The organism is Pseudofrankia coriaricola (assembly GCF_001854805.1).
Taxonomy (GTDB): Bacteria; Actinomycetota; Actinomycetes; order Frankiales; family Frankiaceae; genus Pseudofrankia.
The window spans coordinates 57,672-114,567 of record NZ_MBLO01000257.1 but is presented as its reverse complement, the minus strand read 5'-3'; the positions used below and the strand labels follow the sequence as shown (position 1 = coordinate 114,567).

Genomic DNA, 56,896 nt, shown 5'->3' with positions numbered 1-56,896 from the left:
CGTAGCGGACGAGGTATCCGGCGAAGATGGTGTCGGCCTCGTCGTCCGCCACCTCGAGCGACAGAAATTCTCGCACCCGGGCCCGTCGCTGTTCGGTAAAGGTGATCTCCCGGCGCTGGTAGCGGGCGTAATGGGTCTCGGAGATGCTCGCCCATCGCTCACCGACCAGCTCATCGGTGACACCATGGCCCGCGGCCCATTCGACGACAGCCGCGGTCGCCGCCGACCGCTGGTCGACGAGCGTGTCGTCAAGATCAAAAAATACCCCCCGAGGCACGACCAGGATTCTGTCACGGTCAGCCCTGGAATGACGGGTTTCCCACCGGACGCGATGACGCGGCGGCCGATTGCCGAGGTGATGTCGATGGAACGCGGCCTAGTTGCCTCCGTGGTCGTCTTCACCGCGCGATCGGGGGCCGCTTTCCAGCGGAGTGGGTCCGGTGTTGGAAAACATCGGGAGCTCCCCGTTCAGCGCGGAAAGGCGCATCCTGGCGCGGGCTAGAGCGCCTCGTCCGGCTTGTCCCGATCCCGGTGGGCATGGTGGACAGATCTCGGAACGCTGAGCCGGTGCCCGCTGGACGGCGGTATTCCGGCGCGCCGGAATACCGCCGTCCAGCGCCAGGGCCAGCACGGCTGGCGCTGACACCGCCGGCACCGCCGGCACCGCCGGCACCGGCGGCACCGGCGGCACCGGCGGCCGAACCGGCCTGGCCGGTCACCGCGCGGGCGTAAGTTCATCCCATGACGGGCGGGCCTGCGCTCCCACCCTCCGGCGAGCCGCTCACCGACGCCGCCACCTGGACGTCCGCGGAGAAGCCCGGCGCCGCTGGCCAGGGGCGGCAGTTGGCGGGGACGGGGCGGCCACGCCTCACGACCGAACGCCAGATCGCGTACTGGCGCAGGTCTGGGCTGCTGCGGCCCGGGACCACGGAGATGGCGCAGGCCCGCACGATCGCGGCGCTACGGCGGGCTGGTGTCAGCATTGCTCGGATCCGCGCCGCGTCCGACCGGCTACAGGCCAGCTGGGCCGCCTTCCACGATCACGACCCGCCCTTCGAGCCCTTCGCCAGCGGCTCGCCGTTGCCGGGCCCGCCGGAGTCCGCGGCGGCCGGCCTTCCCCGCTTCGCCGTGCTGGCCGGCGAGCTCTTCATCCGCCACCCTGACGGAACCTGGGAGGGCGACAGCCAGCCCGGCCAGCTCATCATCGACGGCGTCCTCCCGCTCCCCGGCTCCGCGCCAGCCGCGGCGACGCCGGCCGAGCCGCGATCGAGCGAGGCGGCCCACGGGCGGCACGCACCCGGCCCCGATCGTGAGGCGATCCTTCGCTTCGTCGCGCGCGAGAACGCCCACGCGACACCGCGGCGAGAAACGCCGTCCTCCTGACGACGCGCGCACCGCTCACCGCTCACCGCTCACGATCGCGATCGCGATCGCGATCGCGATCGCGAAGTGGCCATCGGGGCGCTGGACGCGCACGGAAGGTCCAGGATCGAGCTCGCCGGCTAGCGCCTCCGCCAACGCTCGCCGCCAGCACGCGACTGGCAGATCACCACCGTGTCGCCGCAGGCGTGGATCGGGCCAGATCGCGACCGCGACAACACGGCCTCGGCGATCATGGCTGGTCGTGAAAGGGGCAGACCTTCGCTGCCGCGCCGCTATCGCGACACGCGACGGCGGGTGAGCAGGGCGGACGCGGGAATGCCGACCAGCCCGGCGCCGGCCAGCAGCACCGCGAGGACGTCGAGGGCGACGATCGCGGCGCTGTCGGAGGAGGAGAGAAGGCTGCCGTGGCTGACAACCAGCTCGCCGTTCCCCCCGGTGGCGGCGCTCGTCCCCGTGCCGGGCGTCGACGCCGCGACGGCCTGGTTGGCGGCGGTCGGCGAGACGTCCACCGGCGAGGCGTGAGCGGACGCACCGTCCGCGGTGGACGTTGACGCGGCGGGATCGGCCTGGCCCTCGCCGTCGAGGTTCGCCTCCAGGGGAGCCGCCGGGCCGCCGTCGGGGCCGGCGGAGGCGGGGTCGGAATCCGCCGGAGTGCCCGGCGCCGGGCCGGCCGGCGCGGGGGCACGCCCAGAGCTACCCGTACCTGTGCCCGCGCCTGTGCCGCCGCCCGACGCGGTGCCCGAGCCCGACGCGGCATCCGAGCCTGACGCGGTCCCTGGCGCGGGCAGCAGGTCACCCACGATGCCCTCGGCCACGCGGCCGAGCGTGTCCAGGTCGAACGTCGGCGGCTGATCGGCCGAGCTGTCGATGTCGATCTGCATGTCCACGGGCCGGTCGAACAAGGAACTGTCCGCGCCGTCAGCCCGGGCAGGCAGCGCCGTGAGGACCGCGAGCGGCCCGGCCACCAGCGCGCTGACCATGAGCCCGCGGACGGCCCGGGTGGCGCCCTGACCGGTGCGGCCGGAGGCCCGCGGGTGGCCGCGCCGCCTCGGCACGCCGCCGGTCGATGAATTCTGACGGCCGATGCGGCCACTGTCGGCGCCGTGGTGCATGGCCATGGCCCGGATCCCTCCCGTTGGTGACGGACCAATTGTGCGGACGATTTAGTCCGATCACCACGCTTCGCGCCGTCAGTCCGGCGACAGAGCGTGTCGGCCGACGCGCAGTCCAATTCCGGACATCGGTTTTAAGTAATCACTCAGACACAATCCGCGCCTATCTCTCCCGCAGATGGCGTCCATCTCTCCCGCAGATCCGGTCGCGGCCCGTGGGGCGCGACCGGTGGTTTGCCAACCAAGCGCTTGTTAGAGTCCTGGCGGTGCGGAGCCCCCGGGGTTCCGGGCGTGTCGCGGACGGCAGTAGCCCGGGCGCGCCCATGATCGACGGGCACGGCGAGCGGGGTCCTGGAGGTGGAATGATCACGACGGTGGTGGACGGCGCGGGGATCGCCGAGATCGTCGTCGACTACCCGCCGGTGAACGCGCTGCCGGTGGCCGGGTGGTATGCGCTCGCGGACGCCCTCCGTGCCGCTGGCGCCAACCCGGCGGTGCGGGTGGTGGTGCTGCGGGCCGAGGGCCGAGGGTTCAACGCGGGCGTCGACATCAAGGAGATCCAGCGCGACCCGGGCCATGGCGCGCTCATAGGCGCGAACCGCGGCTGCTTCGCCGCGTTCGCCGCGGTCTACGAATGCGCGGTGCCGGTGGTCGCCGCCGTGCACGGTTTCTGCCTCGGCGGCGGGATCGGGCTGGTGGGCAACGCGGACGTAATCGTCGCGAGCGAGGACGCGACCTTCGGCCTACCCGAGGTCGATCGGGGCGCGCTCGGGGCCGCGACCCACCTTTCCCGGCTCGTCCCGCAGCTCAAGGCCCGGGCGATGATGTACACCTCTGCCACCGCGACGGCGGCCGAGTTGCACGCCTTCGGCTCCGTCCACACCGTCGTCCCCCGTGCGCGGCTGCGCGAGGCCGCGCACGGGCTCGCCGCCGAGATCGCCGCGAAGGACCCGCGGGTGATCCGGATGGCGAAGGAGGCGTTCAACGGCATCGACCCCTGGGACGTCAAGCGCAGCTACCGCTACGAGCAGGGCTTCACCTTCGAGCTCAACCTCGCCGGCATCGCCAACGAGGTCCGCGCCGACTTCGGCTCCCCTCTCGGCCCAGCGAACGGCACGTCCTCGACGGGCACGTCCCCGAAGGGGGCGGCCTCGGCGGGAGCGGCCTCGGCGGGCACAGCGACTGAGCCGGCCGAGGGTTCCACGGCGAAGGCCGACGGCTCCGCGGCGAAGGCTGGCGCCGACGCGGCCGGTGCCGGCAAGGACGACGAAGGCGGGGCCTGATGCTCCCGACCCGACCCGTCCAGAGTTTCATGATCTGGTGGAATTTTCGGAGCCAGGGGTCCGACGATCCCACCGGATCATGGCCGGGAGCCACGCACAGCGGAGCGGATCCGAGCCGGGCCGCCCTGATCCGCGGAGGTGACGCCCGATGGACCTGACCTGGTCGGATGAGGACGAGGCATTCCGGGCCGAGGCGCGGGCCTGGCTGAGCGCAAACGTGCCGGCGGCGCCGCTGCCGTCCGGTGACACCCGCGAGGGCTTCACCGCCCACCTGGAATGGGAGACGAAGCTCTTCGACGCCCGCTGGGCGGTCGTCTCCTGGCCGAAGCGCTACGGCGGCCGCGAGGCGAGCCTGTGGCAATGGCTGGTCTTCGAGGAGGAATACGCCCGCGCGGGCGCGCCGCAGCGGGTCACCCAGAACGGGATCTTCCTGCTCGCCCCGACCGTCTTCGAGTTCGGCACGCCCGAGCAGCAGGAGCGCATCCTGCCCAGGATGGCGGCCGGGCTGGACACCTGGGCACAGGGCTGGTCGGAGCCAGGCGCGGGCAGCGACCTCGCCGGGCTGCGCTCGGCCGGCGTCCGTGACGACGAGCGAGGCGGCTGGCGGCTGTCCGGTCAGAAGACGTGGACGACCCGCGGCGCGTTCTGTACCCACCTGTTCGGCCTGTTCCGCACCACCGCGACATCTGGGCCAGGCGCGGACCCGGCAGCGGGCCGGCACCGCGGGCTCACCTATTTCCTGGTGCCACTCGACGCGCCGGGAGTGACGGTCCGCGGCTTCGACCGGCTCGACGGCGACGAGGGCTTCGCCGAGGTGTTCCTCGACGACGTGTTCGTCCCGGACGAGAACGTGCTCGGTGGCGTCGGCAAGGGCTGGCAGGTCGCGATGGCGACCACCGGCTCCGAGCGCGGCCTGACCCTGCGCCCGCCCGGGCGGTTCCTGGCCACGGCGAACCGGCTGGTCGAGCTCGCCCGCTCCGTCCCCGGCGGCGCCTCCCCCGCGCTGCGCGACCGGGTCGTGCAGGCCCACATCGACGCGCGGGCATACCAGCTGTTCACGCTCCACCAGGTGAGCGGCATGCTGCGCGGCCGCCAGCCGGGGCCCGCCTCCAGCATGAACAAGCTCTTCTGGTCGGAGATGGACGTCCGCATCCATGAGACCGCCCTGGACCTGCTCGGCGAAGGCGGCGAGGTGGACGGTGCGTGGAGCAGGGGTTTCCTGTTCTCCCTGTCCGGCCCGATCTACGCCGGGACGAACGAGATCCAGCGCAACGTCGTCGCGGAACGACTCCTCGGCCTGCCCCGCGCCTGACACGACCAGACCGAGGAAGGCGCGACCAGACCGAAGAAGCACAGCCAGATTGAAGAAGCGCGGCCAGACCGATGAAAGAAGTGCGGCCAGGCGGAGAAGGGGGGCGGGATGGACTTCGAGCTCGACCAGGAGGCGGTCGCGCTGCTCGCGGCGGCGGGCGCGGTTCTCGACGCCGAGGCGACGCCCGACCTGATCCGCGCCGCCTGGCCCGACGGTGGCCAGCGCCTCCGCCCGGCAGGGCTGGAGCAGGTTCGCAAGGTGTGGGTGACGCTCGCCGACCAGGGTGTGGTCGGCGCGCTGGTTGGCGAGGACGACGGCGGGCTGGGGCTGGACCTCGGCCACACCGTCCCGCTGCTGGAGCGCATCGGCTACGTCGGCCTGCCGGTGCCCGCCGTCGAGACGATCGTCTACGCGGCGCCGCTGCTGGCCGCCGCCGGCCATCCCGCCTTACCCGACATGCTGGCCGGCCGGGCACTCGTCGCGGTCGGCACCACCACGGCGGCCGGCAAGACGCTGGTTCCGCACGGCCAGCAGGCCGACCTGGTCATCCTTCCCGAAGATCGCGCTAGCCCGCCCGAGGGCGGCTTACGGGTGTTCGCCGCCGGAGAGCTGGCCTGGGAACCGGTGACGACGGTCGACGGCGCCCGGGCGCTGGCCCGGCTCGCGGGTCCGCCGACCGACGACGCCGGCACCGTGCTGGTGCGCGGCCCCGAGGCCGCCCGGGCCGCCGCCGACGCGGCATGGTGGCGGGCGGCGCTCGGAACGTCGGCGGTACTGGTGGGGCTGGCGGCCCGGATGCTGTCGATCACGATCGCCTACGTGAAGCAGCGCCAGCAGTTCGGCGTCCCGGTCGGCAGCTTCCAGGCGATCAAGCACGCGCTCGCGTCGGCGCACATCGCGGTCGAGTTCGCCCGCCCGGCGGTGCTCGCCGCCGGCTGGGAACAGGCCCGCTTCCCCGCCGATGGACTCGCCGCCGGGCCGCCGCGGGCGACACAAGACGCACAGGAGGCACAGGACGCGACCAGCGTCGCGAAGGTGCTGGCCGCGGACGCCGCCCGGCTGGCGGCCCGGGCGTCGATCCAGTGCCACGGCGCGATCGCCTACACCACCGAGTACGACCTGCACCTGTTCGCCAAGCGCGCCTGGGCACTCATCCCCGCCTATGGCGACCCGACCTGGCACCGCGCCCACCTTGCCCGCGGCCTCGGCCTGCGGGACGCGACCGCGGGCGCCACAGCAGCCGCGGCGCCGCAACAGCGCGCGGCGATGTAGGACCTGTCCCATTTCCCCGATGGCGGGCGACGCGGTGAACCACACTCGTCACCTGAAGGCCAAAGGAGGCGCGATCATGTTCTTCCTTCGCGCCTCCGGCGGCCCCGTCCCCAGAAGCACTAGGTGGCGCGGCCCCGAGCATGACGGGCCGCGCGAGCGAAGGAGATCGCGATGACCGAGCGGACCTTCCGGCCGGCGGCGCCGGATCTTCCCCCTGTGGCCACGGTCAACGACACGACGGCGCTGGCGCGGGCCGCCGACGCGACCCGGGTCGCGGGCATTGGCCCGCAGACCCAGCCGGCCCGCGCCGAGCACGCCACGGCTCCGGCTCCGGCTCCGGCCCCCGGCCCCACCGCGTCCGAGTCCGAGTCCGGGCCCGGTGACGGGGCAGGGAGCGAGCCTGAACCGGAGCCCGCCGTCGTCACGGTCACCGAGATGCCGGTGGTGCTCTACGAGGTGGCCGGGGCGATCGCGCGCGTCACGATGAACCGGCCGGAGTTCCGCAACGCGCAGAACTCGAAGATGACCTACGCACTGGACGACGCCTTCTACCGGGCGGCGGGCGACCCGGCCGTCAAGGTGATCATCCTGGCGGGCGCGGGCAGGCATTTCAGCGCCGGTCATGACATCGGGACGCCGGGGCGCGACGTCGACCGGTCGTTCGACCGGCGCGCGGGCCTGTGGTGGGACCACGTCGGGGAGCTCGGCGCGGAGAGCCGGTTCGCCCGGGAGCAGGAGGTCTATCTGGGGATGTGCCGGCGGTGGCGGGAGCTGCCGAAGCCGACGATCGCCCAGGTCCACGGCGCCTGCATCGCCGGCGGACTGATGCTCGCCTGGGTCTGCGACCTGATCGTCGCCTCGGACGACGCGTTCTTCGCGGACCCGGTGGTGCGGATGGGCATTCCCGGCGTCGAGTACTTCGCTCACCCGTGGGTGATGGGGCCGCGGGCCGCCAAGGAGTTCCTGTTCCTCGGCGAGCGGGTCGACGCCCAGCGGGCGCTTCAGCTGGGCATGGTCAACCGGGTGGTGCCGCGCGCCGAGCTGGCCGCCGAGGTGACGTCGATCGCCGAGCGGATCGCCACCATGCCGCGCCTTGGCCTCGCCCTCACCAAGAAGGCGGTGAACCAGTCCGAGGACCTGATGGGCCTGCAGACCGGTATGGACTCCGTCTTCGGCCTGCACCACCTGGCCCACGCCCACAACGCGGAGGTCGGCAGCGACTCCCTCGCCGGCCAGGACGCCCGCTCCATGCGCGACGCCCGCCGCGCCAGCGAATCCAGCACCTGACTTTCCCCACCCATCCGCAGGGACGCGCCGGATCAGTCGACCTGGACTACGTCCTCGGCAGTCGCCGCCGTGAACGCCCGGTCGAACCACAGATCAAGCTGCACAGGGTCGGTACATGCCAGGATCCGTTCGCGGACCTCGATGGGAACGGCTACGCCGCGCAGCTCCAACAGCCTCAGCAACGAATGCTTCGCGCCCTCGAGGACGCCCCTAACCCAACCCTCGATATATCGGTGGGCCCAACGCTCCGCCCAGCTCTCAGACCACCCCTCACCCCGGCGGCGAGCCTCAGCCCAGCCACAAGCCTCAGCCTGGGCGTAGCGCTCCTGGTAGTCGTCGGTCAACTGCCTCAGATCGATGACCACGGTCATGAAGGCGGTCAGTCGGCCCGTAGGACGTCGGAGGCAGTCGTCGCAGTGACCGCGCGGTGGAACCACAGGTCGAGCTGGTCACTATCAGTACACGCGTTGATCTGCTCACGGATCTCCGCAGGAACCGCGACACCGCGCTCCTCGAGCAACGTCAGCACCGACCGAGCCACGCCTCGAGCCTCGGCTCGGGCGTCGAGCTCGTTGTAGAGGCGGGTTCGGTACCTCCGACCGGGGGCGGTGGTCATGAGGAAGGTCTCCCATCGCTTCTGGGCAGCCTCAGAGAGGCGGCCCTTGATCTCATCATCGTAGAAAAGCCAGGTGGCGGGGTCCAGTTGGGCGAGCGCCGCCAGCATGGCGGGGAACATCTCGTCAACGTTCTTGGCGTCGACGTCGAGGTTGCACAGGTCCGCGAACAGCGCCCGCGCGGGGTGCGCCGCGGCAGCCTCCTCTCTCACCACACGCGGCAGGTCGGCAGGAGTGAAGAACCGCGGCACCGGCCGCACGCCACTGCTCGCCTGAGCAGCGATCTTGTCCCCGTACCAGGCGGCGGTGGCCCGGTCGGGCACGAGGACCAGCAGCGGTGCCGGGACCTTGAACCTCGCCTCCAACTGGCCGACGTAGATCTTCCAAGTGGCCAGTTTGGCGACGTCCCGACCGCGTTGGATCTCGTAGACGAGGGCGTGCACGACCTTGTTGCTCTTGTCGCGGCACACCACCATCGCGTCGCCCTGGTAGGTACTCGGGCGAACGTTCGGGTCGACGAGCTCCGCGTGGTCGAAGGCGGGCGCGACGTCTCCAAGCACTTCGGTCTGCACCCAGGCAGGCAGAGACGGGTCGAGACGGACCAGGTCCAGTGGCGTCTCGTGCTCGTTTGTGGGCATACCGCGACAATACCTGTCGGGTCAGACAGTCCCCCTGTCGGGTCCGACAGCCCCTCTCCGAGCGCATCGCCCGCATGCACCGCCTCGGTCCGACTCTCGCCAGAAGGCCGTGAACCAGACCGCGCCACACCCTCTGCCCGGCGCAGCGCAGCGCAGCGCAGCGACGCATGGTTGTCCTGCCGGCACACTTTGCAACGACCCGGTTGTAGCGCGACCCTGGAGGGCGAGTTGCGCAGACCGGTGCCGACCGGTGGACACCGGCGAGCACGAGGGGGAGGAGCGCTCCATGCCAGCACAGGTGCTCACGCTGGGAGGCGAGCGGCAGACACTCTCGGACGAGACGGTCGGGGAGATCCGCGCGATCTTCCGGGGAACGGTTCTGACGTCGGACGACGTCGGGTACGACGAGGCGCGGGTCATCCAGAACGCCATGCTCGACCGCAGACCAGGTCTCATCGTCCGGTGCACCGGGACCGCCGACGTCGTCGACGCCGTCAAGCTTGCCACGGAGCGAAACCTCCTCGTTGCCGTCCGAGGCGGCGGCCACAGTATCGCTGGAACCTGCACGGCCGACGACGGTTTGATGATCGACCTGTCGGCGATGCGGGGTGTCTGGGTGGACCCGGAACAGCGGCGTGTGCGGGTTGCGGGCGGTGCGACCTGGGGCGACGTCGACCGCGAGACGCAGTTGCATGGGCTCGCGGTACCTGGCGGGGTCGTGTCGACCACGGGTGTGGCTGGACTTACGCTCGGTGGCGGAATCGGCTGGCTGCACCGCAAGTACGGGCTGGCCTGCGATGCGCTGCGCGCGGCCGAAGTCGTGACAGCCCGTGGCGACATTGTGCGATGCAGCGCGTCCGAGCACGAGGACCTGTTCTGGGCGCTGCGCGGCGGCGGGGGGAACTTCGGCGTGGTGGTGTCCTTCGAGTTCGAGGCCTATCCGCTCGGTCCGGTCGTCTGGAACGGCATGGTCGTCTACCCGATCGACGCCGCCGCCGAGGTACTCCCGCGCTGGCGGGACTGGACGTCCACCGTCCCCGACGAGGTCACCAGCCGCGCCTTGTTCTGGTCGTTGCCGGCGGTGCCGGAATTCCCGCCCGCCGTCCACAACCGCGATGTATTCATCACGGCCGCCTTGTACGCGGGCGACCCGAACGAGGGCCGACGGGCGTGCCGGGAGCTTGCCGATTTCGGCAGGCCGCTCGCCGACATGAGCACGGCCCTGTCGTACCGGACGGCGCAGTCGGCCCTCGACCCCCTCTTTCCGAAGGGCGGGTTGCAGAGCTACTGGAAGTCCGTCTACCTGGACCAGTTCGACGAGGACGCGACCGCGTTCGTGATCCGCCTCGGTCAGGACCGCCCGCACCCGAAGACCTTGGTGCACACACCTCTCATGGGCGGCGCCATGTCGCGGGTCGGGGCGACGGAAACCGCGTTCGGTGATCGCAGTGCCCGGTACATACTGAGCCTTGACGGAAACTGGCTGGACCCAGCCGACAACGATGCGAACATCCGCTGGGTGCGTGACGCCTACGAGGAGGCAGTCACGCTGCAGGCCGCGTCGGGCACCTACCTCAACTTCGGCGGCGACGCCGATCTCAACGACGCTGACCGGGCACGAGCCTGGGGACGCAACGTCGAACGCCTTCGGCAGGTCAAGCGCGGCTATGACCCGGAAAACCGCTTCCGACTCAACCCCAACATCCCTCCCGCCGAGAGCTGAGCCGACGCCTTGGGATGATGGCGGCCCGGTCATACGACATCCGCGGCCGCGCCAGCCGTGGGAGAACGGCTGATCAAGGTGGGCGGGGACACGGTCCCGAGCGGAGCGGGCTGCGCCGCGGACTCGCCGACTGGGACGGGGCACCGGCGCGGGCTAGCGCCACCGGTCGGCACGCCGGGCCAGGTAGTTCGAGTAAACGTATCGCCACGGAATGACGGCCAGGATGATGACGACCCAGAGGACCTCGTTGGTCAACTCGCGGGTGCCCGGGTCCATCCGATGGTTCAGCCAGAGCGGCAGCGCGACGACGGCGAGCCAGATTATTTTCCAGGTCACCTCGAACAGCAGGATCGGCAGCATCCGTATCGGATACCGCAGTCCGAGCAAAGCGAGGACCGACATCGCCACCAGCATGCAGATGACCACACTGGTCATCAGTGGCCAAGGCTTGTCGTGGTGGAACAGCAGTGGCCATTTGTACACCACCAGGCCGCCGCCGAGAATCAGGTACCCGAGCCGCAGCACGTACAGGCGCCACAGGGGCAGCTCAGCACGCGGTTGAGAGCTGAGATCCGGCGACGCGTCGGTCGTCGCAGTAGTCATCGAATGTCTCCGTCGAATCGTGGTGACGCGGTGGCTGCCGGCGCCGACTGCAGGGTGATGACCTCGTGGCCGCGCAGCGCCTCGAGGAGCGGCTGAAAGCTGCCCGCGACGAGGCAGCGCACGATCGGACCGTCCCGCTCGACGCCGCTGACGCCCGATGCCCGCTCGATCCGCGCCACCGGTGGTGTACCGACAAAGCTGACCTCGACCCGCTGGACCGGAAGCTGCGCTGGCATGTCCGCCACGGTAGGCAGGGCGCCGGGCGCGGCCATCCGTGGCAGTACCGAGCCAGCACTGAATCCGACTCCATAAGATCAATTCAGTGGCGGCCAGCCATAGTACGTTCGGGGCGTGGCCAAGCCCACCCGGCGATCCGGCAACCTGCCTGCCGAGACGGCGAGTTTCGTCGGCCGCCGAAACGAGCTGGCCGAGGCGAGGAGGAAGCTGACCTCCGCGCGTCTGGTCAGCCTGGTCGGCCCGGGCGGGGTGGGTAAGACGCGGCTGGCGGTCCGTATCGCCACCGACCTCGGCCGCACATTTGCCGGGGGCGCCTGGCTGGTGGAACTCGCCGAGGTGCGGGACCCGGCGCTGGTCAGCAATGCGGTGATGGCCGCACTCGACCTGCGTGACCAGGCCGCGAACGAGCCGGTGGCCCTGCTGCGATCCTACCTGCGGGAAAAGGAACTGCTGCTGGTGCTCGACAACTGCGAACACCTGCTCGACGCGACCGCGCGGCTGATCGACGACGTACTGCGAGCGGCGCCCGGGGTACGCGTGGTCGCGACCAGCCGGGAACCGCTGTCCGTGGCGGGCGAGCATGTGCTGCCGGTGCCGCCGCTGGATCTGCCGTCGCTTCACGCCGAGTCGCTCGCCCAGACGAGCCAGAACGACGCCGTCCGGCTGTTCGTCGAGCGGGCCGCGGCGGCGGGTAGCTTCCAGCTGACCGAGGCAAACCGGGCCGCTGTGGTCGATGTGTGTCGACGGCTGGACGGGCTGCCGCTCGCCATCGAGCTGGCCGCGGTGCGGACCCGGGCGCTGAGCCCGGACCAGATCCGGGATCGGCTCAGCGACCGGTTCCGTCTGCTCACCGGCGGCGACCGGGCCGCGCTCCCGCGCCACCAGACGCTGCGTACCGCGATCGAGTGGAGCTACGACCTGCTGGCGCCGGCCGAGCGCACGATGCTGATGCGGCTGTGTGTGTTCGCCGGTCGATTCACGCTCGACGACGTCGAAGCCGTCTGCTGCTCCGACGATTTGCCGGCGGCCCATGCGCTGGACCTGCTGTCATCATTGATCGACAAGTCGTTGCTGGGCAGGGAGGATGCCGCCGAGGCCGCCTGCTACCGGTTACACGAAACGATGCGGGAGTATGCGCGGCTCAGGCTGCGCGAGTCCAGCGACGCGGACACCGTGGAGCTGCGCTGCGCCGACTACTATCTGTCCCGGTGTCAGCAGTCCGCCGCGACCGGCCGGTACCGGCTGCTGTCGTCGCTGGCGTGGCTGGACCTGGAGATCGACAACATCCGGGCCGTCCTGCGAACGTGCATCGGCCGCGACGACTTCCCGCGCGCGGTCGGCATGGCGACGGCTCTCATCTGGTACTGGATCACCCGCGCGACCACCGAGGGTGTTCGCTGGCTCGACGAGCTGTTGGCAGGGCCGATGCCGGTCGCCAATCCCTGGACATACTTCACGCGCGGCTTCCTGGGCGTCCTGCAGAATGATCCGGACGCGGCGACGCGCGCGCTCGATCGTGGTGTGATGGTGGCCCGCGCGGGCGGACTGGCGGACGCGCTGGCGCAGACCCTCGCCATGGCATCGATCGCGGCGACCATGAGCGGCGACCGGGCGTCCGCGCAACGACGTCTCGACGAAGCCCGGACCATCGCCGGCGGGCTGGGCGATCTGGGCGCCACGCTCATGACCTACCAGGCCCAGGCACTCAACGGCCTCGTCGATGGCGACCTCGGCGCGGTCACGACGGCGGCCGCCGAAGGCGCCCGGCTCAGCCGCGAGGCGGGCGACCTCTACAGCCTCGGCATGATGCTGATGAACCAGGGCTACGCCGCGCTGCGATCGGGCGCCCTACGGGATGCCGACGACTGGCTCACCGAAGGCCTGCGGATCGCCCACCAGATCGACGACCGGGTGGCACAGTGCTACCTCGTCGGCAGCCTCGGATGCTGCGCGGCGGCCAACCGCGAGCCGCGGCTGGCCGCGGAACTCCTCGGCGCGATGGAGAACCTACGCGCCGAGATCGGGGCCACTGTCCACCACCCGGGCCTGGCGCCGGCGCTGACCCAGGCCGCCCGGTCGGCCACCGCGGCGCTCGGCGCGGCCGCGTTCGACTCGGCCTATCAAGCCGGCCGGCAGATGAGCCGGGATGGCGCTGTACGGCTCGCGCTGCGCGAAACCGCCGCGGCACCGGTCGTCGAACCGAACTCAGGCATCCTCAGCCACCGCGAAACCGATGTCGCGCGGCTGGTGACCGAAGGCCTGAGCAACAAGGAGATCGGCGCCCGGCTGTTCATCTCCGAGCGCACGGTGGAAAGTCATGTCCGCAACATCCTGACCAAGCTCGGCTTCACCTCGCGGACCCAGGTCGCCGGCTGGATGACGGCGCAGAACCGGTGACCAAAACCGCCGGAACGCGGATCCGGCGGCGGCTTAGACGATGCCGCGGGTGAAGGGCTTGCCGAGGGCGGCGGGCTGGCGGGTGCGGCGGACGACGAGGACCATCGCGGCCAGCGCCAGCAGATAGGGCGCGGCGATCAGCAGCTGGCTGTTCAGCTTCACGCCGACGGCCGGCAGGGCCAGGCGCATCGCGTCGGCGAGGCCGAACAGGGCGACGCCGAGGATCGTGCCGCGCAGCCGCCAGGCGCCGAAGATGACCGCGGCGATCACCAGGTAGCCGCGGCCAGCCGTCATGTTGTCGTTGAACGAGCCGACCGCGCCGACGGCCAGGTGCGCCCCGCCGAGCCCGGAGAACAGGCCGCACCACAGCAGCGCCTGCCGGCGCCGGATGTTGACCCGGATGCCGGTGACGTCGGCGCCCTGCGGGTTCTCGCCGACGGCGCGTAGCTCCAGGCCCCACCTGGTCCGCTCGACCAGGTACCAGGTCAGCGGGATGAGCCCGAGCAGCAGGTAGACCGGCCAGCGCTGGACGAACAGCGGCTCGCCGATCAGCGGGATGTCCCGCAGGACCGGGATGCTGACCTGGGCGACCTGGTGGCCGGTGAGGTCCATGCTCTCGTTGAAGAAGCTGGTCGCGCCGAGCGCGAGCACGTTGAGGGTGAGCCCGACGACGAAGGTGTTCACAGCGAGCCGGTGTGACGCGTTGCCGTGGACCGCGCCGATGACGAGGCCGGCGATCGCGCCGGCCAGCAGCCCGAGCGTCGCCGAGCCGGTCGCCGACGCGGTCGCCACCGCGGTGAACGCGCCGGTGATCATCATTCCTTCGATGGAGATGTTCATCGTCCCGGCCCGCTCGGCCAGGTACTCGCCGCAGGCCGCGAACCCCAGCGGCGCGGCCAGCCGGATCGCGCTCGACAGGATCGTCGCGCCGTCGTCCAGGATCATCGCCGCTGCCCCTCTCTCCCGTCGCTTCGTTCGCCGCGGCACGCTCTGCGCGCGCAGCATGCGCCGCAAGCACCGCGCCCGCCGCGCCCGCCGATCACGCGCCGGCCCCGGACGGAGCGGCCTGGGCGGAGGTGGCGGCGGCGGCCTGGCGGCGGCGGTCGGTGGCCGACCGCCACAGGGCCAGCAGCGCCGGCGGCAGTACGAAGGCGAACACGAGCAGCGCCTGGGTGATGTCGATCAGGTAGGCCGGCACGCCGGTGGAGGCGAGCACGCCGCCGCCGGAGCGCAGCGCGCCGAACACCAGCGCGGTGACGACCGCGGCGATCGGGTTGTCCCTGGCGACCAGCGCGACCAGCAGGCCGTCCCAGCCGTAGTTGTCCGACATCCCCGGCTGCAGCCGGTAGACCTCGCCGGTGAGCACCACCCCGCCGGCCAGGCCGGAGAACGCGCCGGACAGCACGAGCGCCAGCCCGCCGAAGGTGGCCTCGCGTACGCCCGCATGCCGAGCGGCGAGAGGGTTGTGGCCGAGCATCCGCAGCTTGAAGCCCCAGCGGCTGCGGGCGAGCAGCACCGCCACGACGATCGCGAGGCCGACCGCGAGGAAGGCGCCGAGGCTGATGGTCAGGCCCGGGTAGTCCCCGAGGGTGGGCAGCCGGAACGACGGGGCGAGCGCGTTGGACTGCGGCGCGACGACCTGCCCGCCAACGCGGGTCTCCTGCAGCAGCCAGGGCTTGCTGACGACGAAGCTGACCAGCTGCTCCGCGATGAAGATCATGAGCAGGGTGCTGACGACGACGTCGACACCGCGCCGGTAGCGCATCACCGCGGGGATCGCGGCCCACAGCGCACCGCCAAGCGCCGAACAGACGAGCGTCAGGGTCAGCACCAGCGCCGGCGGCCCCTGGGTGCGCAGGCCGATGTACGCGCCGACCGAGGCGCCGATCAGCATCTGCCCCTCCTGGCCGATGTTGAACACGCCGGCGCGGCTGCTGATGCAGGAACCGATGGCGACGAGCAGCAGCGGCGTGGCCTCGAGCAGGGTCTGGCTGAACGCGCCCGGCGTGCCGACGCTGCCGTCGAGCATCGAGGAGAACACCTCGCCGGGAGTCCCACCGACGATCGCGACCAGGCCGGCGGTGATGCCGAGCGCGGCGGCGACGGTGAGGACGGTGACGACCGCGACGGCGAGCGGTGAGCTGCCGGAGCGGGTCGGCGCGAGCAGCGCCCTGGCCGCGCGGTCGACGGAGCCCAGCGGGCCGCCGGAGCGGGCGGCGCTGGCGGAGGCGGCCGGGTCCTTGGGGCGGGACGGGGTCTGGACGCTCATCGCCTGCTTCCCGTCGCGCCGGCCTGGATGGTGGATGCCCGCCCGCCGGCCGGGGCCAGCGCGGTCGCCGCGCCTTCCCCGTCGCCGGTGCCGGTGCCGGTGCGGACGGTGGCGTCGACCGAGCCGGTGCCGGTCGAGGCGGGACCCGCCGAGGCGGGGCCGGCGGCGCCGCCGACGAGCAGGCCGAGCCGTTCGGCGTCGGCCTCGTCGGGGGCGAGCTCACCGACCACCCGGCCGGCCGAGATCACCACGATCCGGTGCGACAAGGCCATGACCTCCTCGAGTTCGGTCGACACGAGCAGGACCGCGACCCCGCGGGCGGCGGCGGCCCGCAGCTCGGCGTACATGCCCTCGATCGCGCCGACATCCAGGCCCCGGGTCGGCTGGGCGGCGACCAGCACCGCCGGCCTGCCCGCGAGCTCGCGGGCAAGCACCACCCGCTGCTGGTTGCCGCCGGACAGGGTGCGCAGCGGCGCGTCGAGCGACGAGCAGGAGATCGCGAACCGTTCCGCGAGCTCGGCGGCATGCCGCAGCTGACGGCGCCGGCTGATCAGCAGTTTGCCGCTGACGGGCCCCAGGTCGGTCATCACCAGGTTGTCGGCGACGCTCATGTCCAGCACGACGCCGGAGCGGTGCCGGTCCTCGGGGATCACGCCGACACCGGCGGCGTGCAGCGCGCCGGGCCTGCGCAGGTCAACGGCCTCGCCACCGACGCGCACCTCACCGCGGTCCGGCACGATCAGGCCCGCGAGCACGTCGCCGAGCGCGGACTGCCCGTTGCCCTCGACGCCGTACAGCCCGACGATCTCCCCGGCCCGCAGGCCGAGAGCGAAGCCCTCCAGCAGCGGCGCCCCGCGCAGCGCGCTCACGGTGACGCCGTCCAGTTCGAGCACTGCCGCACTGTCCCGAGCCGCGCGCGCGGCGTCGCGCGTCGCATCGACGGCAGCGGCCTGGGCCGTGGCCGTCTCGGTGACGACGTCGGTGGCCGTCACCTCGCCCGCCGCCGTGGCCCCGCTGGCGGCAGGGTCCTCGCCGCCGACGACCTCGGCACCGGTCTCGCCGTTCTCGCCCGTGCCCAGGATGACCGGGGCCAGGCCGAGCGCGGCGGCCTCCTCGCCGAGCGAGACCTCCCGGCCGACCATCTCGCGGGCCAGGGTGGCCGCGTCCGTGCCGGCGGTCGCCCGGCGGGCGACGACTCTGCCGCGGCGCAGCACGGTGACGCGATCGGTGGCGCCGAGGATCTCGGCCAGCTTGTGGCTGATCAGCACGACGGCCTTCGCCGGCGGGTCGCCGTCGCTGTCGCCGGTGCCGTCACCGGCGACAGCACCGTCCCGCGCCGCGCCGTCGCCGGTGACGGCGCGGCGCAGGACGGCGAACAGGTCCCGGGACTCGGCCAGCGAGAGCACCGACGTCGGCTCGTCGAGCACGATCACGTCCGGGTCCCGGCGCAGGCACTTGATGATCTCGACCCGCTGGCGCTGCCCGGCGGACAGCGAGTCGACCCGGGCGAGCGGGTCGACGGTGATGCCGTAGCGCTCGCCGACGCGGACGACGTCAGCGCAGGCCTCGTCGCGGCGCAGCCGGCCGCGGCGCCCGTGCGGGCCAGCCAGCCAGCCCCCGCGCGTCTCCTGCCCCGCGGCGAGGGCCGGGCCGCCGCCGCGGCCGTCGCCGAGGACGACGTTCTCCCAGACGGTGAGCGCGCCGACCAGGCTGAAGTGCTGGTGGACCATGGCGACGCCGATCCCGGCGGCGACGTGCGGGTCAGCCACGTCGACCGGGACGCCGTCGCGCAGGATCACGCCGCTGTCCGGGCGGACCAGCCCGGACAGCACCTTCATCAGGGTGGACTTGCCGGCGCCGTTCTCGCCGAGCAGCCCGTGGATCTCGCCGCGCCGGACGGCCAGGTCGACGCCGTCGCAGGCGACCACCTGGCCGTACCGCTTCGTGATACCCCGCAGCTCGATAGCCGGGGCAGTCGCGGCCGGCGGAGCTCCTCCCGGACCCGGGGCTCCTCCCCGATCGGCGGCCTCCCAGATCGGCTCGATCGGCTTCGCCAATCGGGCAGGGACCCTGGATCCGGCAGGAACCCTGTCTCCGGTCCGGGAGGTCGGGCTGGGCCGCGCGGACCGCGGGGGCTGCGGGGGCTGTGTCATCGTCGGTTTCCGCTCCGTTCCCAGCGAGCGCTGCTCGGCGGTCCTCAGCTGGCGAGCTTGGCGACCTCGTCGGCCGGGACGATCTCACCCGAGCCGACCTTGGCGATGAAGTCGGCGACGGCCTTGTTCTGCGCGTCCGTGCCCTTGCAGATCTTCACGGTCGGCACGGCGTCCTTGCCCATCTGCCACTTGCGGGTCTGGCCCATCTTCAGGTCGCCCGTGGAGAAGGCCTTGAGCGCGGCGGTGAAGTAGTCGCCCGGGCTGAAGATGACCGACACGGCGAAGTCGGCCGTGGGGTCGCCGCACCGGTCGGTGCCCGGGGTGAGCGAGGGCACACCGTGCTCGGTCGCGACCTTGGCGGCGGCGTCCGTCGCGCCGCCGAGATACGGGTAGAGCATCTGCACGCCCTGGTTGATCTGGGCAAGCGCGGCCTCCTGTCCCTTGGCGGAGTCGTCGAAGTCGCCGGTGTAGGTGGCGACGACGTCCGCGTTCGGGATGACCATGCGGATACCGGCCTTGAACGCCTTGTAGGCGACGACGGAGAAGTCCAGCTCCGGGCCGGTGACGTAGCCGGCCTTGGTGGCGCCCTTGTCCTTCATCAACAGACCGGCGGCGTAGCCGGCGGCCATCAGACTCTCGTTCGCGTCGTCGGTCGAGGTCGAGATGTACTGGGTCTGCTCGACGCCCTGGCCGGCGGCGACGTACCAGTTGGACTTGGCGCAGACGGGCTCGGCGGCGACCGGGATCGCGTCCTTGAGCTCGCTCGCGCCGACCGCGACCAGGTCGACGTTCTGCCGGCACATGTTGCGGGCCGCGGTCGCCGCGTCGGCCGGGTTGAGCTTGTCCTGGGTGATGACCTTCCAGCCCTTCTCGTCGGCGAAGGTCTTGGCGGAGGCGACGAAGCTCTCGTAGTAGCCGTTGTCGTTGGTGTCGCCGGGGCTGAGGATGCCGATGACGACCTTGCCGTCGCCGTTCACGTCGGGCTGCTTCGCCGCGGCGGGGGTACCGCTGGCCGCGGCCGTGGTGGTGTCCGCCGAGTTGTCGCCACAGGCGGAGACCAGGAGCATCGACAGGGCCGCGGCCCCGGCAGCGAGGGCGGCCGTGCGTGGGCGCAGAGACCTAACAGTCACGTCGTACCTTCCGCGAATGAGCTGGTGAAAGATCTTTATGTCGCGGCCTACGACGTTGTAGGGCCGCCTCCGCCGGGATCCGTCGCGCCGTGGAGGTGGATGCAGTTGTCGTTCCGGTGGGTCGGCCCGTGTCGGCATCATCGCCACCCCACGGTGGCTGTGGCGACGTCGAGCGTTGTTCTAACTCCGCGGTGTGTCCGGGTTGTGGCATGGGGATGGCCGATGCTCGCATCTGCGGCCCGTGATCCGACGGGCACAGGTTCGTGACACTGGTCGCTTCCCGACGATCCAGCCGCGGCGCTCGCCACCCGCGGCCGGCTCTCGGCGCCGGGCTCGTGACCGGCCCGCCGGGCGAACCAGCCAACCGGCAAACCGGCCTGCCGGCGGGATCAGCCCGGCGGGTCCGGGCGGGCCTCCACACTGCCCTGAAGGCTAGACGGGCGCGCGTCGCGCTCCCATGTGCCTTGGGCACCAACCGTTCCGGGCGGTCCCGGCCGCCCCCCGGTTCGTTACATGGACCTGTCCCGATCGCCATATGCCGGCAATCTTCGGGCGGGCCGCCGCCGCGGCCGTCGGCCGGGCTCCGTGCCGGCCTGCTCTGGCCGCCGCTACACCGTGCGCGCCGTCGGCATCCGCGCCGCGGGCGGGATCACCTCGGACGGGTCGTAGGGGGTCCGGTCAAGCTCGATCATGGACTCGGGCTGGGCGACCACGAACCAGGGAAAGCCCAGCCGGCCGACGGCGGGGATCTTCGTCGGGTCGATCCGGTGCGGCTCCGCGAGCAGCTCGTCGTCGACGACGACGCAGATCACCTCTGCGAGCACGAGGTGGATGCCGGCGAACGGCTCGTCCGGGTCGCCCCGGTCGATGATCTCGCGGACCCGGCACTCCAGCTGCGCCGGGCTGTCCGCGAGCGACGGCGGCGCGACCCGCTGCGACGGCTTGAGCTTCCAGCCGACGAGGGCGGCCTCGTTCACCCCGGCCGGGTACTCGCGGGCGATCGTCTCAAGGTGCTCGGCGAGCGGGGCGGTGGCGACGTTGATGACGAACTCGCCGCTGGCGGCGAGGTTCGCGAACGTGTCCTTGGGCTGCGGTGTCGCCTCCCGGCGGGTGCCCATCGTGATCGCGACCGTCGGCGGCAGCCCACAGACCGGCATGTAGTAGCTGTACGGCGCGACGTTGACGGCGCCGTCCGCCGACATCGTCGAGATCACCGCGATCGGCCGCGGTACCACCAGCTGCGACAGGATCCCCTGCCGCTGCGCCGGAGTCCGATCGGCAAGGTCGATGACGGGCATGCGTCTCCTTTCTGGTAGGCCCGAGAACTGGTGGGCCCGCGGTCCTAATCGCCCCAGCGCTCGCGGATGGTGGCGGCGTCGGCGATGCGGAAGCGACCGGTGTCGTCGCCGGGGCCGACCTGGCGGGCGTCCGGCGCGGCGACGACGACGTGCTTGCCGAACCTGGGCACCAGCGGCCGGTCGACGTTGCGGCGCAGCCAGATCCGCAGCAGGTGGCGCTGGTGCGCCCGGTCGGGGCCGTTGACGAACTCGGTCCGCGAGTGCAGCGCGGCGTAGTTCAGCAGCCACTGGATGTCGCCGGGCTGGAAGTCCATGTCCAGGGCGACGCCGGGCTCGTAGGTGATCTCCTCGACGAGTGCCAGCAGCTCCTTCTGCGCCGCGGTGAGGGGCGGTACGCCCGGGTAGCGGTGCGCGGACTCGATCATGTCGCCGCCGGCGTACATGCTGAACGTGCCCTGGGTCCAGCTGACGATCGGCGAGGTGTAGGTGTCGGCCGGGGCGTTCGGGTCCTGGCGGCGCCAGTCGTAGTGCCAGGGCTCAAGCAGCAGCGGCGCGAGGTCGGGGCGGCGGGCGAGCACCTCGTTGTAGACGGTCGCGCCGCTGACCAGGCTGGACAGGCCGCCGGCGGCCGGCGGGCGCAGGCACATGAGCGCGACGGCGTCGGAGCTGTCGGAGTGGAACGGCAGCTTGTCGCGGGTCCGCGACGGCAGGCCACCCTCCAGGTACTTCTTGTTCGAGACCCCGACGATGTGGTCGAGGACGTCGCCGAGCAGGTTCTGCCGCATCGGCTCGCCGAGGTGCAGCGCGAGGAGGTAGAAGATCGCGGCGGCCAGGGCGTCGTCGTAGTCATCCATCCGCAGGCCGCGGATCAGCACGAAGCCGCGGCCGGAGTCCAGGTCGGCGCCGAAGACGCGGACCGCGCCGGCGCATACCGGCAGCGGGTACTCGGCGGCGGTGACGAACCGCAGGTCCGGGTCGTCGGCGACGAACCGGCGGCCGGCCTCCTCCAGCTCGGCGACCTGGTCGCCGCTCAGCCGGAAGATCCACTCGTCGGTCCTGGACAGCTGGTCGCCGCGCCAGACGAACGGCCCCCGGACCGGTTCCAGCGTCGGCGAGGTCGTGGTGCTCATGGGTCGGTCATTCCCTTCCACGGGCGAGGGTTTGGGCGAAGACCTGCGGAGATACCCGACCGAGGCTTCTCGATCACGAGACTCTCCGCATCGCGAGTAGCCGAGGAGTAGTACGCGGGCGCCGCTGCCCGGCCGACCTGAGCGAGGCCGCGCATGCGTCCGCGCCGGGCACGCGTCCGGGCGGGCATGCGGCGGGCTACTCGCCGGCGGCGAGCGGCCAGGAACGGGGGATCTCGATGCCGGCGCGGGAGAGCAGGGACGCGGAGCGCTCCCGCGCCCACGCCCACAGCTCACCCTCGTCGACGGTGGTCACATGGCCGTCACGGACGACCGGGCGGCCGGCGACGAGCACGTCGCGGACGGTGTGGGTCGGCGCGTTCCAGACGAGCTGGCGGGCATGCTCGCCGAGCGGCACCCAGGCCGGGTCGTCGGTACGGAAGACGACGAGGTCGGCCTGCCTGCCCTCGACGAGGGCACCGGTCACCTCGCCGAGCCCGATCGCCTCCGCGCCGCCGACGGTGGCTACCTCGAACGCCTCGTGCGCGCGCAGCGGCGGCACGCCATCGACCGGTGCGTCCTGGGACAGGCCCGCGAGCAGCCGGGCGGCGCCCAGCACGTCGACCCGGTCGCCGGCGTTGTGCGCGTCGCAGCCGAGCGCGAGCCGCCCGCCGGACCGCAGGAACGGCACGTGCCGCCCGGCCCTGGTCAGGCCCTGGCCCAGGCGCAGGTAGGCCCACGGGCAGCAGGCGACGGCCGTGCCCGTCTCGGCGAGCGTCGCGATCTCGCGTTCGGACATCCAGACGGCGTGGCCGAGCAGCAGCCTCGGCCCGAGGACGCCGAGCTCGGCGAGGTGCTCGGCCGGCCCGCGCCCGCTGCGCTCGGCGTAGGCGTGCCGGTCGTCGACGCTGGGCGCCAGGTGCATCGTGAAGCCGGTGTCCAGCTCCTCGGCGAGCTGGGCGGCCCCGACGAGCAGCTCATCGCTGGCCAGGTAGTGCCCGACGAGCGTCACCCAGCCGGTGACCAGCCCATCCCCGCCCGCGCCGGCCGGCGGGAACGCGCGGATCACCTCGGCCTGGCGGGCGAGCGCCTCGCCGGTCGGCAGCGAGAACGGCACGTCCGGGACATCCCAGCCCCAGGTGCCGAGCGTCGCCCGGATCCCGGCCCGGCGCAGCGCCGCGCCGACCGTCATCGGGTGCGCGACAGTGCCCGGCTCGACGATCGTCGTCACCCCGGCCCGCAGCGCCTCGACCGCGGTCAGCAGCGCCGAGACCTCGTCGTCCTCGGCCTGGTGGGCGGCGTGCAGCGGCACCGCCCACTCGAAGATCGACGCCCGCGCGTCGATGTCATCAGGGATCGCGCTGCGCGCCAGTGGGTCCCCGGTGGTGTGCTGGTGCGCGTCCACCATTCCCGGGGTGACGACGCACCCCGTGGCGTCCAGCTCCGGCGTCCCCGGGAACGCCGCCCTGACGCCGGCGGCGGGCCCCACCATCGCGATCGTCGTCCCGCGCACCGCGACCGCCCCGCCGGCGACGACCCGCCGCCCCGCGTCCATCGTCACGACGTCACCGCCGATGACAAGCAGGTCAGCGCCCGGCGCCCGCGGACTCGGGCTGGTCGGCTCGGCTGTCATAGGCCGGATGCTAGAAACCACTCCCGCGAGCCCCTATGTGCTCGCGCCACAAGGCCGCGCCGGCGTGCTCACCACCAGCCGGACCATCGGGTGGCGATGCTCACAACCAGCGGGGCTCACAACCAGCGGGGCTCGCGGCCGGCGCGGTGGCGCGCTCAGGCTCCGGCCGCGAGCCGGTACGGTTCCGCCTCCGCCAGCCTGGATGCGAGCTGCGCCCTGGTGGTCACCCTAAGCTTGGGGAAGATCCGGTAGAGATGGGCCTCGACGGTCCAGATACTGTCTAACCTGCCACTGTCGGACACGACACGTCAGACCGAACAAGGTCCGGCGCATCTTGACACCTTGATCGTTAGGCATCATGATGACAGACATGCGTACCACCCTGACCCTCGACGACGACGTCGCGCGGCTCGTCGAGGACGCCGTCCACCGCGAGCGGCGTTCGATGAAGAAGGTCATCAACGACGCCCTGCGGCAGGCCTTGGCGCCACGAGACGCCCAGTACGAGCCCTATCGCCTAGTACCGCACGAGTCGGCCATCCGGCCTGGGTTCGACATGACCAGCCTCAGCCGGGTGGCCGACGAGCTCGAAGAGGAAGAGATCCTCGACAAGCTCCACCGCGCCTCGTGATCATCCCTGACGTCAACCTGCTACTGTATGCCGTCTTCACCGGCTATCCACAACACGCACGCGCGCGGGCATGGTGGGAACAGTCGATCAATAGTCACGCCCATATCGGCCTGTCCCACCCCGTTCTCTTCGGATTTCTGCGCATAGCCACGAATCCACGTGTCCACGCGTCCCCTATGGCCATCGAGGCCGCCGCCGGTTACATGCGCGGCTGGCTCGCACAGCCCAACGTGGAACTCTTGCCACCCGGCCCGAACCATCTGGAGACCGTGCTCGGACTGCTCCAGGACATCGGCTCCGCCGGCAACCTCACCACCGACGCCCAGATCGCCGCCTACGCCATCGAGTACCGCGGCGAGCTGTTCACCAACGACACCGATTTCGCGAAATTTCCGCGCCTAAAGTGGAGCAACCCACTGAAATAGGAAAGCCCGGGGCCGACGCGGCCGGTATGGCAACGGAAGTAAGCGGCGTTGGTGACCGCCGCGCCGCCGGGTGCCAGCCTAGGTGTCGTGAGTTGCCGCCGTGGTCAGGTGATGGGCGAGGGCGGCGGCGTGCAAGGTGGTGAGGCGGCCCGTCGTCGGGTCGGCGCCGGTGAGCCCGTCGACGAGCGTGGGCAGGCGGCGGCGCAGCTTCGCCGGCTGGGTGTCCAGCCGGTCGGCCACCGCGTCGAGGGTGCCGTCGGTCTCCAGGTAGGCCGACAGGAGGTCGACGCCGCTCGGGTCGAGGCCGGCGAGCGCCCGTTCCGCGAACGCCCGCAGCTTGGCGGCCGGGACACCCAGCAGGAGGCGTTCCAGGCCCAGCTCGTCGAACAGCAGCGTGGTCCGCTCCTGGTCCGGGGCACGCTCGTGGCTGGTGCGCAGCAAGGCGAGGACGGCGTCCGCCGAACGGAACGAGGCCGCCGTCTCCGCCGGGTCGACCGGGTCGCCGGGGACCGCGGGCCCGGCGGCGGCCAGCACCGCACGCGGCGAGCCGAGCTGGTAGGCGAGGTGGTTGCACAGGCGGGCGAGCTCGGCGGGCACGTCACCGGACAGCAGCGTCCAGGCCCGCTCGCCCTCGCGCAGCACCGGGAAGCCGATCGGCCCCCAGGCCACCGCCCAGGCGCCAGGATCCGTCCCCATGTACTGCAGTACGACTCCGGCGTGAGGGATGCAGACGTCCAGGCCGAAGCTCTCGGCGACCCGGACGAACTCGGCCGCCGGCCGGATCGCGCCGTGCCGGATGTCGTCGATGACGACATCCACCCTCCGCGCGCGGGCCGCCGCGTGTGCTTCCCGCCGGACCGCGACGATCGCCAGCGCGGTTCCGGCCGCCGCGACCAGATGGCAGGCACATGCGTCCGCGCTCTCCTCCGCGACCGCCTCTATGAGCAGGGCGCCGAGGTAGCGGTTACCCATCCGGACCGGATCCCCATGACCGCGCCATCCGTCGCGGCACACGACCGGGGCGTCCGCCCTCCCCAGCGCGTCGCTGAGGACAGGCCCGAGAGCCGGGCCGACCAGGAGCGCGGCCATGGCGACCGCGGTGCTGCCGCGGGCCGCCTGGCCGGCGGCGGGGTCAGAGGCGGTCGGTGCCGAGGCCGCGAGGAGGTTGCCCGTCATGTCGAGGAGGCGGACCGAGCGGCCGACGGCGCAGGCGAGCTGGGCCAGCAGCTCTGGCCATTCGGCCCCGTCGAGGGCGGCCGCGACGAGATCCGCCTCCAGCCGGGCCAGGTCGGGGCCTGTCATGACGGTGGCGCCTGGCCGGGCTCGGTGGCGACGACGACGAGCTGGCCGGGCAGCAGCTGACGGGTCGTCCACGGGACCAGGCCGACCTCGGCGAGCCAGGACAGCAGCGTGGGCAGCTCGACGACCTCGGCCTCGTAGGTGTTGGCGAGGATCGTGAGCGCCATCGACTGCGGCAGGCTGCTCTCCAGGTCGGGCGCGGTGGGCGGCTCGGCGGGGCGGAAGTAGTCGGAGATGACGACGAACCCGCCGGGGCGCAGGGCACCGCGGGCGCGCAGCAGCAACGCCTTGGCGAGGTCGGCCGACTGCAGGCCGATGACGTGGCCGATCATCACGACCGCCGCCTCGCCGATGGGGAGCACCGCGTCCAGGTAGCTGCCGGGGAGCACCTCCAGGCGGTCGGCGACGCCGTGCTCGGCGGCGGCCGCCTCGGCGAACGGGGTGATCGTCGGCAGGTCGACCGCGAGGGCGCGGGCGTGCGGCCAGGCGAGCAGCATGCCGATCGCCCACGGCGCCGCGCCCGCGCCGAGGTCGAGGACGAGCGCGCCGGGGCCGGGGTCGGGCAGCAGCGTGGCGGTGGCCCGGGCGACCGCCTGCTGGGTGGGGGCACTCGCGGCCGCGAGCCGGCCGTAGAACAGGCCGGCGTCGTCCTCGACGGAACGGGTCGGCCGGCCGCGCCGCAACGTCGCCGACAGCTCCGGCCAGGCCGTGCGCGGGCCCGGCGAGTGCCGGACCATCTCGACCATCGACAGCGGCGCGTCGCGCAGCAGGTAGCCGCGCGCCGCCGAGGCCAGCTCGAAGCGCCGGTCGCCGGTCGTCTTCAGCAGCCCGACGCTGACGAGGTAGTCGAGCACGACGGCGAGCCGGCCGGCGGCGACCCCGGTCGCCTCGGCCAGCTCGTCGAGGCGACGTGGCCCGCCGGCCAGCTCCTCGAACACGCCGAGGTCAAGCGCCGCGACCACCAGCCAGTACCGGGTGTAGCCGGTGATGACCTCCCAGACGGGCGTCGGCGGCCCAGCCGGAAACGCCAGCCCACCCGGCTGTGCCGTCCCCTCAGCGGTCATCGCCACCTCCCGTCCGCGCATCGTATGTACTCGCCCCACCGATCCCGCGGCACCGGCGGCTGTCGCTAAAGCGCCGGGAAGTCGCTCTTGCGGATCTTGCAGTGGACTCCCTTGACGTCGTCGACGACCTGGCTGACGGCGAAGTCGGCGGCGGCGGACAGGTAGGCCATCGCGTTCGCGCGGCTCATCCCGACCTTGGTGGACAGGAAGCCGATCGCCGCGCGGGTGGCCTTGCGCATCGCCTCGTCGAGGTCGCGGTCCATGCCGACGGGGATCCAGTACTGGTCGGTCTCGCCGAACGGCTCGCGCAGCGCGCCGATGACCCGGTCGGCATCGAGGCCCCTGAGCACGTCAAGGACGACGGTCGCCCGCAGCGGGGCCTCGAGCGCGGTGAGCGCGACCTCGCCGTCGCCCTGGGCGTAGTGCGGGTCGCCGACGTAGAACAGGCCGCCGTCGACCTGCACGGGCAGGTAGAAGGTGCTGCCGGCGCCGAGCAGGGCGATGTCGTGGTTGCCGCCGTGCGCGCCCGGCGGGACGGAACCCACCGCGGCGGTGGTGTTCGGCGCGACGCCCATGATCCCGAGGAACGGGGCGAGCGGGAACACCGCCTCGGCGTTCGGGAGGCCGGGGTTGCCGAAGGGCAGGACGCCGTAGTCGACGCCGCCGACGCTGCGGGTGCGGGCGAAGGTGAGCACCGAGCCGTAGCGCTCGGGGTGGTCCTTGTCGGCGTCGGGCTGGCGGACGGTGCCCTCGGGAAACTCGCCGGCCAGGCAGCCCAGGCCGTGGCGGTTGCTGATGACGCCGAACGTGGCGCGCAGCTCGAGGCCGACGACGCGCACGCGCAGCACGTCACCGGCCGTGGCGCCGTCGACCTGGATCGGGCCGGTGACGATGTGCGGGCCGGCGTCGAAGCCGTGCTCGATGCCGGACGCGGCGATCGCGACCTGGTCGGCCGGGATCTCCTCGGGCCGCACGCCGTGCGAGCCGAAGTAGGCGACCGGGTCGCGGCCCTGGTCCTCCATGACCCCCTCGTGGCTGACCGTGTCGACGGTGACCGCGGTGCCGGGGGCGACCCGCAGGACGGGCTCGGCCGCCGCGTTCGGCAGGAAGCCCCAGCGGACGGTTTCCGGCGTGGACGCGAGGAAGGCGGCGCCCGTGGCTGGGTTGCTGGTACTGCTGCTGGTACTGCTGCTGCTGACGGTGGTGGTCATGCGGCAACCTCACGGTCGGTCGGGTTGGAAACCGGCGCGAGGGCCGGGGTGTTGGCGCTGGTGCTGGCGCTGGTGCCCATGCTGCTGGACGAGACGCCTCGGCCGCCGCCGGGCCAGTTCTCGGTGTAGCGGCGCACCAGCCACTGGTTGAACTGCTGCTGCGCCTCCTCCAGGTAGGAATACCGGCCGCGCGGGGCGAACCGGCTGGTCAGGCCCCGCTGGACGCCGGTGGTCGCCATGACGTCCTGCGCGACGATGCTGTTCACGCCGGCCTCGGAGAGCTGGAACTTCTCCTCGAAAAGCCGGTCGCGCAGTGCCTCGGGGTGGAAGAGGTAATGCACCTCGACCTCGATGTGGCCGGCGTTCTTCGGCCGGATCAGGAAGTAGAACGCCTGGTCGGGCGCGACGCCGAGGCACAGCGTCGGCGGCACCAGCGCGAACGCCGCCCGCGACCGTTCCTCCTCCGTCAGCCCCGGGAAGATCGGCAGCAACGCCTTCTGCAGCGCGTTGAAACCGCCGTCGGGGAAGAGGAACCCGTTGGTCCGGGCGATCGAGGCGTCGTCCGGCTCGTATGGGAGGAACGACGAGCGGTTGGACGGGCAGAAGTCGTGCACGCCCGCGTGCAGCCGGCTGGCGTGGTAGCCGTCGTTGAAGTTCTCGAACATGACCTTCCAGTTCCACGGCATGGAAGGGCTCTCGAACGACTTGCGGGACACGCACCTGCCGAGCTCGTAGTGGGCGAACAGCTCGTCGAGCTTCGCCAGCCGCGGCGCGAGCGGCTCGGGATTCGTCCGGAGACTGGTGAAGACGAAGCCCTGCCAGGTCTCGACCGGCAGCGACGGCAGGCCCCACTGGGACCGGTCGAAGCCCTCGGTGCGGTCCATCTCGCGGGCGCCGACGAGGCTGCCGTCGAGGCCGTAGGTCCAGTGGTGGTAGGCGCACTTGAACGCCCGGCAGTTGCCCCGGCCCTCGGACACGAGCATGCCGCGGTGCTGGCAGACCGGGGAGAGCACCCGGACAGTGCCGTCCTGGCCGCGGACGAGGGTGAGCCGCTCGCCGATCATCTCGACGTTGACGAAGTCGCCGGGGTTCGGGACGTCGGACTCGCGGCCCAGGCAGAGCCACTCCTGGCCGAAGACGGCCTCCTTCTCGAAGGCGAAGAACTCCTCGTCCGTGTAACAGGTGGCCGGCAGGGTGCTGGCCTGGGACGTGGGCAGGACGGAGGCGGCGAAGGACTCCAGCAGCTGCGGGCTGAGCACCGTCATGGCATCTTCTCGCGTTTCGTCTCCACGCGTTTCGTGCACGCGCGCATCGTGAAATCGTCTACGGGTTCCGTGTCGAGACGGTTAGACCAAGGGCCAGCGGGCCTTGTTGGGGAGGCCCGAGCGGGCGGTGATGGCCTCGCCGGCGGCCTGCGCCTCGGCGTAGAGGCGGTCCTCGTCGATCGCCGTGTGGTGGTAGTGCTCGACGACCCTGCGGCCATCCACCCAGACGCTGTGGACGCCCCGGCCGTCGGCGGACCAGACCAGCTGGTTGGCGACGTTCAGCAGCGGGCGCCACTCGGGCCGGTCGGTGTCGTGCGCGACCAGGTCGGCCTTGCGGCCGGGCTCCAGCACGCCGATCTGGTCGGTGAGGTTCAGGCCGCGCGCACCCGCGAGCGTCGCCATCTCGAAGGCCTGCTCGGCGGGGAACATGGTCGCGTCGCGGCGGGCGTCCTTGAACAGGCCGGCGACCAGGTAGGTCGCCCGCATCAGGTCGGAGTAGTTGGACGCGTTGTTGCCGTCGGTTCCGATGGCGACGTTCACGCCCCTGGCGACCATCTCCGGGAACCTGCCGATCTGGGTGACGCCGTAGGAGACCTTCAGCGCCGTCGTCGGGCAGTGCGCGACGGACGTGCCGGTCTGCGCCATCAGGTCGATCTCGTTGTCGTCGACGTGGACGGCATGCGTCAGGATCACGTTGTCGCCCAGCACGCCGAGGTCGGCCAGATGTTCCATTGGGCGGCGGTTGTAGGTCGCGAGGAAGTACTCCGGGTCCAGATGCGCCGGGGACATGTGGAACGACAGGCCGGTGCCGCGCTCGCGGGCGAGCTCGGCCGCGGCCTTCCACAGGTCGTCGGTGCAGGTGGTGTGGCCGACGAGGATCGGCCAGGCCGACAGCCGCCCGTCCGCGACGCTCGCGAACCGGTCCAGCTCGTCGACCAGGCCCTTGACCGCCTCGTCCGTCGTCTGCCGGTAGACCTCCGGCTCCGGCGGCAGGTCCCACGCCCAGCGGCCGACCCGGCCGCGGATGCCGGTCTCGACCAGCCCGTCGACGACGGCGTCGAGGAACCGGATCGTGCCGGCCTCGAGAAACGTCGTGGTGCCGCTGCGCAGCATCTCCAGCGCCGCGAGCTGGCCGGAGATCCGTTCCTCCCGCTCGGTGTGATGGGAGTACAGCGGGGTGAGCCAGACGAAGACATTCTCGAAGAACGGCGTGTCGTCCGGGACGTAGCCGCGGGTCAGCGGCTCGCCGGTGATGTGGATGTGGGTGTTGACCAGACCGGGGGTGAGCACGAAGCGCCGCCCGTCGACCAGCTCGCGGGCACTGAACGCGGCGAGCACGTCGGCGGTGCGCCCGACAGCAGCGATCGTGTCGCCGTCGATCGCCACCGCGCCGTCCCTGATCACGCGGCGCTCGGCGTCCATCGTGACGACGAGAGCCCCGGAGATGATCGTGTCGACCTGGCGGGGAGCGGCTCCGGCGGCGGACGGGGGCTCTTCGGGCGGCATGCGTTACTCCCGGCTGTCAGACGGTGGAAAGACCGACCCGAGGGGCCGTAGCCCGGGCCGCGGGACAGGCTGGGCGCCGGCCGTGCCGGCCGCCCCAGCCGCGGCGGCGGGGCTGAGGCCGCCGGGCCGGGTCGCGGTGAGCACGGTCTGGCCGGGCAGCGGCATGTAGGTCGCCCCGGGTGTCAGCCCGGCGCCGCGCGCCCAGTTGTGCAGGTCCGCGGCCCGGAACGCGCCCTGGCCGCCGGTGGTCGCCAGGATCGTCAGCGCCATGAGCGTCTCGGTGGTGGCCGCGGACGAGGGCACGTCGGGGCGCGGGTAGTCGGCGACGACGAGGGTCCCGCCGGGCCGCAGCGCGGCGGCGGCACGGGCGACGAGGCGGCGGGCGGCTTTGCGCGGCTCGGTCCGCAGCACGTGGCCAAGGATGACGACATCCGCGCCCCCCACCGGCAGCTCCACCCGGTGGAAGCTGCCCGCGACGACGTCCAGCCGGTCGCCGACGGGGTCCGCGGCCGCCGCCTCCCGGGTGACGTGGACGACCTCGGGCAGCTCGACGGCGAGCCCGCGGGCGTCCGGCCAGGCGTCGAGGAACGCCAGCGCCCATGGGGCCGCGCCGGCGCCCAGGTCGACGACCAGCGCCTGGCGCCCACGCGGGGCCGCGAGCTCGCGCGCGACGGCGGCGGCGGCGACCCGCTGGATCGGCGCCGTGCCGCGCGCGAGGTCCGGGTAGAAGGCGCCAGGGTCGTCCTCCACCCGGGTGCTCGGGGCGCCGCGGCGCAGCGTCTCGGCGAGCTCCGGCCACCGCTCGTGCGGGCCGGGCGCCTCCCGGACCAGCCTCGCCATCGACCGCTGGCCGCCCGCGAGCAGGTAGTTCGCCGCGACGAGGCCCAGGTTGTAGACGAGCCGGCCCGGGCCGGCGGCGTTGTCGGACGACGCGGACGGCGCGGGCGGCGCGGGCGGCGGCTGGGACTCGGCCGTTGCCCCCGCCCCCGGAACGTCGGGGGCGGCGGTGAGCAGTTCCATGGCGACCAGCGCGTCGGCGAGCAGCCCGGCGCGATGGACGTCGACGCCGACGGCCTCGGCCAGCGCCGCCGCGTCGAGCGGCCCGGACGCGAGCGCCTCGAACAGGCCGAGGTCCAGCGCGGCGACGAGCGCCCAGTACCGCCGGAAGCCGTGGATGATCTCCCAGACGGGCGCCGGCGTGGGCGGGGCCGGCGGCATCGCCGGCGGCCGCATCGCTGGAGGAGACGGGCTCGGCCGCCACCCTGACGGGGGGTTGGGGGCGACCGAGCCCGCGCTCTGGGGGGCGGGAGCGGACGAGGGCGTCGGAGGGGGCACGGACGTCGGAGTGGAGAAGGATTCCGTCACGGCCGTAGCAATACCTTGCCGACCGCCCGCCGTTCCTCGAGGCGGGTCTGCGCGGCGGCGGCCTCGGCGAGCGGGAACTCCGCGTCGACCGGCGTGACGAGGCCGCCGCGCCAGTAACGTTCCAGCACCTCGGCGAACTCGCGCGCCGGGTACGGGCCGGAGCCGAGGAAGCGCAGGCCGAAGTGGAAGGCGTACTCCAGCGGAATCGTCACCTCGGGCCCCGTGGTATCGCCGACGAAGACCAGCCGGCCGCGCGGTGCGAGGCTGAAGATCGACGCTGGCCAGGTCGCGGGACCGACATGGTCGAGCACCATCTCGACGCCCCGGCCGCCGGTCGCCTCCCGCACCGCCGCGATGACCTTCTCGCTCGGCGTGTGCGCGTCGGCGAGCACGAGGTGGTCGGCGCCGATGGAGCCCGCGAACGCGAGCTTGTCCTCGCTGGAGGCGGTGGCGATGACGGTCGCGCCGAGCTGTTTCGCCAGCTGGATCGCCGCGAGGCTCACGCCGCTGGCGGCGGCGTGGACGAGCACCGTCTCCCCCGCGGTGAGGTTGCCGGTGGCGCTGACCGCGTGCCAGGCGGTGGACCAGATCGTGGGGACCAGCGCCGCCTCCGCCAGCGGCACATGGTCGGGGACGGGGTAGGTGTTACGCGCCGGGACCTTGACGTACTCGGCGTAGCCACCGGGGGCGGTGGCGCCGACGACCCTGGCGGCGGAACAGTAGCCGTCGTCGCCGGCGAGGCAGGCCGGGCACTCCCAGCACGACATCGCCGGGTTGACGACGACCCGGTCGCCCGCGGCGACGGTCGTGACGTCCCGGCCGACGGCGGTGACGATGCCGGCGACGTCCATGCCGGCGATGTGGGGCAGGGTGAAGCCGGGGATCTTGGCGGGGCCGCGCCGCTGCATGACGTCGAGGTGGTTCAGGCCGCAGGCGGCGACCTGGACGACGACCTCGCCGGGCCCCGGCGCCGGGTCCGGGAGCGACGCGACCGCGAGCACCTCGACGCCGCCGAACCCGTTCTGCACGACCGCCCGCACGCCCGCCTCCGCTGTCGCAGTGATGCACCGGGCCGGGCCGCGGGTGCGCGGCGCCCGTGGTCACGCCTCGTCGCGCGGCCCGGTGAGACAACCGCCGCCAACGCTTCGTTGTGGCGCCCGCAGGCGCGACGGAGAACGTCTCGCGTCGGCGGGGCCAGGCGTTGGCGACTGCGGAGAACGTAGGCCGCCGCCGGCGGCCTACCGATGTGCCCGGCGCACAAACGCACCCGGCGGCCACTGGGCGGGGCGCGCACCAGCCAACGCCGAGGCCGAGATCGCTTAGCACGCCCGAAACGCGCCGGGCCACAAGCGCGCCCGCCGGAACGCGCCGACGACGGCCGTCGACAACGACAAGGCCCGGCGCGTCACTGGGACGCGCCGGGCCATATCCATGTTCAGGATCCAGGTTCAGGAATGCCAGCCCCACCGGCCAGTCCGGGAGGGCCAGGTCGCGGCGGCCGGACGGCGGCTCGGCTGTGGTTCAGCCGAGCCACAGCTCTGGTCTCAGCCGTGGCTCAGCCGGTGACCTGCACGGGGGCGGCACCGACCGGGCTCACTCCGGCGGGTGCCGCGCCGGCACCGACCGGGACGGCTCCAGCGCCGGCGGGACCGGCCCCCGCAACGGGAGCGGCGCCCCCGACCGGGGCAGCACCCGCGACAGGAGCAGCGCCCCCGACGGGGGCAGGCGCGGGTGCGGCGGCCGGGGCAGCGGCCGGCGCCGGGTCGGGCTCCGCCACGGGCCCCGACTCGGCCGCCTTGCCCTCGGCCACCGAGTCGACGGGGAGTGACTGGTCGGGGCCCGTCGGGGTGGAGCCGGCCGTGGCCGTGTCGGGCTCGAGGGCGGGCTCGGTGGCGGCCAGCGGGGCGCTGGGCTTGTCGTCGGGGATGGTGAGGTTCGCCGTCGGTGAGGTGACCGTCGTGCCCTCCGACTCGACGATTCCGGTGGCGGTCGCGACGTCGGTGATGAATGACTGGTCGAAGTCGGCCTGGGTCGTCACGTAGGTGGCGGTGCAGGTCTTCGACGCGCCCCTGATGAGCGGCCCGTCGGGGCAGACGATGGGCGACAGACCGGCATGCGCATCCTGCACGGCCACGCCGTACAGCGTCTTGTCCCCGTTGTTCGTGATCAGATAGGACAGGGTCAGCGTCTGGCCGGGACCGGTGAAGGACGCGGGCTGGGACGACGTGTCCAGGGCAAGCGGGTATGTCGTGGCATCGGCGCTGGCGGCGTCCGGGCCGAGGATGATGACCGCCCCGGTCGTGGCGACGAAACCGGCGAACGCGAACGCGGCGGGCGCCGCCAGCCTCGTGGGCAGAAAGGACAACCGGGCCCGCGGCCCGGACCTGCCGGCAATACGCACTACAGCTCCTCGAACTCCAAGCCCGGCGCGCCGGCGAGATGTCTCGTCGGGGCGTACGGCGGGACGCGGCGGGCAATACTCTCCGCACACAAGAGTTACACAAAGTAATCGGTTAGCTACATGTAACCGGCCGGCGTGTCGGCGTCGTTGGCCGGAAGGTCGCTGGCGCGACCGCCGGCCACGACGCCGTGTCGGGCGCTGGGGCGCCCTCCCGGCCCGGTTCCGGGGTTGACGGATATGGCCGGGGCTGGTGTGGAGCCGGATCGGGATGTGGTTGCGCTGGTCGTGCGCCAATGCGCCGTCACCAGCGGTGGCCAAGATGCGCTGTCACCAGCAAGGTCGCTGCCGCTGCCGCCGGCCGCGGCGCCGTGTCGGGCGCCAGGGCGCCCTCCCGGCCCGGCTCCGGGGTTGACGGATATGGCCAGGGCTGGTGTGAGGCCGGGTCGGGATGTGGTTGCGTTAGAAGACCGGGCTGCCGGAGATCGTGATGGGGGAGCCGGCGGGGACAGCGCGCAGCGGCGCGAGGTCGGACAGGTGCAGGCGGACGCAGCCGTGCGAGACCTGGGCGCCGCTGTCGCCGATCTCGGCGTCGGCGCCCAGCGGGCCGTGGACGCCGACGATCGCGTCTCCGGAGGAGTCCCAGTCCGTGATCGACGTGGAGTGCGCCGAAGTCACCAGGATGAAGTCGCCGTAACCGGGCCCCGGCGGCGGGGCGAACAGGGCCAGGAAGAACTCGCCCGTCGGGGTCGGGTCGTCCGGCGTGCCGACGCCAGCCGGGGCGTCGAGCGTCACCTTCCCGTGGTCGAAGAGGCGCAGCCGCTTCGCCTGGACGTCGATCGCGATCCGGTAGGAACTGCTGACCAGCCGCGCGTCGGTGGCGCGGATCCACGCGGTGGAGAAGTTCGGCCGCTGCGCGACGCGGACCCGCAGCCAGCCGGGCCGGCTGTCGATCAACGGCAGCGCCGACGGCGCGCCGCGCCACGACCCTGGCACCACGCCGTCGCGGGCGCCCTCGTCGGGCGCGGTGAACCGCGGCACGTCGTGGGACAGCTGGGCGATCACCGTGACGTCGGGCGGAACGGTGGCCCCGTCGGCGGCGCCCGGCTGCGGTGTGGCCCCCGGCGCGCCGTCCAGCAGCCCTCGGGGCTGGTCGGCCCGGCCGACCACCAGGATGAGCGCCACCAGCACGCCCGCGGCCATCGACAACGCCGCCACCGCGAGCCCCGATCTGGTCCTCATGCCCGCCTCCCTCATGGCCAACGGCTCCTCCACGTCGCGCCGTCTAGTAATCATCCAAACACGTATAGCAACGCACGCGGTCATCCTGAGCCGGGCCAGGCGGGTCACCGCCGCCCCGGAGCAGAACCGGCGCCGGGCAACGGCCGTCGATGACGGGAGAAGCGGCCACCGTGAGCCGTATCCGCCGAGCGGGTGGGAGGCGTGGCGGCTGGGGGATTTGTGCCGACAGCACATCGGTCACACCGAGCCGTCGTTCCTAGCATTCCGGCGAGACAGTCGGCCCGCCAGCGGCGCCGGGCCGGCCGCCGCGGCGCGGACTCGCACCCAGCTGCCGTGCCGCGCCGCGCGCGGGGTACAGCAGGTACAGCAGCACTGACCAGGTCCGCACGCGGGTTCTCGAACTCGACTCCGCCGAACCATTCAGGCCCGCCCGCCAAGGCGCGGCCTGACAGAGCCGACCGACCGGTGACGACGAGCACCGGCCGCTTCAGAGGAGTGACGCCGGTGACCACCGACGCGACGCACACCGCGGTATCCCCGTCGGGGACGGGCGGCTCCGGGATCAGCCAGCCTCGCTGGACGCACATAGCGCTGCCGAGCGGCGACCTCGACAAGTCGATCGAGTTCTACACGACCATGACGCCGCTCGTCGTCGTCGCCACCCGCGAGGACGCCGACGGCCGCAACGCCTGGCTGTCCAACCCGGGCCAGTGGGAGACGCCGTTCGTCCTGGTGCTCTCCGCGTTCAACTCGGCCGCCGGCACCCAGCAGGGCATCATGAAACCCTTCGCGCACATCGGCATCGAGGTCCCCAACCGGGAGGACATCGACGCGATCGCCGAGAGGGCCCGTGAGAACGGCAGTCTGTGGTGGGAGCCGCGGGACATGCCCGACCCGATCGGCTACATCTGCGCGGTCCACGACCCGGACGGCAATGTCGTCGAGTTCAGCCACAACCAGCGCGTCTTCTCGACCGTCCGCAAGTTGTGGGGCCCGGAGCCCTCGTGACGACCCGGGCCCCCCGCCCCGACCGGGCCGCCAGCGCTGGCACGGGCATCGGCATCGGCGTCGGCGTCGACCGGACGGACGGCGCGGGTGACGCGAAGGACGGCGCGGTACCGGAAGCCGGCTGGAGTGGGCTGCCGGCACCGGCCGCCGCCTACGTCGCCGCGATGAACGCCTGCGACCCGGACGCGATCGCCGCCTGCGTGACCGTCGACTTCCGCAACGAGCACGCCTCGACGCACGGCCGCGGCTGCGTGGGACGGGCGGCCTACCGGGAACGGCTGCCGGGCTTCCTGGCCGCCTTTCCCGGCCTGCGCTACTCCCCCGACCCGGACCAGGCGCCGGTCGCCGCCGGCGGCCGGGTGGCCATGCCCTACGTGATGACGGCGGCGCTGCCGGCCGGCCCGCTCCGGCTGCGCGGCCTGTGGCTGCTGACGCTGCGGGACGGGCGGGTGGCGGCCCGACTCGACTACTGGGACAGCGGCGCCGTCCCCAGGTAGTGGGCGCGCGCGGTGAAGCACACGCCGGGCGAACAGGACGCCGAGTGACGCACCTGGCCAGGCGGGCCGATGTGAGAATGCCGTCCCGTCGGCATGACGGCGTCAGCACCTGAGTTTGCGTGCGATCCTCACAGAGGTGCCCGAACCGGGATACCCGGCCGCGCAAGGACGCCGGGGCACCGAGGTGGCAAGGGCGACATCGAGGTCGCCGACCGTCGACATCGAGGTCGGCATCGATCTTCCGCCATGCTGCCCTCGAGAGGATTTGACGTCGTGGCGAACCACGAGCTCCTCGCCCTTCCTCGGCCCGAGCGGCAGGTGATCGCCAGCCCGCCTAACGTGATCTCCGTGCCTCACCAGTCGCCTCGCCCCGGCCGGCCCACGCCGCCGCCGCGGCCGTCGGCGCCGCGGCGCGACCCGGCGGAACTGGCCAGAGAGCTGACCGAGCTCGCCCTGTCCGGCAACGACTGGCGCCCGATGATCCGCACGATCGCGTCCGCCACCGGCCGATCGGTGCGCCTGCTCGACGTCCACGGCGGCGTGCTCGCCACCAGCGGTCCGACCGGCGCCGAGGCCGCCGGCCTCGCCCCGGACGAGGCGCCGGCGGTCAGCGGTGTCGTCGGCGGCGTCCCGGCGCTGCTGGCCCGCCCCGGGTTCACCGAGGTGACCTGCGAGGATGGCTGGCGCGGGCGGGGAGCCACGGTGCGCGCCGGCTCCCGCTACGTCGGCCTGGTGCTGGTCGCCGTCGACCCCGGCGAGACCGACCTGGGCTGGCTGGACGCGCGGGTGAGCGCCGCGCTCACGGCGCTCGCGATCGTCGCGGTCCGCCAGGACGCCGAGGCCGCGGCCCGCGCCGAGAGCGCGAGCCGGCTGATGAGCGAGCTGCGCTTCGGCTCGCCGCGCGGCCACGACGAGCTGCTTCGCTCCGCGGCCCGGTTCGGCCTGGACCTCACCGTCCCGCACGCCGCCGCGCTGTTCTACTACGACGGCCGCCACGGCCGGACGTGGACCACCGGCCTGACCTGGATCGAGAACGGGGCCGCGCAGGACGGCGAGCTGGGCTGGACGGTCCTCACCGGTAACGTCGAACGCGAGCTGGCCCGGATCCGCGACCGGCTGCAGGGCATGGTCGGGCCGGACCGCCCCGTGCTCGCCGCCGCGGGCCCCGTCGTCACCGACAACGGTCACGACCTCGCTGAGACCGCGGCTTCGTTCGCCGAGGCGGAGGCGGTGCTCGCCCTGCTGCGCCACCGCGGCGACGCGACCACCCTGGTGCACTCCCAGCTGGGCCTGGTCGGGCTGCTGCTCGCCGTGCCCCGCGGCCGGCTGGAGGCGTTCGCCCGCGCCGAGCTCGGCCCGCTGCTGGAACGCCCCGACCTGCTGGAGACCCTGGCCGCGTGGCTTGAGACGAACGGCAGCCGAGCCGCCGTTGCCGAGCGCATCCACGTTCACCGCAACTCCGTCGGCTACCGTATGAACCGGGTCCGCGACCTGCTCGGCCTCCAGGAGGACGAGCCGGCCAGGATGTGGCGTCTGCACGCCGCCGTCGTCGCCCGCGAGGTCCTCCAGGCGCTCTCGGCGGCTCCGCCCCAGCCGGACAGCCGCCGCGGTGACGGGCGGCCACGTCCCACGATTCCGGGGATCGACTGACTGACTGACCGACTGACTGGCCGGCCGGCCGGCCGACGCATCGGCGGTGCCGCGGGCGGGCGGCGTCAGCTGATCTTGCGAGTGGCGACGTGGAAGCCGGGCAGCTCGCCGCCGCCGTGGACCTCGAGGTCGGCGCCGGTGACGTACCCGGCGAGCGGCGAGGCCAGGTAGAGGCAGGCGGCGGCGACGTCCGCCGGCGCGGCGGCGCGGCCCATGGGCACGACCGCGTCGATCGCGGCGGTCGCCTCGCCGTAGAAACCGCCGGCGTCGACGGCGGTGTTCGCGAGCCCGACCGTGACGTGGTTGACCCGCACCTTCGGCGCCCACTCCAGCGCGAGCGACGCGGACAGCGCGACCAGGCCGGCCTTGGCCGCCGCGTAGGCGGACGAGCCGGGCGCCGGCCGGCGCCCGGACACGCTGCCGATGTTGACGATCGCGCCGCCGCCGTCCTGGGCCTGCATGACGGCGTTAGCGGGCTGGCTGACGTAGAAGGCGGCGTGCAGGTTGAGGGCGACGACCCGCTCGAAGAACCGCGGCGACACGGTGGCCGCCTCGGCGGCCGGCGCGCCCCCTGCGTTGTTGACGAGCAAGTCGAGCCGCCCGTGCCGCTCGACCGCCGCGTCGACCACGGCCCTGGCCTGCGCCGCGTCGCGCACGTCGGCGGCGACGAAGCTGGCCACGCGCCCGTCGACCGCCGGTCGCACCTGTGGCTCCTGACGCCCGCACACGACGACCTCGGCTCCGGCCGCGAGGAATGCCAGCGCGATGGACCGGCCGATCCCCCGGGTCCCGCCGGTGACGACCACCGTCCTGCCCTCGAAGCTCAGCCCGTGCGCGGCCACGGCTACCGCCGCCGCGACGTCATTCTCGGCTCGCGCCATCCCGCCCACCTCGCCTCCCGAAATTCTTCACGATGCGTGACCGTTCATAAGCGGCTGAGCGGGCCGCTGACGGGCGAACGCGGGCCACCGGGGTAGGTGGGCTGGCTCCGAGGCGGCCAGACGCGGGTGCTCCTTCGCCGCGCTCACCGGCGATCAGCGAACCGTGGCAGATCAGCATGCCTATAGACGGGCTCATCTGACACAGAGCGAAACCGTGCCGCGCAAGTGTGTCGGATGGGCACGTCCATAGACGGGGTGAGCCAACACAGTTCGCCCGTCAGAGGCGTTCGATGATGGTGACGTTGGCCTGGCCGCCGCCCTCGCACATGGTCTGCAGGCCGAAGCGGCCACCAGTGCGCTCCAGCTCGTGCAGCAGGGTGGTCATCAGCCGGGCGCCGGTCGCGCCGAGAGGGTGGCCGAGCGCGATCGCGCCGCCGTTGACGTTGACCTTGTCCAGGTCGGCGCTACACTCGGCCGCCCAGGCGAGCACGACGGACGCGAACGCCTCGTTGATCTCGACCAGGTCGATGTCGCCGAGCGCGCGACCGGCCTTCGCCAGGGCGTGCGCGGTCGCGGGGATCGGCGCGGTGAGCATCCAGACCGGGTCCGCGCCGCGCACCGACAGGTGGTCGATGCGGGCGCGCGGAGTCAGCCCGTGCGTGCGCAGCGCCGCCTCGCTGGCGATCAGGAGCGCGGCGGAGGCGTCCGAGATCTGGCTCGACGTAGCCGCGGTCACCCGCCCGCCCGGCGTCAGCGTCGGCAGGGAACGGATCTTCGGCCAGTTCGGCTCGCGCGGCCCCTCGTCGGCGGCGAGGCCGAAGGTGGACACGATCTCCCGGTCGAAGCGCCCCTCGGCGCGGGCCGCGATCGCCCGCTCGTGCGAGCGGACCGCGAACTCCTCCATCGTGTCCCTGGTCAGCGACCACTTCTCGGCGATCATCTCCGCGGAGCGGAACTGGGAGACCTCCTGCTTCCCGTAGCGGGCGCGCCAGCCCTCCGAGCCGCTGAACGGGTCGGGGAACCCCAGCGCCTGTCCCGCGGTCATCGCGGCGGAGATCGGGATAGCGCTCATGTTCTGCACGCCACCCGCGACCACCAGGTCGGCGGTGCCGGACATGACCGCCTGGGCGGCGAAGTGCACCGCCTGCTGGGAGGAGCCGCACTGACGGTCCACGGTCGTCCCCGGCACGTGCTCGGGCAGCCCGGCGACCAGCCAGCAGGTGCGCGCGATGTCGCCCGCCTGCGGGCCGACGGTGTCGACGCACCCGAAGATCACGTCGTCGACCGCGGCCGGGTCGACCCCGGACCGCCCCATCAGCGCGTTGATCGCGACCGCGCCCAGGTCGGCGGGGTGTATGCCCGACAGCGCGCCCCCGCGCCGCCCTACCGGGGTCCGGACCGCTTCGACGATATAAGCCTCCGCCACGGCCACAGACACTACCAAGCGCTTGCTCGGGAGACCAGCGATCCGCCGACGCATGAGCGCGCACCACCGGGCGGCCCGGCCACCGGGCGGCCGGTGGCCGGTGGCCGGCGGCCGTCGTTACGTCCCGGCCGGGGCGCGCAGGTCGGCGGCGGCGGCGCGCAGGCAGTCGGCCAGCGCGCGGGCGGCCGGCGTGGGCGGGCGGCCCGCGGGCTCGGTCACGCCGACCGACGAGCCGAGCGAGGGCAGCGCCACGGGCAGGTGGCACAGGCCGGGCTCGTCGCGGATGACGAGCTCGGGCAGGGCGGCGATCGAGTCGGTGTGCAGCAGCAGGTGGCGGGTGGTCAGGATCGACATGCACTCGACCCGGTCGGCTGGCAGTGGCAGCGCCTCGCGCAGGAAGGCCGCCTCCAGTTCGCGGCGCAGCGCCGTCTCGGCCACGGGCACCACCCACGGGTAGTGGATCAGGTCCGCGAGCCGGGCGGCTCCCGGAGTTCCCGCCGGATCGGCGGCAGGGTCCCCGCCGGATCCGGGGTCCCTGCCCGATTGGCGACAGGATCCCTCCTCGATCGGCTCCGCCGATCGAGGAGGTAAGCGATCGGGCAGGTCTGGAAGCCGATCCGGCGGGGACCCTGGGAGGTCGGCGATCTGGGAGGTCCGAGTGGCCGCCGGGTGCCCCGTGCGGGCGACCAGGCGGATCGGCTCACGGTAGAGGGTCTCCTGGCGCAGCCGCTCCGCGTCGTCGAGCACGGTGAGACGGCCGACGACGAGGTCGAGCGTGCCGGCGAGCAGTTCGGCGGTGAGCGCCTCGGGGTTGGCCTCCCGCACGATCACGGTGACCTTCGGCCGCTCACTCTTGAGCCGCCCGATCGCGAGCGGCAGCAGCAGGTTCGAGCCGGCGAGATAGGTGCCGACGGCCACCGTGCCGGCGTCGGCCCCGGCAAGCTCCGCGAGGTGGTCCGACGCCGAGCGCAGCTGGGCGAGCACGGCCCTGGCGTGGTCGACGAACGCCTCCCCGAAGGCGGTGGGGGCGAGCCCCCGCGGGCCGCGGTCGTAGAGGCGCACGCCCAGGATCGACTCGACCTCGTGCAGCGCCCGGGTGGCCACCGGCTGCGTCACGTGCAGCCGCTCGGCGGCCCGCACGACGCTGCCGGCGGAGGCGATCGCGTCGACGAGGACGAGATGCCGGATCTTGAGCCGCCCGTCCAGGAGCTGAGGCCGTTCCATCCCGCGAAGCTATACCCATTCAGGCATAGCTCCTCGTCCCCTCGGTATTTGCGGAACATATCTGGGGGCCAGACACTGAACCCATGCAGTCGCCCAGCCGATCGACCAGTCCCGGTCCGGCGCAGACCCGCCCGCTCGAGGCACTCGCGAGCCGACGGACGGACCGGCCGGGAACCCTGACGATCGCCGGGCAGGGAGCGCCCGTGCCGCCCACGATCCACGGCTTCGTCGACGGCGGCTACGCGGAGTCCGCCGGCGGCGCCTGGGACAACGTCGACCCGGTCGACGGCTCGGTCCGGTCCCGCGTCCAGGAGGCCGACGCCGCGCTCGTGGACCGGGCCGTCCGCGCCGCCCGCGCCGCGCTCGACGGCGCGTGGGGCCGCACGTCGGTGGCCGAGCGGGCGGCCCTGATGCGCCGGGTCGCGGACCGGATCGAGGAACGGTCCGAACAGTTCGCCCGCGCCGAGAGCGGCGACACCGGCAAGCCACTGGCGCAGGCCCGGGAGCTGGACGTCGCCCGCGCGGCCGCCAACTTCCGCGCGTTCGCCGACACGGTCGCCGCCGCCGGCCAGCCGTCCTTCCTCACGGAGCTCGCCGGCGGGAAGCAGGCGCTGAACTACGCGGTACGCAGGCCGCTCGGCGTCGTCGCCGTGATCGTGCCGTGGAACCTGCCCCTGCTGCTGCTGACCTGGAAGGTCGCGCCGGCGCTGGCCTGCGGCAACGCCGTCGTCGTCAAGCCCAGCGAGCACACCCCGACGACGGCGACGATGCTCGCCGAGGTGCTCGCCGAGGCCGGCGTGCCGGACGGCGTCTACAACGTGGTGCACGGCTTCGGTCCGGGTTCCGCCGGCCAGGTCCTCACCGAGCACCCCGGGATCGACGGGGTGACGTTCACCGGCTCGTCGGCCACCGGCTCAGCGATCATGCGGGCGGTGGCGCCCCGGGTCCGCCAGGTCTCGTTCGAGCTGGGCGGCAAGAACGCCGCGGTCGTGTTCGCGGACGCGGATCTCGAGGCGACGCTGGCCGGCCTGACCCGCTCGGTCTTCGCCAACACCGGCCAGGTCTGCCTGTGCACCGAACGGGTCTACGTCGAACGGCCCGTCTTCGACGAGGTGGCGAGTGGGCTGGCTGAACGGGCGAAGGCGCTGAAGCTGGGTCATCCGGATGACCCAGCGACCACCACCGGCCCGCTGATCTCGGCCGAGCACCGCGAGAAGGTGCTGAGCTACTACCGGCTCGCGCGGGAGCGAGGCGCCCAGGTCCTCGTCGGCGGCGGCGTGCCGGCGCTCGGCGGCGGGCTCGACGGCGGGTCGTGGATCGAGCCCACGCTGTGGACGGGGCTCACCCACGCCGACCGGCCGATGCGCGAGGAGATCTTCGGCCCGTGCGCCGCCCTCGTCCCGTTCGACACCGAGGACGAGGCGGTCCGCCTGGCCAACGACACCGACTACGGCCTCGCCGCGGCGGTCTGGACGACGAACCTCTCCCGCGGCCACACGGTCGCCCAGCGGATGCGGGTCGGCCTGTCCTGGGTGAACACCTGGTTTCTGCGCGACCTGCGCTCCCCGTTCGGGGGCATCGGCCTGTCCGGCATCGGTCGCGAGGGCGGCGAGCACTCGCTGGAGTTCTACACGGAACTGACCAACGTGTGCGTCGCCCTGTGAGCGCAGGAGCAAGCGAGCGGAGTGGTCGTCCGAGGAACGAGGACGGCCGCGAGCAGGGGTCCCCGTTCGGCGCGGATGCGACGAACGGGGGGGCGATGAGTGCGGCGACGGAGCGAACCCGAGAAACTGTGAGCGCCGCGAGTCCCGTGGGGTCCATCGAGGAGACGGCGGACTACCTGGACGGGGCGAGGCTGCGGGCCGAGGCGGTGCCGCAGCTGCCGCCGGGGCTGCCGCTGGCGGACGCGTACCGGATCCAGCACGCCGTCGTCGGCCGGCGGCTGGAGCGCGGCGAGCGGCTGGCCGGCACGAAGCTCGGGATGACCAGCCGGGCCAAGATGGCGCAGATGGGGATCTCGGAGGTCATCTGCGGCCAGATCACCGACGCGATGGCGGTTCCCGACGGTGGGGCGGTGGACCTCGCCAGGCTGATCCACCCCAGGGTGGAGCCGGAGGTCGCGTTCCGGCTGGCCCGCGACATCGACCTGACCGGTCCCGACGCGGAGGTCGACATCCTCGCCTGCGTCGACGCCGTCGCGCCGGGACTGGAGATCATCGACTCGCGCTACGCGGACTTCCGGTTCAGCCTGCCGGACGTGGTCGCCGACAACACCTCGGCGGCGTTCTTCGTCGTCGGGCCGTGGTGGGCGCTGGACGAGGCGACGCGGGAGGCGCTCGGCGACCTGACGGTCGAGCTGGTTATCGACGGCGAGGTCGCCGAGCGAGGGTCGACCGGCGAGATCCTCGGCCATCCGCTGGACGCGCTGCGGGCGCTGGTCCCGCTCGCGCGCGAGCGCGGGTTCCCGCTGACCGCCGGGCAGATCCTGCTGGCCGGCGCGGCGACCGCGGCGGCGCCGCTGCGCCCCGGCCGGGTCCAAGCCCGGGTCGCGCGTCTCGGCATCGCGAGTGCCGTCGCGGAGTACGCATGACCATCGAACCTGCGGCCGGCCCCGAACCACGGCGCTCGCCGGGCCCGGATCCAGCACTGGCCCCGGATTCCGGTCCGCGTCCGACGGTCACCGGGGCGGGCGACGCGCGGGTCGTCGCTGGGAAGGCGAAGCCGCGAGGGCGGTTTCCGCACCTGAGGCGGGCCGGTGACTTCGTGTACGTCTCCGGGACGTCGTCGCGGCGGCCGGACAACACGTTCGCCGGCGCCGACGTCGACGCGATGGGGACGGCCTCGCTCGACATCCGGGCACAGACGAGGGCTGTGATCGAGAACCTCGGCGCGCTGCTGGCCGAGGTCGACGCGGGCCTGTCCGACCTGGTCAGCGTCACCGGCTATCTCGTCAACATGAACGATTTCGGCGGCTACAACGAGGTGTGGGCCGAGTTCTTCGACGAGACCGGGCCGACCAGGACGACCGTCGCCGTTCACCAGCTGCCACACCCACTGTTGCTGGTCGAGATGCAGGCCGTCGCGCACGTTCCGAGAAGGAGAGAGGGCGGCTCATGACGCTTCCGCAGCCGATCAACTTCCCGAAGTGGATCGAGGAGAACCAGCACCTGCTCAAGCCGCCGGTGGGCAACAGGACCCTGGTGGTGGGCGACGACTACATCGTGCAGGTCGTCGGCGGCCCGAACGCCCGGACCGACTACCACGTCGACCCGTACGAGGAGTGGTTCTACCAGCTCAAAGGCACCATGCACGTCAATGTCATCGACGACGACGGCGCCCCTCGACGCATCGAGATCCACGCGGGCGACACCTGGCTGCTGCCCCGCAACGTCCCACACTCGCCGCAGCGGCCCGAGGCCGGCTCGATCGGCCTGGTCGTCGAGCGGATCCGCGAGGAGGGGCTGCTGGAGAAGTTCCAGTGGTACTGCCCGGCATGCGCGGCCCTGGTACACGAGACGGAACTGCAGGTCCGCGACATCGTGAAGGACCTGCCACCGGTGTTCAACGCGTTCTACGCCGACGAGCAGGCCCGCACCTGTCCGAAGTGCGGCACCGTGCACCCGGGAAAGGCTGCGCTGCCCGAGAAGACGCCGCAGCCGGGAACGACAGCGCAGCCTGAAGAGGCGGCGCAGCCTGAAGAGGCGGCGCAGCCGGGAACGACCGAGCTCCCGGGCAAACGCTGAGATGGGCCCTACAGACGAGATCATCGACGTCCACACCCACTACGTCCCGAGGGGCTGGCCGGACCTCGGCCCAGGCACGCCGACGCCGCGGTTCGAGACCGAGTCCGAACTCATGATCATGATGCGCGGCGAGGAGTTCCGCCGGGTCGCCTCGGACTGCTGGGGCGCCGAGGTCCGGCTGGCCGACATGGACGCCGACGGCGTGAGCAGGCAGGTCGTCTCGCCGACGCCCGTCTTCTTCTCCTATGCCCACGACGTCACCCAGGCGTCGAAGATCGCGCACATCCTCAACGACCTGGCGCTGAAGATCTGCGCGCCGGCGCCCGACCGGCTGCTCCCGATGTGCCAGGTGCCGATGCAGGACCCCGACGCCGCCTGCACCGAGCTCGAGCGCTGTCTGGCCGCCGGGCACGTGGGCGTCGAGATCGGCAACCACGTCGGCGACCTCGACCTCGACAGCGAAGGCGTCGTGACGTTCCTGCAGCACGCGGCGGCACTCGGCGCCCCGGTCTTCGTGCACCCGTGGGACCTGCCGAGCTCGCCCCGGCTGGACCGCTGGATGGCCCAGTGGCTGGTCGGCATGCCGGCGGAGACGCACCTGTCGATCCTCGCGATGATCCTCGGCGGCGTGTTCGACCGGGTGGACGAGCGGCTACGGATCTGCTTCGCCCACGGCGGCGGGTCGTTCGCGTTCTGGCTCGGCCGGCTCGGCAACGCCTGGCACCGGCGGGGTGACGTGATCGGGAGGTCGGAGCATCCGCCGGAGCGCTACCTCGGCCGGTTCTACGTCGACTCGGTGGTCTTCAACAAGGGCGCGCTGCGGCTGCTCGTCGACACGGTCGGCGCCGACCGGGTCGTCGTCGGCAGCGACTACCCCTACCCGCTCGGCGAGCGCCCGGCGGGCGCCGTCGTCCGCACGGCGGAGTTCCTCGACGACGCGACGCGCGCCCGGCTCCTGTCCGGCAACGCGGCCACGTTCCTCGGCCTCGCCGACGCCGACGCTCCGGACCCGGCCGGCACCGCCATGCCAAACCCTGCCGACGACACCGTTCCACGCCCGGCCGACGCCGGCAGCCTGGCCGGGGCCTTGGCCGGCGACGCAGGAGCGGGTACCGCCGGCGCCCGGGCCGTGGCGCCCTCCCCGGCCGCCGGTCCGGCCGGTCCGGCCGGTACGGGTCGAGCGGCGCCAGCATGAGCCCGGCCCAGTCCGGGCAGGAGCGTCACGCGCTGAAGCTCGACGCCGGCGACCCGTTGCCCACGCGGCGGGCCGAGTTCCGCATCCCACCGCACGGCGGCGGCGAGGCGGCGTACTTCGCCGGCAACTCGCTGGGCTTGCAGCCGAAGGCGCTGCGTGCCCGCCTCGGCGAGGAGCTCGATGACTGGGCGAGCCTGGCGGTCGAGGGCCATCTGGAGGGCCGACGGCCCTGGTTCTCGTACCACGAGCTACTGCGCGGGCCAGCCGCCCGGCTGGTGGGCGCCCTCCCCCGCGAGGTCGTCGTCATGAACTCGCTGACGGTCAACCTGCACCTGCTGATGGTCAGCTTCTACCGGCCGGCCCCCGAGCGGCACGCGATCCTCATCGAGGACGCCGCGTTCCCGTCCGACAGCTACGCGGTGCGCAGCCAGGCCGCCTTTCACGGCTACGACCCGGACGAGGCGGTCATCCGGCTCGCGCCTCGCGTGGGCGAGGCGGCGCTGCGTTCCGAGGACGTCGTGTCCTACCTGGCGGAGCACGGTCACAAGGTCGCGCTCGTTCTGCTGGGCGCCGTGAACTACTACAGCGGCGAGCTGCTCGACATAGCCGCGATCACCGCCGCCGGGCACGCGGCAGGGGCGGCGGTCGGCTGGGACCTGGCACACGCGGCCGGCAACGTCGAGCTCCGGCTGCACGACGCGGGCGCCGACTGGGCGGCCTGGTGTTCGTACAAGTACCTCAACGCCGGCCCCGGCTCGCTGGCCGGCGCCTTCGTCCACGAGCGGCACCTGGCTGACCGGGCCCTGCCGAAGCTGGCGGGCTGGTGGTCGACGGACCCCGCGACCCGCTTCCAGATGGCGCCGGTCGCGCGCCCGGTCGACTCCGCCGACGCCTGGCAGCTGTCGAACCCGCCGATCCTGTCGATGTCGGCCGTGCTGCTCTCGCTGGAGATGTTCGACCAGACAGGCATGCCGGCGCTGCGGGCCAAGAGCCTGCGCCTGACGGCATACCTGGAGGCGCTGCTCGACGAGGTGTGCGTCGGGCGGCCGGCCCAGATCGTCACGCCGCGCGAGCCGAGGCGCCGCGGCGCGCAGCTCTCGGTGCGCGTCCACGGCCGCGACGTCGGCCCTCTCACCGAGCGGCTGCGCCAGGAGCACGGCGTCTTCGCCGACGCCCGCCGCCCGGACGTCATCCGGCTGGCTCCGGCGCCCCTGTACAGCACCTTTCACGACTGTTGGCGCGCCGCCACCGCGCTCGCGGCCGTGCTCGACGGCGGAAGACCCGGATGAGCAGGGCTTCCGATGGCTGAACGAGCCGGGGTCCGCATGAGCCGGGGTCCGCATGAGTCATGGCCCGCCGGGTCAGAACGGGGAAGACGGCGGAGGGCGAGCGCCCAGGATCAGGTGACGGAGGACAGGTGACAGAACACCCGGGCGCGGCGGGCGGTCAGCGCGTCGTGATCGTCGGCGCGGGCCTGGCCGGCTGCCTGCTGGCGACGCTGCTCGGCCGGCGCGGGATCGAGGTCGCCGTCTACGAGCGGCGCGACGACCCGCGCGCGAGCGCGGCCGAGCGCGGCCGCTCGATCAACCTCGCGATCTCGGCCCGCGGGCTCGCGGCGCTCGGCCAGGTCGGCCTGGAGGAGCAGGTGCTGTCACGGGCGCTGCCGATGCACGGCCGGATGGTGCACGACCAGTCCGGCGCGCAGAGCTTCCGGCCGTACAGCGCCGACGGGACGCGCGCGATCAACTCGATCAGCCGGGCGGAGCTCACCCGCGCCCTGCTCGACGTCGCCGCGAAGACCCCCGGCGTCCGGCTGTCCTTCGGCTGCCGGCTGACCGGGGTGGACCTCGCCGCCGGCGAGCTGCGGTTCGAGACGGCCGACGGGCCTCAGCCAAAGCGGCTGGCAGGCTGGCCACAGACGACCTCCCAGATCGCCGACCTCCCAGATCTGCTTCGCAGATCCGGCAGGGACCCTGTCGCCGATCCGGCAGGAACCCCGAGCCGCGGAGGCGTTTCCCCATCGACACAGCTGGCGCGGGCGGACGTCGTGCTGGCCTGTGACGGCGCCTTCAGCGCCGCCCGCCGCGCGGTGACCTTCCGCACCGGTTTCACCTTCAGCCAGGACTACCTGGACCACAGGTACAAGGAGCTGACGATCCCGGCGCGCGGCGGCGAATTCGCCCTGGACCCGGACGCGTTGCACATCTGGCCACGCGGCGAGTCGATGATGATCGCCCTGCCGAACCTGGACCGGTCCTTCACCTGCACCCTGTTCTGGACCGCCGAACAGTTCGCGGCGCTGACGACGCCGGACGAGATCGTCGGGCACTTCCGCGAGCACTATCCCGACGTCGCCAGACTGGCCCCGAGCCTGGTCGACGACTACCAGCGCAACCCGCTCGGGTCGCTGGCGACGATCCGCGCCTGGCCGTGGGTTCACCACGGCACGAGCAGCACGGCTGGCACAGGCGACCCAGGCGACGCGGCCGACCCAGGCGACGCGGCCGGCACGAGCGACACCGCCAGCACGAGCGGCCGGGGTGGCGGCGCGACGCTCGCGCTCGTGGGAGACGCGGCGCACGCGATCGTCCCGTTCTTCGGCCAGGGCGCGAACTGCGCCTTCGAGGACTGCGTTGAGATCGACCGGTGCCTGGCGGAGACCGGCGGCGACTGGGCGGCGGCGCTCGCCAGTTACGAACGGCGCCGCAAGGCCAACTGTGACGCCATCGCCGAGATGGCCCTGGACAACTTCGTCGAGATGCGCGACCGCGTGAACTCGCACGCCTTCCAGGTCAGGGTCGCGGCCGAGCACTGGCTGGAGCGCCGCCTGCCAGGCCGCTACGTCTCCCGCTACGAACTGGTGAGCTTCACGACCAGGCCGTACGCCGAGATCCCGAACCGGATACGCCGCCAGAACCGGCTCACCGCCCTCGCCGCGGGCGGCCTGGCCGGAGCCGCCGGCCTGCTGGCCGCGACCGTCCGCGGACGGAACCGGTGAACGCGGGACCGACGCCGTCGACGCCCGCCGAGACCCCGCTGGGCGCCGTGACATCCCGGCCAGACATCACCGGCATCCACCCGGTCCTCCGCGGTGACGTGCCCGGTGGACGAGGAAACGGAGGACATTGGTGAGCACGGCATCAGGCACCTCCGCACCGGCCGGCGGCCCCGGCGGCCGCGCCGAAAGGGCCGACGCCACGACCAGCCACGGTGATCTGACCTATGGCGGCTACCTCCACCTCGACGAGCTGCTGTCCTGCCAGCACCCGCGCACCGACGAGCACGACGAGCTGCTGTTCGTGATCATTCACCAGGTCTACGAGCTGTGGTTCAAGCAGATCCTGCGCGAGCTCGACCTGTTGCGGCACCGCCTGGAGTCCGGCGACGGCGTCGGCGCTCTGCAGACCGCCAGGCGCGTCGCGAAGATCCTCAAGACGGTCGTGGGCCAGCTGGACGTCCTGGAGACGATGACCCCGCGCCAGTTCGCGCGCTTCCGCCCGGAGCTCGGCAGCTCGAGTGGCTTCCAGTCGTTCCAGTTCCGCTGGATCGAGGCCACCCTCGGCCGCCGCGACTTCGCCGGCTCCGGGAGCCCGGACGACGCCACCCTCGACGCCATCATGCGCCGCCGCTCGATCTTCGACTCCCTGCTGCGCTACCTCGCCACCGCCGGCTGGAAGCTCCCTGACGAGATCCTCGACCGCGACCCCCGCCTGCCCTGGCCCGGTGGGGACGAACTCGTCCAGGCGGCCCTCGCCGAGGCGTACGCCGACGAGCGCGGCGTACCCGCCGGCGTGTGCGAGGCCCTCGTCGACATCGACGAGGGCATCCAGGAGTGGCGATACCGCCACGTCAAGATGGTCGAACGCATCATCGGAGCCAGGACCGGCACCGGCGGCTCCCCCGGCGCCGAGTACCTGCGCTCCACGCTCTTCCATCCGAGTTTCCCCGACCTCTGGCAGGTCCGCTCCCGCCCCTGACGCCCAGCTCCAGGCCGGGAGGGCGCGCCGAGCACGGGCATCAGCCAGGCCCGCCGTCGCCGCGTTCGCGGATAAGATCCCCAAATGATCTCTGGTGGACAGTTGGCCGGGTTCGCCGTCGCCGCGTTCGTCCTGATCGTGGTTCCGGGTCCGAGCGTGCTGTTCGTGGTCGGGCGGGCGCTGTCGCTGGGGCGGGGGCCCGCGATCGTGAGCGCGGTCGGCAGCGGGCTGGGCAACTACGTCGTGGCGGTGCTGGTCGCCTTCGGCCTGGGCACGCTGGTGGAGCGCTCGGCGATCGCCTTCCTGGCCGTGAAACTGGCCGGCGGGACCTATCTCGTCTGGCTGGGCATCCAGGCGATCCGGCACCGCCGCGAGCTGGCGGCGGTGGCCGGTGAGCATGTCGAGGCGCTGTCGAGGTGGCGGACGATCCGGCAGGGCTTCGTCGTCGGGGTCACCAACCCCAAGGCACTGATCATGTTCGGCGCGGTGCTGCCCCAGTTCGTCAGCCGCGAGGCGGGGCACATTCCCGCCCAGATGCTGCTGATGTCGCTGCTCGCGATCGGCATCGGGCTGGTCTCCGACAGCGGGTGGGCGATGGTCGCGAGCGCCGTGCGGTCGTGGTTCACCGGGAACCCGCGGCGCCTGGCGGCCATCGGCGGCGCCGGCGGCCTGGCCATGATCGGCGTGGGCCTCAACGTCGCCGTCACCGGCCGCCATAGTTAGGGGGCGTCACCGCCACCTGCCGGCGACAGCACCCGCGGTTTCGGAGCCACCGGTCTACGCTCCGGCCGCTCCGGCCGCTCCGGCGGTCCAGAACTCGCGGACGGCGTGGGACAGGGACCAGCCCTGGCGGCGCCCGGCGCGGGCGGAGGCGGGGCGGACGGCGGGGTCGAGCGAGTTCAGGCCGAAGGCGGCGCGAGCGGCATCGTCGGCGGTGACGACCAGGACGCGGCTACCGGACTTCTCCAGGTCGTGTACCTCGTCCTCGATGCCGAGGAACGGGCCGCGGCCCGGGGTGGTCATCGGGGCCATGACGAGGACGGTGTCGTGGCCGGCGGCGAGGGTGGCGTTGGTCGCCGAGCCGGAGCCGCCGTCGAGGTAGCGGCGGCCGTCGATGCTCACGGGCGGCCAGACCCCGGGGACGGCGCAGCTCGCCGCCACCGCGTCCACCAGCGGCACGCCCGAGTCCTTGTCGAAGGTCACCAGCGTGCCGCGCTCGGCGTCGATCGCGGTGACGAGGAGCCGGCGCGCCGGCCACTCGTGCCGGGGAAGCCGGGCCTCGATGACGCGGCGCCGCTCGGCCTCGCTGACGGTCGGGGTGGCCAGCGCCATCGCGCCGATCCGGGACAGCGCGCCGGGCAGGTCACGGGCACCGCTGATGGCCTCGCCGAACATGTTCGCCAGCAGGTCGACGTCGAGCTTCACGGTGAGCTCGGCGCCAGCGCCGGCGCCCTCCAGGTGGGCGGCGAGCTGCTCGTCGAGGCTCTGCCCGGTGCGCAGCAGGGCGCCGACGACCGAGCCGGCGGACGTTCCGATCACGGTGTCCGCCGCGGTCAGGTCCGACCCGCCGTGGGTGAGCTCCGCGAGCAGCCCGATCTCCCATGCGATCCCGGCCAGCCCACCACCGCCGAGCACCAGCGCCCGCGACATCCGCCCCTCCTTCTTCCTGGTTCGCTCCGTGCGGGCACGGCGCTCCGGCCCCTCACTCGCTTCGCTCCCGAGGGACCTCCGCGCCGTGTCCTCCTCCGCTCACGGGCGCTACGGCGACCTCGCTGCGGCCCAACCACGTTCGCTTCGCTCGTGGCCGGGCCTCCGCGAGGCGCGCCTCCGCGCCCAGCACGGTCACCCACCGCCGAAACCTCACCTATCCACAGCCAGCCCGCACGGGGTCCCTTCGCTTCGCTCGTGGCCGGGCCTCCGCGAGGCGCGCCTCCGCGCCCAGCACGGTCACCCACCGCCGAAACCTCACCCATCCACAGCCAGCCCGCACGGGGTCCCTTCGCTTCGCTCGTGGCCGGGCCTCCGCGCCGACGCGGTCACCCGCCGCTGAACGTCCAATCCCTGCGGGCTCCGTTCCCGGGGTGGGCGGCCGGGTCCTGGGTGTCCTACACCAGCTGGTCGCGGAGGGTGGCGGCCGCTGCCCGGACCTCGTCGTCGAAGGCGCGGCGCAGCTGCTCGCGACGCTTGCGGCGGGCGGCGGAGACCGTCTCCGGGGTGACCGGCTCGGAGTCGGCCACGGGCGGCGCCGGTGCCGGTGGGCGGGGGACGCTCGGCGGGTCGGCGAACTCGCGGTAGAGCAGCCAGCAGCCGTGGATCCCGGCGAGCAGGTCCTCGAGAAGGTCGACCGCCGGCCGGCGCGGGTCCAGCGGGGTCAGCCGGTCCGGCAGCAAGAGCGTCTCGCCGAACTCCTCGTCGTCATCGTCATCGTCGTCGTCATCGAGGCCGCGGACGTCGTCCAGGTCGTCGTCCGCGGAACGGTCGCCCACGCCGCGGATCTGGATCGCCAGGCCCTCGGTCGGCAGGATCGGCGTGCGCGTCTGCCGGCGCGGCAGCCGCTCCTCGCCCTCGTCGTCCGGGGCCGGCGGACCGTCCTCGACGATCTCCGCGACCCATTCGAAGATGTCGTCCAGGTCGGGGTTGCGGCCCTCGGCGACGACCAGCGCGTGCGCGATCAGGTCGAGCACCGCCTCGCGGGGCGAGTCGCCCCCGTCGACCTGGTGAAGCACCAGCGTGGGCGTGCGGTGCGGGAGCGGCTCGATGGTGTCGGCCTCGGCCACGACCTGGGTGACGTCGAGGTCGGCGTGCCGGGCGGCCACGATCGCCGCCGCGTGCAGCCAGTGCGCCGCCGCGATCGCGGCCGCCGTCGGTTCGACGTCGGTGAACAGCGCGCGGCTGCCGAGCGGGTCGCCGCGCAGCAGCGCGTCGGCGGCGGCGACCTGCAGCGGCGACGCGTCCGCGCGGCTGAGCGTCACCGCCTGGCGGGCGCGGCCCGACAGCTCGCCCAGCTCGGCGCGCTCGACGGCGTCGAGCTCAGCCCGCACCTCCGCGGCGACCTCGGTGGTCAACTCGGTGTCGGAGATCGCGTGCAATGCCCGGCCGACCCGGTGCGCCGCCTCCTCGACGACGACCACGGCCTGCTGGATCAGCCCCTCATGTGGCAGGTGCGGCTGCTCGATCGCCGCTATCGCCTTGCCGAAGACATCCCTGCCGCGGCCGGTCAGGCTGTCGTCACCCGTCGGCAGCGCCTGCAGCGCCGACTCCTCCGGGTGCGTGTAGGTACGCCAGGCGGCGGCGGAGAGAAATGTCAACGTGCGCGCCAGTTGCAGCGCGTCCGACTCGTCGACGGCCCGTGGGAACCGGGCGACCTTCTCAGCGACGTCACCCAGCCCGGTATCCCACGACACCATCAGCGTGCGGTCGTGGACGTCCACCGCGTACCGGCTCATCGGCGGCCACCTCCCCGTGCGCCCGGGCACGGCCTGTTGGCATTGTGCCCGGAGGGCACCGCCCCGTTGGCATGATGCCCGCCACGTGCGGGAGAAACATGATCATGCCTCCTCCGGAGGGCGGGCACCCCCGTGATCAGGCTACGTCGAGCCAGGCGTCCTGGCACCGCCAGCCGCCCACGACGTCCACCGTGGGCCCGTCTGCCCCGCGCTTGTCCGGCTCAGGGCGGCCGCCGGCCGCCAATCGGACCGAAATGTAAATCGAACCGTAACTTACCGGTTACATTTGCGCCGCCCGGCAGCCACGTCCCGAGGCGGGCCATTGCCGATCTGCCGGGGAGAATGGCGGGATGAGGCCCGCGATCCACAGGTATGGCCCCGGTCCGGACCAGTTCGGCGAGCTGTGGCTGCCCGTGGATGACGCCGGCGCCTCGCCCACCACCGGCGTAGTGATCTTCTTGCACGGCGGGTTCTGGCGGGCGCGTTACGGTGTCTCGGAGGGATGGCCGCTGGCGGCCGACCTGGCCCGGCACGGGTACGCGGTGTGGAACCTGGAGTACGGGCGGGTCGGCCGGGGCGGCGGCTGGCCGGCGACGTTCGCGGATGTCGCGGCCGGAATCGACCTGCTCGCCGACCTACCCGTCGACACGTCACATGTCGTCGCGATCGGGCACAGCGCGGGCGGCCACCTCGCGACATGGGCGGCCGGGCGGGCGAAGCTGCCCGCCACGGCGCCGGGCGCCGGGCCGCGGGTGCGGCTGACGGCGGTGGTGTCCCTGGCGGGCGCGCTGTGGCTCGCGGACTGCGCGCGCGGCGGCGTCGGCGGGACGGCGGCCCTCGACCTCATGGGCGGCGGCCCGGACGACCTGCCCGGGGAGTACCGCCTGGCCGACCCGTCCGCGGCCATCCCGCTGCGCGTGCCCGTCCTGTGCGTCCACGCCCGCGCCGACGACGAGGTCCCGTTCGGCCAGAGCGTCCGCTACGTCGAGGCCGCCACCGGAGCCGGCGCCCCCGCGAGCCTGCTGGAAGCCCAGGGCGACCACTACACGCTGACCGACCCCTCTTCCCCCGACTGGTCCCTGGTCGTCGAGGCCCTCCCCGGCCTTCTCGGCGCCGGGTAGGGCCTGGCGGCCTATGCCCGCTCTGGGTGGCCTTGACGCCAGCTATTCACTCACTACATAGTTGCGGAGTGTCTTCGACCGGATCCGTCACGTCGCACGTGCTGCTGGGCCTGCTGGCCGGCGGGCCCCGGCATGGATACGAGCTGAAGCGGTCCTACGACGAGCAGCTGCCGCGCGCGCGGCCGCTGGCGTTCGGGCAGGTCTACACGACGCTTGCCAGGCTGGTGCGCGACGGCCTGGTGACGCCCGTGGGCCAGGACCAGGCCGGCGGCCCCGAGCGCACCAGCTACGCCATCACCGCCGAGGGCCTCGCGGGCCTGCGCGCCTGGCTCACCGCGGTGGAGCCGCCGGCGCCGCACGTCGCCGGCGCGCTGCTGGCCAAGGTCGTCGTCGCCCTGTTCGCGGCGGACGCTGCCACGGCGCGGGACTACCTCGTCGCGCAGCGGGCGACGCACGCCGCCAGGCTGCGCGAGCTGACGGCGCTGAAGGCCGACCCGGCGACGGGGCTGTCCGACGTGATCGCCCTCGACTACGCCATCACCCACCTCGACGCCGACCTGCGCTGGCTGCGCACCACGCTGGAACGGGTCGCGACTCAAGCCCAGGAAGGCTCTGCATGACCACAGTCCTGCTGGAGGCCCGCGGCCTCGTCCGGTCGTACGGGGCCGTCGCGGCCCTGCGCGGGGTGAATCTCGCGATCGCGGAAGGGGAGATCGTCGCGGTGACCGGGCCCAGCGGCTGCGGCAAATCCACCCTGCTGCACTGCCTCTCGGGCATCCTGCGCCCGGACGCCGGCGAGGTCGTCTACCGCGGCCGACGCATCGACAACCTGTCCGAGGCCGAGCGGTCCC

The 56,896-nt window shown here is 72.8% G+C and carries 51 protein-coding genes (2 of these 51 only partly in view); 24 read left to right on the top strand and 27 right to left on the bottom strand.

The window, feature by feature from the left end; genetic code table 11:
* Nucleotides 1-277, bottom strand: partial view of an HAD family hydrolase gene (locus tag BCD48_RS37505; protein ID WP_071053137.1) — the beginning only. 383 nt of this gene lie to the left of the window's left edge; the window shows 277 of its 660 coding nt (coding positions 1-277); its start codon is at nucleotides 275-277; the stop codon falls past the left edge of the window.
* Between the two features lie 464 nt (nucleotides 278-741).
* Here BCD48_RS37505 and BCD48_RS37500 point away from each other — a divergent pair, with 464 nt between their 5' ends.
* Nucleotides 742-1,383, top strand: coding sequence for a MerR family transcriptional regulator (locus tag BCD48_RS37500; protein WP_071053136.1), 642 nt, complete (start codon nucleotides 742-744; stop codon nucleotides 1,381-1,383).
* A 272-nt stretch (nucleotides 1,384-1,655) separates the two neighbouring features.
* On the opposite strand, the gene BCD48_RS37495 is transcribed toward BCD48_RS37500, so the two are convergent.
* Nucleotides 1,656-2,501 carry a hypothetical protein gene (locus tag BCD48_RS37495; protein WP_071053135.1) on the bottom strand — a complete coding sequence of 282 codons (846 nt, stop codon included), beginning with the start codon at nucleotides 2,499-2,501 and terminating at the stop codon, nucleotides 1,656-1,658.
* Between the two features lie 356 nt (nucleotides 2,502-2,857).
* Between BCD48_RS37495 and BCD48_RS37490 the strand changes: the two genes are divergently transcribed.
* From BCD48_RS37490 to BCD48_RS37475, 4 genes are all read left to right on the top strand, one after another.
* A complete protein-coding gene (locus tag BCD48_RS37490) occupies nucleotides 2,858-3,778 on the top strand; it encodes an enoyl-CoA hydratase family protein (RefSeq protein WP_241842306.1) in 921 nt (306 codons plus the stop codon).
* 148 nt (nucleotides 3,779-3,926) lie between these two features.
* Nucleotides 3,927-5,090, top strand: coding sequence for an acyl-CoA dehydrogenase family protein (locus BCD48_RS37485; protein ID WP_071053134.1), 1,164 nt, complete (start codon nucleotides 3,927-3,929; stop codon nucleotides 5,088-5,090).
* Between the two features lie 108 nt (nucleotides 5,091-5,198).
* The gene (locus tag BCD48_RS37480) at nucleotides 5,199-6,362 is read left to right on the top strand and encodes an acyl-CoA dehydrogenase family protein (RefSeq protein WP_071053133.1); all 1,164 of its coding nucleotides are present in this window, start codon (nucleotides 5,199-5,201) and stop codon (nucleotides 6,360-6,362) included.
* A gap of 171 nt (nucleotides 6,363-6,533) precedes the next feature.
* Complete coding sequence (locus BCD48_RS37475) at nucleotides 6,534-7,649, top strand: enoyl-CoA hydratase (RefSeq protein WP_241842305.1); 1,116 nt, start codon at nucleotides 6,534-6,536, stop codon at nucleotides 7,647-7,649.
* Between the two features lie 32 nt (nucleotides 7,650-7,681).
* Here the strand turns inward: BCD48_RS37475 and BCD48_RS50155 are convergent, their stop codons facing one another.
* The gene (locus BCD48_RS50155) at nucleotides 7,682-8,020 is read right to left on the bottom strand and encodes a hypothetical protein (protein WP_116271799.1); all 339 of its coding nucleotides are present in this window, start codon (nucleotides 8,018-8,020) and stop codon (nucleotides 7,682-7,684) included.
* An 8-nt stretch (nucleotides 8,021-8,028) separates the two neighbouring features.
* A complete protein-coding gene (locus BCD48_RS37465; protein ID WP_071053132.1) occupies nucleotides 8,029-8,901 on the bottom strand; it encodes a hypothetical protein in 873 nt (290 codons plus the stop codon).
* A gap of 286 nt (nucleotides 8,902-9,187) precedes the next feature.
* Between BCD48_RS37465 and BCD48_RS37460 the strand changes: the two genes are divergently transcribed.
* On the top strand, nucleotides 9,188-10,624 hold the full coding sequence (locus BCD48_RS37460; RefSeq protein WP_071053131.1) for an FAD-binding oxidoreductase: 1,437 nt from the start codon (nucleotides 9,188-9,190) through the stop codon (nucleotides 10,622-10,624).
* Between the two features lie 153 nt (nucleotides 10,625-10,777).
* On the opposite strand, the gene BCD48_RS37455 is transcribed toward BCD48_RS37460, so the two are convergent.
* Nucleotides 10,778-11,227, bottom strand: coding sequence for a hypothetical protein (locus BCD48_RS37455; RefSeq protein ID WP_071053130.1), 450 nt, complete (start codon nucleotides 11,225-11,227; stop codon nucleotides 10,778-10,780).
* Nucleotides 11,224-11,463 (bottom strand): hypothetical protein, encoded by a 240-nt coding sequence (locus BCD48_RS37450; protein ID WP_131804180.1) that lies wholly within the window; start codon nucleotides 11,461-11,463, stop codon nucleotides 11,224-11,226. Before BCD48_RS37450 ends, BCD48_RS37455 begins: the two co-directional genes overlap by 4 nt.
* A 115-nt stretch (nucleotides 11,464-11,578) precedes the next feature.
* Between BCD48_RS37450 and BCD48_RS37445 the strand changes: the two genes are divergently transcribed.
* Entirely contained in the window at nucleotides 11,579-13,861 is a 2,283-nt protein-coding gene (locus BCD48_RS37445) for a helix-turn-helix transcriptional regulator (RefSeq protein ID WP_071053128.1), read from the top strand.
* Nucleotides 13,862-13,894: 33 nt separating this feature from the next.
* On the opposite strand, the gene BCD48_RS37440 is transcribed toward BCD48_RS37445, so the two are convergent.
* The 7 genes from BCD48_RS37440 to BCD48_RS37410 form a co-directional block, all read right to left on the bottom strand.
* Nucleotides 13,895-14,806 carry an ABC transporter permease gene (locus tag BCD48_RS37440; protein WP_071053127.1) on the bottom strand — a complete coding sequence of 304 codons (912 nt, stop codon included), beginning with the start codon at nucleotides 14,804-14,806 and terminating at the stop codon, nucleotides 13,895-13,897.
* A gap of 94 nt (nucleotides 14,807-14,900) precedes the next feature.
* Nucleotides 14,901-16,130, bottom strand: coding sequence for an ABC transporter permease (locus BCD48_RS37435; RefSeq protein WP_071053126.1), 1,230 nt, complete (start codon nucleotides 16,128-16,130; stop codon nucleotides 14,901-14,903).
* Nucleotides 16,127-18,187, bottom strand: a complete 2,061-nt coding sequence (locus BCD48_RS37430) for an ABC transporter ATP-binding protein (protein WP_071053125.1) — start codon at nucleotides 18,185-18,187, stop codon at nucleotides 16,127-16,129. Before BCD48_RS37430 ends, BCD48_RS37435 begins: the two co-directional genes overlap by 4 nt.
* Before the next feature lie 140 nt (nucleotides 18,188-18,327).
* Nucleotides 18,328-19,413 carry a BMP family ABC transporter substrate-binding protein gene (locus tag BCD48_RS37425; protein WP_071053124.1) on the bottom strand — a complete coding sequence of 362 codons (1,086 nt, stop codon included), beginning with the start codon at nucleotides 19,411-19,413 and terminating at the stop codon, nucleotides 18,328-18,330.
* Nucleotides 19,414-20,021: 608 nt separating this feature from the next.
* A complete protein-coding gene (locus BCD48_RS37420; RefSeq protein ID WP_071053123.1) occupies nucleotides 20,022-20,711 on the bottom strand; it encodes a flavin reductase family protein in 690 nt (229 codons plus the stop codon).
* Between the two features lie 44 nt (nucleotides 20,712-20,755).
* Complete coding sequence (locus BCD48_RS37415; protein ID WP_071053122.1) at nucleotides 20,756-21,841, bottom strand: TauD/TfdA family dioxygenase; 1,086 nt, start codon at nucleotides 21,839-21,841, stop codon at nucleotides 20,756-20,758.
* Nucleotides 21,842-22,037: 196 nt separating this feature from the next.
* Nucleotides 22,038-23,471 (bottom strand): amidohydrolase family protein, encoded by a 1,434-nt coding sequence (locus tag BCD48_RS37410; RefSeq protein ID WP_071053121.1) that lies wholly within the window; start codon nucleotides 23,469-23,471, stop codon nucleotides 22,038-22,040.
* 370 nt (nucleotides 23,472-23,841) lie between these two features.
* On the opposite strand from BCD48_RS37410, the gene BCD48_RS37405 reads away from it, so the two are divergent.
* Nucleotides 23,842-24,102 (top strand): antitoxin, encoded by a 261-nt coding sequence (locus BCD48_RS37405; RefSeq protein WP_071053155.1) that lies wholly within the window; start codon nucleotides 23,842-23,844, stop codon nucleotides 24,100-24,102.
* On the top strand, nucleotides 24,099-24,527 hold the full coding sequence (locus BCD48_RS37400) for a type II toxin-antitoxin system VapC family toxin (RefSeq protein WP_071053120.1): 429 nt from the start codon (nucleotides 24,099-24,101) through the stop codon (nucleotides 24,525-24,527). Before BCD48_RS37405 ends, BCD48_RS37400 begins: the two co-directional genes overlap by 4 nt.
* Before the next feature lie 78 nt (nucleotides 24,528-24,605).
* On the opposite strand, the gene BCD48_RS37395 is transcribed toward BCD48_RS37400, so the two are convergent.
* From BCD48_RS37395 to BCD48_RS37355, 9 genes are all read right to left on the bottom strand, one after another.
* The gene (locus tag BCD48_RS37395; RefSeq protein WP_071053119.1) at nucleotides 24,606-25,829 is read right to left on the bottom strand and encodes a hypothetical protein; all 1,224 of its coding nucleotides are present in this window, start codon (nucleotides 25,827-25,829) and stop codon (nucleotides 24,606-24,608) included.
* Nucleotides 25,826-26,890 carry a class I SAM-dependent methyltransferase gene (locus BCD48_RS37390; RefSeq protein ID WP_083419786.1) on the bottom strand — a complete coding sequence of 355 codons (1,065 nt, stop codon included), beginning with the start codon at nucleotides 26,888-26,890 and terminating at the stop codon, nucleotides 25,826-25,828. The genes BCD48_RS37395 and BCD48_RS37390 overlap by 4 nt, the downstream gene beginning before the upstream one ends.
* A 65-nt stretch (nucleotides 26,891-26,955) precedes the next feature.
* Nucleotides 26,956-28,101: an acetamidase/formamidase family protein gene (locus tag BCD48_RS37385; protein WP_071053117.1), complete on the bottom strand. Its 1,146-nt coding sequence runs from the start codon at nucleotides 28,099-28,101 to the stop codon at nucleotides 26,956-26,958.
* Nucleotides 28,098-29,366 carry an aromatic ring-hydroxylating oxygenase subunit alpha gene (locus tag BCD48_RS37380; RefSeq protein WP_083419785.1) on the bottom strand — a complete coding sequence of 423 codons (1,269 nt, stop codon included), beginning with the start codon at nucleotides 29,364-29,366 and terminating at the stop codon, nucleotides 28,098-28,100. Before BCD48_RS37380 ends, BCD48_RS37385 begins: the two co-directional genes overlap by 4 nt.
* A gap of 81 nt (nucleotides 29,367-29,447) precedes the next feature.
* On the bottom strand, nucleotides 29,448-30,872 hold the full coding sequence (locus BCD48_RS37375; protein ID WP_071053116.1) for an amidohydrolase family protein: 1,425 nt from the start codon (nucleotides 30,870-30,872) through the stop codon (nucleotides 29,448-29,450).
* Between the two features lie 3 nt (nucleotides 30,873-30,875).
* Complete coding sequence (locus tag BCD48_RS37370) at nucleotides 30,876-32,090, bottom strand: acetylserotonin O-methyltransferase (protein WP_241842304.1); 1,215 nt, start codon at nucleotides 32,088-32,090, stop codon at nucleotides 30,876-30,878.
* Nucleotides 32,091-32,233: 143 nt separating this feature from the next.
* Entirely contained in the window at nucleotides 32,234-33,277 is a 1,044-nt protein-coding gene (locus BCD48_RS37365) for an alcohol dehydrogenase catalytic domain-containing protein (RefSeq protein ID WP_071053114.1), read from the bottom strand.
* A 515-nt stretch (nucleotides 33,278-33,792) separates the two neighbouring features.
* Complete coding sequence (locus BCD48_RS37360) at nucleotides 33,793-34,638, bottom strand: CLIPPER-2 domain-containing protein (protein WP_131804179.1); 846 nt, start codon at nucleotides 34,636-34,638, stop codon at nucleotides 33,793-33,795.
* A gap of 459 nt (nucleotides 34,639-35,097) precedes the next feature.
* On the bottom strand, nucleotides 35,098-35,877 hold the full coding sequence (locus tag BCD48_RS37355) for a L,D-transpeptidase (RefSeq protein WP_241842303.1): 780 nt from the start codon (nucleotides 35,875-35,877) through the stop codon (nucleotides 35,098-35,100).
* A gap of 504 nt (nucleotides 35,878-36,381) precedes the next feature.
* On the opposite strand from BCD48_RS37355, the gene BCD48_RS37350 reads away from it, so the two are divergent.
* The 3 genes from BCD48_RS37350 to BCD48_RS37340 all read left to right on the top strand — a co-directional run bounded on the left by BCD48_RS37350 (nucleotide 36,382) and on the right by BCD48_RS37340 (nucleotide 39,032).
* The gene (locus tag BCD48_RS37350) at nucleotides 36,382-36,885 is read left to right on the top strand and encodes a VOC family protein (protein ID WP_071053111.1); all 504 of its coding nucleotides are present in this window, start codon (nucleotides 36,382-36,384) and stop codon (nucleotides 36,883-36,885) included.
* Nucleotides 36,882-37,382 (top strand): nuclear transport factor 2 family protein, encoded by a 501-nt coding sequence (locus BCD48_RS37345; protein ID WP_198543557.1) that lies wholly within the window; start codon nucleotides 36,882-36,884, stop codon nucleotides 37,380-37,382. The genes BCD48_RS37350 and BCD48_RS37345 overlap by 4 nt, the downstream gene beginning before the upstream one ends.
* Nucleotides 37,383-37,655: 273 nt before the next feature.
* On the top strand, nucleotides 37,656-39,032 hold the full coding sequence (locus tag BCD48_RS37340; RefSeq protein ID WP_083419784.1) for a PucR family transcriptional regulator: 1,377 nt from the start codon (nucleotides 37,656-37,658) through the stop codon (nucleotides 39,030-39,032).
* Between the two features lie 65 nt (nucleotides 39,033-39,097).
* Here BCD48_RS37340 and BCD48_RS37335 read toward each other — a convergent pair whose 3' ends face one another.
* The 3 genes from BCD48_RS37335 to BCD48_RS51730 all read right to left on the bottom strand — a co-directional run bounded on the left by BCD48_RS37335 (nucleotide 39,098) and on the right by BCD48_RS51730 (nucleotide 42,563).
* Nucleotides 39,098-39,913, bottom strand: coding sequence for an SDR family oxidoreductase (locus BCD48_RS37335; RefSeq protein WP_071053110.1), 816 nt, complete (start codon nucleotides 39,911-39,913; stop codon nucleotides 39,098-39,100).
* A 277-nt stretch (nucleotides 39,914-40,190) separates the two neighbouring features.
* Complete coding sequence (locus BCD48_RS37330) at nucleotides 40,191-41,339, bottom strand: acetyl-CoA C-acetyltransferase (protein ID WP_071053153.1); 1,149 nt, start codon at nucleotides 41,337-41,339, stop codon at nucleotides 40,191-40,193.
* A 117-nt stretch (nucleotides 41,340-41,456) separates the two neighbouring features.
* A complete protein-coding gene (locus tag BCD48_RS51730) occupies nucleotides 41,457-42,563 on the bottom strand; it encodes a LysR substrate-binding domain-containing protein (protein WP_071053109.1) in 1,107 nt (368 codons plus the stop codon).
* A gap of 203 nt (nucleotides 42,564-42,766) precedes the next feature.
* Between BCD48_RS51730 and BCD48_RS37320 the strand changes: the two genes are divergently transcribed.
* The 9 genes from BCD48_RS37320 to BCD48_RS37280 all read left to right on the top strand — a co-directional run bounded on the left by BCD48_RS37320 (nucleotide 42,767) and on the right by BCD48_RS37280 (nucleotide 52,201).
* Nucleotides 42,767-44,227, top strand: a complete 1,461-nt coding sequence (locus tag BCD48_RS37320; protein WP_071053152.1) for a 2-hydroxymuconic semialdehyde dehydrogenase — start codon at nucleotides 42,767-42,769, stop codon at nucleotides 44,225-44,227.
* Nucleotides 44,228-44,355: 128 nt separating this feature from the next.
* Nucleotides 44,356-45,153, top strand: coding sequence for a 2-keto-4-pentenoate hydratase (locus tag BCD48_RS37315; RefSeq protein WP_241842302.1), 798 nt, complete (start codon nucleotides 44,356-44,358; stop codon nucleotides 45,151-45,153).
* A complete protein-coding gene (locus BCD48_RS37310; protein ID WP_241842301.1) occupies nucleotides 45,150-45,680 on the top strand; it encodes a RidA family protein in 531 nt (176 codons plus the stop codon). The genes BCD48_RS37315 and BCD48_RS37310 overlap by 4 nt, the downstream gene beginning before the upstream one ends.
* Nucleotides 45,677-46,306: a 3-hydroxyanthranilate 3,4-dioxygenase gene (locus BCD48_RS37305; RefSeq protein WP_241842300.1), complete on the top strand. Its 630-nt coding sequence runs from the start codon at nucleotides 45,677-45,679 to the stop codon at nucleotides 46,304-46,306. The genes BCD48_RS37310 and BCD48_RS37305 overlap by 4 nt, the downstream gene beginning before the upstream one ends.
* A gap of 1 nt (nucleotide 46,307) precedes the next feature.
* Nucleotides 46,308-47,501 carry an amidohydrolase family protein gene (locus tag BCD48_RS37300; RefSeq protein ID WP_241842299.1) on the top strand — a complete coding sequence of 398 codons (1,194 nt, stop codon included), beginning with the start codon at nucleotides 46,308-46,310 and terminating at the stop codon, nucleotides 47,499-47,501.
* Nucleotides 47,498-48,790, top strand: a complete 1,293-nt coding sequence (kynU, locus tag BCD48_RS37295; RefSeq protein WP_071053107.1) for a kynureninase — start codon at nucleotides 47,498-47,500, stop codon at nucleotides 48,788-48,790. The genes BCD48_RS37300 and kynU overlap by 4 nt, the downstream gene beginning before the upstream one ends.
* Before the next feature lie 128 nt (nucleotides 48,791-48,918).
* Nucleotides 48,919-50,499, top strand: a complete 1,581-nt coding sequence (locus tag BCD48_RS54460) for an FAD-dependent oxidoreductase (protein WP_241842298.1) — start codon at nucleotides 48,919-48,921, stop codon at nucleotides 50,497-50,499.
* A 130-nt stretch (nucleotides 50,500-50,629) separates the two neighbouring features.
* Nucleotides 50,630-51,478: a tryptophan 2,3-dioxygenase gene (locus BCD48_RS37285; RefSeq protein ID WP_083419782.1), complete on the top strand. Its 849-nt coding sequence runs from the start codon at nucleotides 50,630-50,632 to the stop codon at nucleotides 51,476-51,478.
* A gap of 84 nt (nucleotides 51,479-51,562) precedes the next feature.
* Entirely contained in the window at nucleotides 51,563-52,201 is a 639-nt protein-coding gene (locus tag BCD48_RS37280; RefSeq protein WP_071053106.1) for a LysE family translocator, read from the top strand.
* Nucleotides 52,202-52,255: 54 nt separating this feature from the next.
* Here BCD48_RS37280 and BCD48_RS37275 read toward each other — a convergent pair whose 3' ends face one another.
* Nucleotides 52,256-53,128 carry a patatin-like phospholipase family protein gene (locus BCD48_RS37275; protein ID WP_071053105.1) on the bottom strand — a complete coding sequence of 291 codons (873 nt, stop codon included), beginning with the start codon at nucleotides 53,126-53,128 and terminating at the stop codon, nucleotides 52,256-52,258.
* Nucleotides 53,129-53,583: 455 nt separating this feature from the next.
* Nucleotides 53,584-54,924, bottom strand: coding sequence for a hypothetical protein (locus BCD48_RS37270; protein ID WP_071053104.1), 1,341 nt, complete (start codon nucleotides 54,922-54,924; stop codon nucleotides 53,584-53,586).
* 350 nt (nucleotides 54,925-55,274) lie between these two features.
* On the opposite strand from BCD48_RS37270, the gene BCD48_RS37265 reads away from it, so the two are divergent.
* From BCD48_RS37265 to BCD48_RS37255, 3 genes are all read left to right on the top strand, one after another.
* Nucleotides 55,275-56,045: an alpha/beta hydrolase family protein gene (locus BCD48_RS37265; RefSeq protein WP_071053103.1), complete on the top strand. Its 771-nt coding sequence runs from the start codon at nucleotides 55,275-55,277 to the stop codon at nucleotides 56,043-56,045.
* A gap of 68 nt (nucleotides 56,046-56,113) precedes the next feature.
* Nucleotides 56,114-56,665, top strand: coding sequence for a PadR family transcriptional regulator (locus BCD48_RS37260; RefSeq protein ID WP_071053102.1), 552 nt, complete (start codon nucleotides 56,114-56,116; stop codon nucleotides 56,663-56,665).
* On the top strand, nucleotides 56,662-56,896 hold the 5' end (the start) of the coding sequence (locus BCD48_RS37255) for an ABC transporter ATP-binding protein (protein WP_071053101.1). Its footprint extends 488 nt past the window's final position; only the first 235 of its 723 coding nucleotides appear in the window; its start codon is at nucleotides 56,662-56,664; its stop codon lies beyond the right edge, outside the window. The genes BCD48_RS37260 and BCD48_RS37255 overlap by 4 nt, the downstream gene beginning before the upstream one ends.

Coding starts and splice junctions, on each gene's coding strand:
- BCD48_RS37380 (WP_083419785.1), bottom strand. CDS start 29,366: ATGACGGTGCTCAGCCCGCAGCTGCTGGAGTCCTTCGCCGCCTCCGTC.
- BCD48_RS37465 (WP_071053132.1), bottom strand. CDS start 8,901: ATGCCCACAAACGAGCACGAGACGCCACTGGACCTGGTCCGTCTCGAC.
- BCD48_RS50155 (WP_116271799.1), bottom strand. CDS start 8,020: ATGACCGTGGTCATCGATCTGAGGCAGTTGACCGACGACTACCAGGAG.
- BCD48_RS37370 (WP_241842304.1), bottom strand. CDS start 32,090: ATGCCGCCGGCCCCGCCCACGCCGGCGCCCGTCTGGGAGATCATCCAC.
- BCD48_RS37490 (WP_241842306.1), top strand. CDS start 2,858: ATGATCACGACGGTGGTGGACGGCGCGGGGATCGCCGAGATCGTCGTC.
- BCD48_RS37310 (WP_241842301.1), top strand. CDS start 45,150: ATGACCATCGAACCTGCGGCCGGCCCCGAACCACGGCGCTCGCCGGGC.
- BCD48_RS37355 (WP_241842303.1), bottom strand. CDS start 35,877: ATGAGGACCAGATCGGGGCTCGCGGTGGCGGCGTTGTCGATGGCCGCG.
- BCD48_RS37500 (WP_071053136.1), top strand. CDS start 742: ATGACGGGCGGGCCTGCGCTCCCACCCTCCGGCGAGCCGCTCACCGAC.
- BCD48_RS37455 (WP_071053130.1), bottom strand. CDS start 11,227: ATGACTACTGCGACGACCGACGCGTCGCCGGATCTCAGCTCTCAACCG.
- BCD48_RS37415 (WP_071053122.1), bottom strand. CDS start 21,841: ATGAGCACCACGACCTCGCCGACGCTGGAACCGGTCCGGGGGCCGTTC.
- kynU (WP_071053107.1), top strand. CDS start 47,498: ATGAGCCCGGCCCAGTCCGGGCAGGAGCGTCACGCGCTGAAGCTCGAC.
- BCD48_RS37405 (WP_071053155.1), top strand. CDS start 23,842: ATGCGTACCACCCTGACCCTCGACGACGACGTCGCGCGGCTCGTCGAG.
- BCD48_RS37335 (WP_071053110.1), bottom strand. CDS start 39,913: ATGGCGCGAGCCGAGAATGACGTCGCGGCGGCGGTAGCCGTGGCCGCG.
- BCD48_RS37475 (WP_241842305.1), top strand. CDS start 6,534: ATGACCGAGCGGACCTTCCGGCCGGCGGCGCCGGATCTTCCCCCTGTG.
- BCD48_RS37440 (WP_071053127.1), bottom strand. CDS start 14,806: ATGATCCTGGACGACGGCGCGACGATCCTGTCGAGCGCGATCCGGCTG.
- BCD48_RS37410 (WP_071053121.1), bottom strand. CDS start 23,471: ATGACAGCCGAGCCGACCAGCCCGAGTCCGCGGGCGCCGGGCGCTGAC.
- BCD48_RS37495 (WP_071053135.1), bottom strand. CDS start 2,501: ATGGCCATGCACCACGGCGCCGACAGTGGCCGCATCGGCCGTCAGAAT.
- BCD48_RS51730 (WP_071053109.1), bottom strand. CDS start 42,563: ATGGAACGGCCTCAGCTCCTGGACGGGCGGCTCAAGATCCGGCATCTC.
- BCD48_RS37420 (WP_071053123.1), bottom strand. CDS start 20,711: ATGCCCGTCATCGACCTTGCCGATCGGACTCCGGCGCAGCGGCAGGGG.
- BCD48_RS37480 (WP_071053133.1), top strand. CDS start 5,199: ATGGACTTCGAGCTCGACCAGGAGGCGGTCGCGCTGCTCGCGGCGGCG.
- BCD48_RS37275 (WP_071053105.1), bottom strand. CDS start 53,128: ATGTCGCGGGCGCTGGTGCTCGGCGGTGGTGGGCTGGCCGGGATCGCA.
- BCD48_RS37305 (WP_241842300.1), top strand. CDS start 45,677: ATGACGCTTCCGCAGCCGATCAACTTCCCGAAGTGGATCGAGGAGAAC.
- BCD48_RS37375 (WP_071053116.1), bottom strand. CDS start 30,872: ATGCCGCCCGAAGAGCCCCCGTCCGCCGCCGGAGCCGCTCCCCGCCAG.
- BCD48_RS37265 (WP_071053103.1), top strand. CDS start 55,275: ATGAGGCCCGCGATCCACAGGTATGGCCCCGGTCCGGACCAGTTCGGC.
- BCD48_RS37395 (WP_071053119.1), bottom strand. CDS start 25,829: ATGACAGGCCCCGACCTGGCCCGGCTGGAGGCGGATCTCGTCGCGGCC.
- BCD48_RS37300 (WP_241842299.1), top strand. CDS start 46,308: ATGGGCCCTACAGACGAGATCATCGACGTCCACACCCACTACGTCCCG.
- BCD48_RS37450 (WP_131804180.1), bottom strand. CDS start 11,463: ATGCCAGCGCAGCTTCCGGTCCAGCGGGTCGAGGTCAGCTTTGTCGGT.
- BCD48_RS37485 (WP_071053134.1), top strand. CDS start 3,927: ATGGACCTGACCTGGTCGGATGAGGACGAGGCATTCCGGGCCGAGGCG.
- BCD48_RS37270 (WP_071053104.1), bottom strand. CDS start 54,924: ATGAGCCGGTACGCGGTGGACGTCCACGACCGCACGCTGATGGTGTCG.
- BCD48_RS37460 (WP_071053131.1), top strand. CDS start 9,188: ATGCCAGCACAGGTGCTCACGCTGGGAGGCGAGCGGCAGACACTCTCG.
- BCD48_RS37435 (WP_071053126.1), bottom strand. CDS start 16,130: ATGAGCGTCCAGACCCCGTCCCGCCCCAAGGACCCGGCCGCCTCCGCC.
- BCD48_RS37390 (WP_083419786.1), bottom strand. CDS start 26,890: ATGACCGCTGAGGGGACGGCACAGCCGGGTGGGCTGGCGTTTCCGGCT.
- BCD48_RS37385 (WP_071053117.1), bottom strand. CDS start 28,101: ATGACCACCACCGTCAGCAGCAGCAGTACCAGCAGCAGTACCAGCAAC.
- BCD48_RS37280 (WP_071053106.1), top strand. CDS start 51,563: ATGATCTCTGGTGGACAGTTGGCCGGGTTCGCCGTCGCCGCGTTCGTC.